The following is a 57671-nucleotide window of genomic DNA, read 5'->3' as shown; positions in this document are numbered from 1 at the left end:
GAACTCCGGCTTCCTTCATCCGATCATGCAGTATTTCCACCTCCTCTGGTTTAAATTTCACATAGATTCCTTTTGAATACTCTTTCACTTTGCATTTCCTCCTGTTCTCTAATTTTTTGCAATAAAAAAAGGAACTGATTTTACTCAATTCCTTTCATGTTGCCTTAACCTGCTAAGAGGCTTCGCTCTTACCCATGATAATATTACTTCAGCTATAATAAAAATAAAAGTGGCTACATATTAGTTTTTTAATAGTTTTATGCGTAAATTTATTAGTTTTTTATGCCACTATAATAACATGCCTGTTTCATCAGCACAAGTATTGAAACCGTAGTCAAATAGTAGTTCTTTGTAATAAAATAGTAGCCTTTTACAAATCTCAATATTAATCGCCCTATCAATTCCATGGTAATAATATCATACTCGGATTTGCAAAACAATTATACCGTCGTTAGTCTGTCGTTAGTTCTTCGTTAGTCTACCGTTAGTCTGTCGTTAACCTTTCAAGCATAAGCTCCATTTGAAATATAGAAGTACTCATTAGTACGCCGAATAATAAATAACCGACACAATAACTGTTTGCTCTCTCAGTATCAGAAGCTTCACCAAGTTTACAAGTCCAATGGTAGATTACAGGTCCTTAATCTACTTCTTCAAAATACTGATAGATTCGAGTTTCTAATTCTTTCTTTGGATTCACTCTGTGTAAAATCAAAGTTTTCAGTTGTGCTGTTTACTCTTTTTGTACTTTGATTTTTCCTATGTGGGTATGATAAAAGATTCTTAAAACGTCTTTTTTCTGATATATACATTTCAATATCAGACTTTATTATTCTAACTTTCACTGTCACCTTTTTTACAAAATGGACATCCTTGATTTTTGTTTGTCCGATTAGAAATAATAGCTTGCCACTCATGACCATTTTTACATTTCCACCATACTTTTTTATTGCTTTTAATTTTTAAATTACATGGCTTCAATTCCCCATTTTTTTCATCATTCCATTCTGCGGCTATATCTGGTCTTAATGTTGCTAAATCATTTTTCCCTCTGATAACACAAATACCTGAACAATAAGGACATTTGCTTCCTTTTGTTCTTGATACGATTGATGCTCGCCATCTGTGATTCATATTACATATCCACCATATTTTTTCCCCACTTCCTGGTGTAAACATAAAGGGAGTCAATAATCCATTCTTTTCAGTATCCCATTCTAAAACTAAATGAGGATATAATGTACCCACTGATTTATTTTTCAATTCAGTCCGATAATTCTCCAAAATATGTATTCTATCTCTAACAACATCTATATCATCTGGAATATCAATATAATTATTCAGCTCAGAAAATAATTTTTTATAGGTTTCATTATTATAGTTACTATCCGTACGTATTAACACATCACAAGAACCTTCTTTTAGTACACCATTCTTTTCTTTTACACGTATCAGAAAAATGCCTTGCTTTATACATTCTTCATACTTTTTCACTTCCCTATTTAAAGCCTTTTCACTTGAATGCCATACACTACCATCATATTCTATTCCCACCTGTTTTGACGGAATAAATATGTCCAGCTCTCTTTTTCCTCCCAATTGTTGTGTACATCGATTCAGTGCATCTGGATATATTTTTTTAATGTAATAAAATATAGCTTGTTCTGGAAATGATGTTCTAATTCCAGAATTGCATATTGGACACCCATCACCCCTGCTTCTGTTGCTTATTAAAGCTTGCCATTCATGTCCTTTTTCACATTTCCACCACACTTTTATCCCTGCTTTTGATGTTACATCTTCTGGCATCTTTCCTTGATTTTTTTCATAATTCCATTCTTTAGCCAAATAAGGATATACATGTGCTAAATCATTAAATCCTACCATCAGTCTCTTTCCTGAGCAATAAGGACACCCATCACCTCTGCTTCTATCAGCTATTTTAGCTTGCCATTCATGTCCTCTTTCACATTTCCACCACACTAATGCTCCACTATGCATTTTGAAATCACTTGGCTTTTTTCCATCATTCTTTTTATAATTCCACTCCGATAATAATTTAGATTCAATAGATACTAAATCATTTTCACCTTGAATTGTTTTTCTGCCTGCACAATATGGACAGCCTGACTTTCCACTTGTTCTAGCACTTATTTCAGCTTGCCATTCATGTCCTTTTTCACATTTCCACCATATTTTGTTATTGCTTCCTTTTTTTACCATATAAGGGTATATTGGACTATTTTTCTCATAATCCCATTCTTTAATCAAATCAGGATTTGTTGTTTGCAAATCATTTGTATCAACTATAGGTAGTCGACCTGAACAATACGGACATTGAACATATTTTTTACCTGTTCTACTTGCTATAACTGCTTTCCAGGAATGACCTTCTTTACATCTCCACCACACTTTACTTCCGCTTCTAACAGTATACATATCAGGGGTTTTATTTTCATTTTTTTCATAATCCCATTCTTTTGCTATATTGGGTCTTAGCGTATTAATATCATTAAATCCTGCCAATACTTTCTTACCGGAACAATAAGGACAGCCCTGTCCCTTTTTCCTATGATTTGGAGTTGCTTCCCAAGAATGACCTTCTTTACACTTCCACCATATTTTCATCCCACTTCCTACCTTGATTTCATATGGTTTTATAATATTTTTTTGATAATCCCATTCCTTTATTAATTCAGGATTTGTTGTCTGTAAATCATTTACTCCTACAATCGGAAGTAATCCCGCACAATAAGGGCAACCAGATTTTTTTTGCCTACTATTCATAGTCGAAGCCCATTCATGTCCATATTTACACTTCCACCATACTTTATTTTTTGACCAAATTGATATATCCGAAGGCATAATATTATTCTTTTCATAATCCCACTCGTTTAATAACTCAGGCATTGTTTTCATCCAATCAATAGATTTTCTTGCCATTAATCTGTACCACCCTTTATTTTATTACTATTATCTATCAATTTTTTATACTTAAAAAGAGTAATCGAAATTTCCCGATTACTCTATAATCTTTTTACAATAATAATATCACTTTCTTATCCCTTCAAATCTTCCCACTATTATGCATGCAATTCCATTTTACCACACCCACCTACATTTTACTATCTGCATAAGAGCAAGAAAAAAAGCCGATCAGGAATCTCAACTCCCAATCGACATCTTTTCTTACTCCTCTTCATTTTTACATTCAATCTCTGTTCCATCCAGAAACACTACCAACAATGTTCCATCTCCGTCAAAGACTTCGCCCCATCAGTATATTCTATGAACTTCTCTGCCCGATAACCTTTCAACAGGTTCGCGCTTTGTAACTGTTCCGTCCACTGCTCCATGAAATCCTCTCGGTTCTCCACCAATGCATTTCAAGCCATCAGATAAGCCTTTATCAATGTTTCTTCCTCTACATGGTGGTTGGTGCATCCTATAACTCCCTTAACCTTGTACCACTCACTGCACTGCCATACCTTACGGTCAACTCCTGTACTGCTTACTGCTCCGCCAGCCTTTCCGTACAAATACTTTATTACAGTCTCCGCAAATTATCTTGGATGCAAATAAATTTCTTTCCAACCGGTAGGAACAGGAGTTTGTCCCATGCATTCAAGGGAAATGAATACGTAAAAAGGAAAATAACTGCTTGACAGATGTATTGATAGTGTACTTTGTCTGCACATTGTATAGCCTTGACGGGAATTCATCCTGTAACGCCCAAATAAAATGAAGGTGCACATCTCTCCGTATAGAAGTGCCCCCTTAGTTCCCGATGGATTATAATTATAGCTTGTTCACTGCGTTTCAACTCTTATATATATAACATTTCTATTTTTCATAGGATTATCAACTCCTGTATCTATAAATTAGACCTTTTCCTTAATTTTTTGTATTCTTTTTATCATTGTTAGTTATATCCATAAATAGGATTTTATACTATTTCTAGCAAATCACTTATACTATCAATTATCCAATCTGCTCCTGCCTCTAAAAGACTCTTTTTATCTGAAACACCATAGGTTACTCCACATGTATACACGCCTGCATTTTTACCCATAATTATATCAAATGGCATATCTCCAACAACAAGAGTATTCTCCAAACTACATGATAAATCAATTAATGTTTTCTTAACCGGTTCTGCATTTGGCTTAAGCAAAGTAGTGTCTTCAGCTGCTAATATATACGAAAAAAATTTAGCAATATTCATACTTTCAAGAAATTCAACTAATGAATTGTGTCCCCTTGAAGTAGCAATTGTACACACTATACCTTTTTTCTTCAGTTCATTTAGGGTTTCAACCATATTAGGAAATAAGACAGGTGGCACTACTTTCTTTGTTTCATCAAAGATTTCACGATATTTTTTCATACATAAGTCAATCATATCCTCTGATAATTCCGGACACAACTTTTGAAAGCCTATTTTAGCAGACATTCCAATTGTACTTGCACATGTCTGTTCATCTGCTACATCTACTCCCATCTGACGCAATGTTTCCTGCTTTGCAGCTATAATCGTATTTTTAGTATCCATTATTGTTCCATCAAAGTCGAATATTATTAGTTTTATATTCATTATGCATCCTTTCTCTATATCTACTAAATCATCTTAAAATGCTCCATCGCATCCACAATAGCCTCTTCCTTCTCATTTGGACACTTAGGCTGTCTGGCGTCATCTAACTTAGGCTTATTATAATTCTCACGCTCTATAATTCCATACTTAGCCTTAACCTGCGCAATATAAAGGTTAGATACTTTCATCCCCTCATTATGCTCTGCCACATATGACTTGATTTCCTCATAGGTTGCTTTACTCTCAGCAGAGGTAATATCTAACTCATCCATATCCAGTCTCACATTCACATGATGCTTCGCTTCATGAAGTTTGGACAATAAACATACCGTCTCGACCATTGTTTCATTTTCCAAGGGCAATTCTGTCACTTCTGTTCCATTCACCGGGACAGGGAAGTTGAAGATAATCTTCCTAATCCAGTTGCCATCCGGCTGCTTTTCCGGAAATAACTCAATCCGCTCAATAAACGCCCGCATGAACTCCTTCCGCTCCACTTCGGAGGCTGCTTCATAGACCTGATCGAATGCCAGCAACAGGCGGTAGATATTATCACCCGAAATTTTCTCCTGCCGGATGCTCCGTATCTGGCTTTGCACATCGTCAATCTGGACTTCAATCTCATCTATTCTACCATATTGCTCGTCATAGCGACGCTGCAAATCAGAAATTTTCCGGTCATAATACGGGTCATTCACATCCAAACCGTCCATCTGCCGTTCCAGGCGGGCTTTTGTGCCTAACGTCTGCCGAAGCTGCGCTTGCAACGCTTCCAGCTGTTTCTCTAAGTCGTTCGTATCGACAGCGGAGCCAATTTTCGCCTTGATTGCATCCGCAAACCGTGGGTCGCTGACCATAGCGGAGATAATTGACGCTACCATGCGGTTCATCTCTGTCTGTTCAATGTTCAGCCGGAAAGTGCACTCGTGGCCTGTTGGCGTTACCGTATTCTTGCAGTAATAGTAATAGCGGGTCTTTTTGTCCTTGCTGTGGGCTTTTGCAATATTCCCATATAGGCTTTTACCACAGCAGGGGCATTTCAGAATGCCGGACAGAATATGCGCATGGGTAGGATCGTTGACCTTCTCGCGCCGATAAGCATTGACTTTCCGTTTCTCCTGCGCGAGATTCCAATCTTCTTCAGAAATGATAGCCTCGTGCTTTCCCTCGTACACGGGAAACTCCGACTGTTCAACCACGTGCATCTCATTCCGGGTACCAATCTTCTTCTCTGTCCGGCGTCTGCCATAGGCAATTTTCCCCATATATACCGGATTGTCAATGATACTTTTCACAAAGCTGGCGGAAAAACCGGGAATGGTGCCGTTCTGCCGCAGCTTCTTCACAAAGCCCTGCCGGTTCAGATATTTCGCCACACCGCTGACGCCATCGTTGGTGTGAATATAGCGGTCAAAGATGGTGCGGATCACGTCCACTTCATCCTCAGCAATCAACAGTTCGCCTTTTTCAAGACGGTATCCATAAGGGGCAAAGCCGCCGTTCCATTTTCCTTCACGGGCTTTCTGCTCCCGTCCGGCCATCGTCTGTGTCCGAATATTTTCACGCTCTATCTCTGCCACCGCAGAAAGGACAGAAATCATCAGCTTGCCGGAATCTTTGGAACTGTCAATGCCGTCTTCCACACAAATCAGATTGACACCGAAATCCTGCATCAGCTGCAAGGAATTCAGAACGTCAGCGGCATTCCTGCCAAACCGGGACAGCTTGAACACCAGCACATATTCCACACCGTCTTTGCCGTCCTGAATGTCTTGCAGCATCCGCTGAAATTCGTGCCTGCCCTGAATATTCTTGCCGGAAAAGCCTTCATCAGAATATTCACCAGCCACTACCATATCTTCGTATTCAGCGTATTTCCGCAGTTTGTCTCGCTGAGCATCCAGACTGTATCCGTCCACCTGCATGGAAGTAGATACCCGTGTGTAGAGATAGCATTTTGTTTTAGTTTTTTTCATGCAGGCCGCCCCTTTCTTCCATCTCTGAACATTCATCCGTAACTTTCTTCTTCGCCAGACCTTCATTCTGAATGTAGTACTCCAACAAACGGAGCACATATTCCGGCGCATGGCGGTTATCCAGTTCCCATTCTGTCACAGTCCGATAGGGAATCTGAAAATATTTACAAAATTCCTTGCGATTCATGCCAGTGCTTTCCCGCAATTCTTTTATTTTGGTTTTGCAGTCCATTTCATTTACCCCATAAAGCAAAAATACACGTTGCGTATTTATTATAGCATACGCCAAACAAATACGCAACGTGTAAATTTAATTTATATCAAGCGGCTTTGTCAAATTCCTGATACACAGGAACGGGTTGCTTTCCTGATACCGCAGACTGTGTACGGCCATCCTTCTCAGTCTCCTGCATCTGCCCCAACAGCTGTGGCCCGTACTTCTGCAACAGCCGCGCCATCACATCAACACAGCGGTCAAATGCCGCATTATATTTCGGATCATCATAAACTTTGCTCAATAGGCCGCTCCTTTCCTCTATGGCTGCTCTGCGCATAGATGTTCAAAACTTCTGCCGGTATCTGTTCCAAAATCGCCACGGCACTGTCATAGTCGCGCCGCAGCTTGAGGTCTTCGATCTGCTTTAGGGTGCTGACCTTCTGCGCCGATGCAAGAGATTCTTCCAGCTCGGCATTTTTCGTTTTCAGCTTTTTGTTTTCGGATGCTGTTTTCGTAAAAGCCACGCCATATTTCCGCAGCAGCGTGTCCATCTTCTCCACGCTGGGAATATAGCTATCCAGAATCTTGCAGATTTCCTCCGCCCGGCTTTTGGCGTTAAAGGGATTGATTCCAGTGAGCAGATCCTCCAGTTTGCTTTTCTGTTTGGTCAGTCTGGTCATCTCCTTAAATACGCGGGGCGGGATATGGTCGCGCCCGGTCAGGCTGGCGCTCTCGCCACGCTCCAAATCTGGAAACTTCTTGACCATGTGTTTCCAAAACTCATCCTGCCACCAGGTCAGCTTCTTTTTATTGCCCATGATGTCTTTGGCGCTGAGCCTGCCATCCTCCGTCAAAGGGACAAAACAAAGGTGCATATGGGGCGTTTTCTCGTCCATATGCACCACGGCGGATATAATTGTCTCTTTGGACTGATGCTGTTCCAGAAAGTGCAGAGCTTCCTCGAAAAATACCCGAATTTCCGCCCGTTTCTTTCCCTTAAAGAACTCCGGGCTGGCTGTGAACAGCGTCTCGATCATACGGATACTGTCTTTCCGGGTACGGCATCCGGCAGCGGCAATTTGCCTCTCTGACTCGGCCCGGTACTTGCCGGGCGGTTTGACCAGATGGAAGTTGTACTTGCTTCGGCTGGTATCCACATCGGGATTACTGGCGTACTTTTCCTTTGTGCGCTCGTTATGGGCCTCGATATTGCCGATTTCAGGCCCCTTATATTTGGCAAATCGCATAATCCCGTATTGTGCTTTTTCCATACTCAATCCCTCCGTTTCTGCCAGACAATGTCATATCCCAGCACGTCAGCCAACTCCACGGCCTCCCGATACCGCAGCGATTCCCGCTGCAATTTTCCGGAAAGATTGGATACGCTGTCGCTCCACCCATACTCATCGTGCAGCTGGTCAACGACTTCCTGCATGGTGTAACCGGCGCGGATGATCTGCGCCTTGATTTCGTTTCGGATACTTGACTTCATAAAATATATTCCTCCATTTTCGCAAGTGAAGCCCTTTGTCACTTGATAGATAAAACATGATTTTCGGTTGCGTCATAAAAAGAACCGGCTACGCTGGGGAGCGCACCGGCTTTGGTCAATGGTGAAATTTGTGCAAATGCTGTTTTGCGATAGAAATGATTCCCTGCGTATCGTTGGTCAACGGCGGAATATTCGACTTCACAGAAATGCGGGACTTTTCACTGTTCGGGCTGTATTGTCACAAAATGCTGCAATCTGTACGTCGTTCCGTGAGCCGCCATCCGGCGAACTGTATACGGATAAAAGAGAAACATTTCGCTGTTTTGAGATTGCTCTAAAATATGCCTGCAAAATTACCGCTTTTACTGACCGCTTCAGGTGTGGTCAAAATGACCACACCTATTTCACAGCACAAAAGCGCGAAGAATTTCACGGTTCTGGTGGTGGACAAAATATCCATAACCACTTTTACACATCAAAATAGGTGTACCCAAAATGGGCACGACCACTTTATCCAAATGAAGCGCCTCTACAATATATGAGGTAACAGGGTCAATCGCTGCGTACATACGTACCGGCGACCAGATCGGAAATCAATCCCGCCAGTCTTCCGGTACGTACGTACACTGTGAAGCGTCCGTAAACTCGTTTATATGCGGCCTTGCCACTGCCTCGATCCCCATAAAGCCCCATACCCGGCGTCCTGCCGAATTGGTAATCGTGTTGCAGTGTTCCAGATTGTACTTACCGCAGGCTGCCACCAGCGCATCGCTGAAGCTGCGGCGTTTGAGTGCAGTCAGGCTATTTTCCTCGCACCACATCCGGTAAATGTCGTAGCAATCCTTTGAACTGATGGACGCATCCGCTTTCAGCCGGATATAGCCCTCGGATTCCAGAAAATCAAACACGTTATTGTTGTCCCGCTTGACGGCCTCCCGGTTCTCTCTGGTGCGCTGGCTCTCGGTGAACTTGAAGTTGTTCGCTACCAACCGCTGCAATCCCGCAAAAGCCCACAGCAGAATGCCCTCCACCTCGGCCTTCATCTTCTCTGCCAGGTCGGGATCATCCACACGGTCGGCAGGTTTCTCTTTGGCGGTCAGCACCAACTGCCGCCGATAAAAGCCATCACTGCGGTCAAAGAGAGCCTGCAAGTCGCCATTGCTGAATGCCAGCAGCCGGGCGCACATCCATCCCTGATAGCTCTGCTTGCCTTTACGCTCCAAATCCATTTTACCCTGTGCGGTGACGATGGATTTGACATAGTTGGTCTGCCGCAGGGCCTCCATCCGCATATCATCATCGACACACAGCAGAATGTGTTCCAGATCAGCGCGAGCAAAACGGTTCTCGGAAATTTTGCCGATGCTGCCGTCCTTCATGTTGCTGCCGAACAGGGCGGACAGCACCGCGCCGATCTGGCTCTTACCCTCGCCGCCATTGCCCTTAATGACCATCATGCGCTGTCCCTTGTTGCTGGGGATCAGGCAGTAGCCGATATATTCCTGCAAAGTGGGAATGTCCTCCGGGTAAAGAAGCCCATCCAGAAAAGCCAGCCAGCGGGTCGGCGTGGGCGCATCGGGATTATAGGCCACCGGCAGGCGGCAACGCACGATGTCCGGTTTTCCCTCCGTAAAGGAGCCATCCAGAAACAACGTGCCGTTTGCCAGATGAATGCGGTCAGCCTCCGGCGGGAAATCCTCTACCAGCGCCGCCAGCTTCATCAGTTCCACGATATTGCTGATTTTGCGGGGGATATTGCTGACCGCGCAGCATTTCAGTTCCTCAAAAATTTCTCCACGCAGTGGCAGCTCATCGGTCACGCGGCCATCAGGCGTGAAAAAAGCCCCGTTTGTGTAGATGATTTTGTGTCTGCCGAGAAAATCATCACAAAACAGGGCTTCATTGATACTCTTGCCGTCAAACCAGATGGGCTGGTTGGCCTCACGCGATTGCTCGTTCTTCGCCACGGTGCTGCACCTCCTTTTCCAGACGTCTGAGCCGCTGCTCCAGCGCGGTGATAGTGCCGTCCTTCAGCAGCATATCCACCGCTTTCACACGCTGCTTCAGTTCCGCAAACATGAGAACGTCCAACAAATCATTTACATACTCGATCATATGACAGGCTTCCACAAAGCGGTCATCCAGTTCATCCTCCGGCGATTGCGGGGCATATTCGACCTTCCAGCGTTCCAGCAGATGCAGATAATCGCAGAGCACCCGCTGGCAGTGTATCTCATCGTTGCGGAAAGCCCGCGCCAGCGGATAGGGCTTTTTCAAAGCCATCGCTGCCGGGGGCTTGTCCGGGTCGATGCCAAAGTCATAGGCCAGCTTCTTTGCGGCCTCGTAGCTGCTCAGGCCGAACAGCCGCGCCACAAAATCTATCACATCCCCGGTAGCCCCGCAGCCAAAGCAATAGAAATAATCCCTGTTCAGCTTCATGCTGGGATGCCGGTCATCGTGGAAGGGGCAGCAGATCATATCGCCCCGGTTGACCTTACAGCCGTAGTATTCGGCGGCCTGCTTCACGGTGACAGCGGATTTTACAGTTTCAAATAAATTCATAGGCTTTGTCCTCCATTATTTATTGACGGTATCTGCCCGTCTGCCTGAATATACGGGGAAAAAGCCTATAAACCGAAAAATCCGCTAAAAGTGCAAGAAATGAAAAAACGCCGCCCTGAAATCTTGCAAAAATGCAAGACCTCAGAGCGGCGAAGCCAGCGGAAAGCATTTGCCCGCGCTGGTTTTATCAGGTATAATGGATAAAGAGAGTTTTCAGAAGAGAGGTGCGTCACATGGAGGGAGCCTATCTGCCCGGCAATATCCGGCAGCGGATGCAGGAGCTTATGAAGGAACATAAAATTACCCAGGCACAGCTGGCGACCCGCATCGGCAGCACCGAGAGCGCCATCAGCCGGTTTGTCAGCGGTAAGACTGATAAGATCAGCACAGAACATTTGCTCCGCATTGCGAAAGTGTTTGAAGTCTCCACAGATTTCCTGCTGGGGGAAGTCAACACGCCCGACCGGACAAATTTTGATATTGAAGAACTGGGCCTGTCGGTGCAGGCGGCGCGGAATCTGTACACCGGAAAAGCCAATGCAGAGATCGTCAACCGCCTTTTGGAAAGCCCTCGCTTTGCAGAAGTCACCTATATGATTGAGCAATATTTTGACGATACGCTGGCCGCCGGTTTCGCCGGACAGAACCAGATGCTTACTACTCTCAGCGCCATGCTGCGCCGAAACAATAAAACAGACGCTGCGGTGCAGGCGGCCAGAACTGTCAACCGGCAGAAAGTTCCCGTATATCAGGCAGACCTGACGATGATACAGAACACATTTATGGCGGCGCTGCGGGAAGTGAAGAAAGAGATCGGCAACGATTTCACAGCAGCGCAGTCCTTGACCAAGGGCATCACTCAGCAGATGTTTACCGAACTCACCAAAGGGGCGGATGTTCATACTCCGACCATCACGCCCGAAATGATTTCCGCCGCCGTCACCCAGAGCGCAGCGGGGATGGACGGTGTGCAAAAGGAAGCATTAGACAAGTTCGGTCAGGCGCTGACGGAATTTCTCCAATCCACCTTAGACCACGCGCAGGAGAAGCAAAATGCCGACCCGGAGCAATGAGCAGCTGTGCAGACTGGCACAGAAAGGGGATACGGCTGCCCGTGACATTCTGCTGGAAAAGAATCTGGGATTCATCCGAAAAATTGCGCTGGAGCAATACCGAAACATGGGGCTGGATGAAAATGATATTGGAATTGATTTGGATGATTTGATGCAGGAGGGAAGTATCGGCCTGCTGAACGCGATCCCTTTGTTTGATGCCGGACGGGGCATGAAATTTCTGACCTATGCAGCACCGGCGCTCCGCAACGCCATGACGGACTGCATCCGCGCCGCCCTCGGTTTATTTGAGCAACGGATGGTGGATAAGAAAGACGGCCCCGGCTTCCAGAGAGTATATCTGGATGACGTTCTCTCAGAGGATGAACGGATGCTGCGGATCGAAGCCATAGCCGACCCTCACACCCAAACGCCGGAGCAAATCTATATCCAAAAAGAGCAGCTGATAGAATTGTATGCGGCGCTGGACAAGCTGACAGCCAGAGAGCAGACCTATCTGCTGTACCGCTATGGCTTTACCGATGGAATCGAGCACCCGCTGATCGGCGCGGCGCTCCATTTCCATCTCAGCGAGAGCTGGACAAAGAAGGTGGAGGGCGAGGCGATGGACAGCCTGCGCGGAAAGCTGCCGTGGTGGTTCTGATACGATGGGAAGCAGCGGCTGACGGGGGCTTTGATATACCTTTGTTCCGCAAATGACACGGCTGACAGACAGTGCTTGCCCGCACCGCCTGCCAGCCTTTTTCTGTCGCTTATGCTGCCCCGCAAGGGGCAACCTTTCCCGCCAGAACGCCGCAACTGTGGCCACACTTTTCAGGGTGTGCTACAATTCCGGCTGCCATCTGCTCCACAAAGGTATAACACACTAGACTTTCCTACGGAAAATCGTGTGCCACGAAACCGCCGGTTTCTTTGGATTCTTCCGGTCAAAGGGGAACACTATCCCCTCTGAACACCCCAGACAAAGGAGAACGCTGTTCCCTTTTGGAATCCCCTTGCCAATAGGGATGCTACCGCCCTATTGAATGATTTAGATAAAAAACAAAATAAAGCATAGTTCGCCAGCACACCGCTATTCTGTCATTACCTTACACAGACATCTTGTAACTTTTTCGTTAAGCCTATTGACTCTGATACTTCGGAAGAGATATAATATAGTTGCTACTTAGTGAACCTAAATAGCAAAGCTAAAGAGAGGCGACGATATGAATAACAAATATGTCCAGCAATTCAAAAAAGGCTCTCTGGAAATGATACTTTTATGCCTAATCGGACGCAAGGAAACTTATGGATATGAAATTATAACTGAATTGAACAATAGTGCGTCTGTTTTGGGATATGCGAAAGAGGGAACCATTTACCCCATTTTGTATCGTTTGCAGGAAGCAGAACTAATCAAATGCCGATTGGCTCCGGCTGCGGCAAATGGCGGCTCAAAAAAGTATTATTCTTTAACGGATAAAGGCAGGAATGTACTTGATGAACTAATCTTATTTTGGTCAAGCTATGAAAACTGCGTAAACGGCTTTATAGAAAGTTATCAACAAGCGAGGGTATCCAAATGAAAGAACAATATATCAAACAGGTTGAAAAGGAACTATCTTTACCACGCAAAATGAAAAAAGAGGTTGTACGTGACTTGAATGAAGTTTTTGCGTCTGCTATGGAGCATGGAGAAACAGAGCAGCAGATTATCCAGCGTTTGGGGACGCCAAAAGAATTTGCAGACAGCACCGCAGAACAGTTTGGCATTGATAACACCAAATCGAAAAAAAGGAACGGTATCATTTCTACTCTTGCTGCGCTTGTTATCGCGGCTGCTGCCTTTTCGGTATATGCTGTTACACAATCAGAAAAAGTACCAGAAGGAGCAATCGGACAAGCCGACGCGACAACAAATATACAGATTGAGGGCGCGTTTGCCTTTGATATTTCGCAAATCCTTTTGGCTATTGGGTTTGCAGCAACAGCTATTGCTCTTTTGTTAATTATCCGAACCATACACAAAAACAGGAGGTAACCAATGAAGAAATATATTTCTGTATTCACAATCATGATTATGATTTTTTTGGCTGCGTGTTCTAATCAAAATACCTCATCTACACCGACAAGCAATGAGAACAATACGCAATCTAATAGTGTTACAAAATTGGACGAGGGTGTTTGGCCTGAGAATGAGTACACAGAGGGGCTTCCTGTTGCGCCTGGTACGGTTGCATGGGCTACACTTGATACAGAACATGAGAATTGTAATATCAACCTTACCGGTATTAGCGAAAACGACTATAACGAGTATATGGAGCTTTTGAACCAAGAAGGCTTTTCCGTAATTGAAAATGTGTCAGAGGAAATCGAGGGAGAAAACTATGTTTCTATCGGGACACTTTTATCAAACGACGAAAAGTGGTTAAGTATCAGCTACATACCCAATAGTCTAACTATCTACATTTCCTTTGACAATAACTGAAAGAGATCACGGAATAGCAAAGCCAGCCGAGCCAGTCAACGGTCAAGATGAACGGCGCAAGCGCCGCCGTTGACAGCCCCGCCCGCCTTTGCAGATAGGCAATCAAGGGGCGACAGCAAGGAGTGCTGCCGCCCACAGTATTATCAGAGAGGGAGAATTCTATGAGAAATCGGATTGTAAAAGTGACAGAAGTTGTAGTCAGAAGCGCTTTTTACATCATCTCAAACTATGTATTTGTTAGCATGGGACTATCATTTCATACTCAATGGATTTCAATTCTATTTTTGCTTTCAATGGTATGGTCTACTATTGATTACGGAAAGTCCATAAATGAAATAATCGAAAAAAAGGTAATTGCTGAAATACTATGTATATGTTGCATTGCACTGAGTATAGCGATGGCATATTTTGTGGGATATATTCAAGGAGCATTCGTTTCCCTCTGAAAATACAGGGCCACAACTTTCCGCTTAATATATCAGTATGGAACAAGTTATCAAAAAGTCATGAATGCTCGTAGCTCACCGGCCCGGCCAGCAAAAGCAGTAAATCTGAAATTGATTTACTGCTTTTTTGCTCAATAGACTCTTAAATCATCTGAAAATATTTCAACGCATCCCTGATCGCCGCTTCCTTCTCCGGCGGACATTTTGGCACTTTGGCATCTTCCTTCTTTGACAGGTTATAATTTTGCCCCACATCCAGCCCGCACTTGCGCTTTATCTGTGAGATGTACAGGGAAGATACCTTCAAACCGGTATGCTCCAACACATACGCCTTGATCTGTTCATAAGTCGCGTCCTTCTGGAAGCCGGACATATCCATATCTTCCAGCGAGAACTCCACCCGCACCTTCTTCGAGTCGATTTCTCCCTTGGAAAGCAAAACAACCGTCTCCACATGCACAGTCATTCCAAACTGGTCCACGCCCCGGACCTTCCGAATCTCATATCCACCATCGCAGAGGATCTTCAGGTCTCTGGCAAGGGTGGCGGAGTCGCAGCTGACGTATACGATGCGTTCGGGCTGCATGCGGAGCATGGTGTTTAAGCAGGCATCATCACAGCCTTTTCGGGGTGGATCCACGACAATCACATCCGGATGGAGCATTTCATCGGAAGATGCTTCTGTGGTTGCCTTTTTGTAGAATTCCGGCAGGACTTCCTCTGCTTTTCCCACAAAAAACTCAGCATTTTCAATATGATTTCTCTTTGCATTCTCTCTGGCATCGTCGATGGCCTGGGGGATGATCTCCACGCCGCACACCTTTTTGGCTTTACCCGCCAGGAAGAGAGAGATGGTTCCGATACCACAGTAGAGATCCCAAACGGTCTCTTTTCCGGTCAGTCCCGCATATTCCAGTGCCAGGCTATAGAGTTTTTCAGTCTGAACAGGGTTTACCTGATAGAAGGAGAGGGGAGAGATCTTGAAGGTTAATGCATCCCCGGTATAAGGGTAATTTTCTTTCTGCATGTCCCTTACGTGAATCGTATCCTCAATGGTGCTCTCACCCCAGAGATTATGGATCTCGGTACCCATGATCACATTGGTTTTCTCGGTATTGATACTGACTGACACACTCGTCATACCTTTTATTTCTGCCAGTGCTGCCAGTAATTCTCCCTGATTTGGTAAAAACTCATTCGTATTCTTCTGTACTCCGGCAGTATGGTATGACATTTTTGTCATATTCTTATTAATGACCAGACATACCATCAACTGTCCACTGGTGAATCCTTTCCGGATCAATACATGACGTACCAAGCCTTTTCCTGTGACTTCGTCATAGGCGGTTACTTTATTTTTCCGCATATAAGAGAGTATGGTTTCGAGGATCTGCTGATTCTCAGAAGCACCGAGGGCGCAGTCTGTATTGGCAATGATGGTATGGGTGCGTCCGGCATAGAAACCGGTGATGACATTACCGTCTCTATCAGTTCCTATTGGGTACTGTGCTTTATTACGATAGTGGAAGGGTTCCTCCATGCCTACAATAGGCTGCATGCGTTCATCAATGTATTCCGCATCAAACCCACCGATCCGGATCAGATGATTGCGGATCTTCTGTTCCTTGAAATGCAGCTGCTCGGAGTAGGAGAGTGCCTGCAGCTGGCAGCCGCCGCACTGTCTGTGGTATGCACATTTCGGTTCCACACGAAAAGGAGAAGGCTGTAACACCTTCTCTAATCTGGCATAAGCGTAGTGCTTTTTACTTTTTATGATCTTGGCTTCCACCTGATCGCCGATAACGGCATCTTTGATAAAGAGGGTAAAACCGTCTACTTTACCGATTCCTTCTCCGTCACTTCCCATATCCTCTATGGTCACCGTTACACAATCATTCTTTTTAAATTCCATAAATATCCTTATGCCTTTCCGTAACCTGCAAACTTTTTTGTACTTTAGTGCCATATTCTAAAATAGCTTACGCAGGCTCTTGTTTGCGTGTGAAAAATTTTCTCAGCAAAGTTCCTCAGCGAGTTTTCCGATCTCGCTCTTGTTCTGCGCATTCATGGCAGACTTGATGCTAACTGTAGTCTCCGTAAATGTCAGATTCTTGCTTTTTTCAAACATTCCAAGGATCAGTTTGCCTGCCATGGGTGCCCAGGTGCCGTTCTCAATGATTGCCACCTTACGATTCTGGTAATTACGCTCGGTCAGACCTTCGATAAAACTGCGCATGCAGGGGAAAAGGTCTCCATTATAAGTAATACCCGACAGCACCAGTCTGTCATAACGGAAAGCATCGGCAACAACTTTTGCCTTATCGCATCTTGCCAGATCATATAGTACTGTTTTCTGTCCTTTTTCCTGTAAAACATCCGCCAGATACTCCGCAGCATTTCTGGTATTGCCATAGACAGAAGCATAAGCAATTACCACTCCGGATTCTTCCGGCTGATAGGAAGACCACTTATCATATTTTTCCAGATAGAATCCCAGATTCTCCTTAAGTACCGGACCGTGAAGAGAGCAGATGGTCTGAATGTCCAGTCCTGCCGCTTTTTTCAGAACCGCCTGTACCTGGGGACCATATTTTCCGACAATACCGATATAGTAGCGGCGGGCTTCATTCGCCCATTCTTCCTCTACGTCCAAAGCACCGAATTTACCGAAACCATCTGCCGCAAACAGTATTTTCTCGGTTGCTTCATAAGTCATCATAACCTCCGGCCAATGCACCATGGGAGCATAGACAAAATGCAGGCTGTGCTGTCCAAGCTCCAGGACACCATCATTCGCCGCAACGATGTGTTGTTCCGCAGGTAATCCCTGCACGGCGAAAAACTCCGGGAAAAACTGTTCCATGAACTGGAATCCCTTCGCTGTGGATACCACTGTGGTTTTGGGATATTTTTTTAAGAAAGCAGGAATGCTGGCGGAATGATCCGGCTCCATATGTTGAATCACAAGATAATCCGGTGTTTTTCCGGAAAGTACCTGTTCTACATTGTTCAGCCATTCTTCGGTAAAAAATCCATCCACCGTATCCATAACGGCGATTTTCTCATCCAGGATCACATAGGAATTGTAAGACATTCCATTCGGAACCTTATACTGTCCCTCGAACAAATCCACCTGATGGTCGTTTACACCCACATATTTTACACATGTACTGATCTCCATATTCTTCCTCTCTTTCCTGTCTGTTCACAGAATTTATAGTATTTATCCTGTCATTTACTCCATTCTGGTAGCCCGCAGATTAGATTCAAACAATCTGTTGTAACCCAGCCAGCCACTGTTTTCACTGTTGTTTTCCAAAATTTCCTTAAAGGTCTCCATCTTGGCATCGGTATCATCCGCATAATTCAGAGCCACTGCCTCGATCAGCGCCGGCACCTTGGGAGATCCGTATTCCAATTTACCATGATGTGCCAGAATGCAGTGCTGTAATTCTGCCAGGAGATTGTGCGGGAATCCGTCGATCTTAGCGGCACGTTCCCCAAGCATCTGTGCGCCCATCACGATATGTCCCAATAACTGTCCGTCATCGGTATAATCGTTTACCGGAAAAGCGGAAATCTCTTTTACCTTTCCGATATCATGGCACATAGCCGCCGTCAGAAGCAGATCTCTCTGTAAAATAGGATAAGCAGAGCAGTAGTAGTCACACAGCTTGGTAACTCCTAAGGTATGCTCCAGCAATCCGCCCACGAAACCATGATGCACTGTCTTGGCTGCGGAAGAATTACAGAACTTCTTCACGAAATCGGCATCCTCGATAAACAGATCCTGCAACAGCTGATGCAGATAAGTATTCTTAATGCTTCCGATCAAAGTCTTTAACTCATTATACATCGTGTCGATGCCCTTGGAACTCACCGGCAGATAATCGGAAGGATTGTATTCTCCCTCGCGGCAGACACGGATCCGCTTCACGCTGATCTGTAACTGTCCCTGGAAATTCGTCACATCACCGTATACTTCTATGTAATCCAGATCATCATAATCTCCGATGCCCGGATTGTTCGGCTCCCATACCTTGGCATCAATGGTTCCGGTCTTATCCTGCAGAATCACGCTTTCATAGGGTTTACCGTTTTTGGTTACAGCCTCCTGCTTATGCTTGCACAGATAAATATCAAATACTCTGTCGCCTTCTTTTAACTCTTTAATGAATTTCATATTGTTGTCCAAACCTTTCTGTCAATCTATTTCAACACCGTTAATGTGATGTCGAATTTCATCTCTTTATATTCCTGCTGTGACTGCCGCATAATCGTCAGTTCTACACTATCTCCCGGTTTCATACTGAGCAGAGAGTTCGTATACTCGTCAAAGCTGACGATCACATGTTCACCGAATCCTGTGATGACATCTCCCTGCTGGATTCCCGCCAACATAGCGGGAGAGTCCATTTCCACCTCTGTAATATAAGCACCGTAGGGAACTCCCAGTTCACTGTTGGCTTCTTCGGTGACACCCACACCCTTCAGACCCAGATATGCAAATTTTTCCCCGTTTGACATTTTCTCAATATGGCGCTTTAATTCCGTAATGCCGTAAGCACATACCATATTTTTCATATCCGTGGCAGACTTGCCATTTGTAATGATACCGATGACCTGTCCCTGGAGATTAAACAATACACCGCCTGCATTCTGACTTCCTACAATATTGGTCTGCAGAATCCGGTAAGTGGTATCCGATACCGCCGACTCACTGGCGGAAGAGGTAATGATACCATAGCCCACGGAACCGTTGGTACCCATGGGGCGTCCCAAAGCCACCACCGGAAGTCCGGCAATATCTTTGATATTAGAAGATCCAAAAGTAGCGATCGTAATATCATTCTTCAGAAAATCTTCATTCAGAGTATCCAGTTCTACAGCAATCACAGCCAGACCTGTAGTCTCATCTTTTTCCTTCAAAGATGCATCTGCCTGGGTGCCCTCGTTGAATGTGACAATGATGTCATCTGCTTGTTTTACCGGAGAATAATCGGTTAAAATCAGTAATTGCTTTCCATTTTGCGCTATGATCACACCGGATGACTGATTTTTGCTCTCATTTACATTATTGAACCAGTCCACACCGGATGACACTCCTGTCACAGTGACCATGGAGCGATTCATCTCTGCTACATACTGGGCAAGAGCACTGTAAATCTGTTTGTAATTGTCCAGATTCAATATGATCCCGGATAACAGTTCCCGGATCTGTTCCTGTTCCATGACTTCACTGGGAGCAGAAGAGGACTGGCTACTCTGGTTCTCCTGCTGCATATTCTCCGCTAACATCTGTTCCGGAGACATTTCGTCCTGATCTTCCGGGAATACCACGACCTGCGGTTCCTCCTCCGGATACAGCCAGTTACTGATTACCGGTTCCAATACCAGAAATGTGAAACATGCTACCAGACCGAAAATCACTGCCATAGAAGCCGTGATCAAAGTCCTGCGCAACAGCTTTTTCTTATTTACCGGACGTTCCTTGATTTTTTCTATCATAAATTTTTTCTCAGAAACGTCATTTTGTTCCTTCTGCTTATTTTCTTGGGAATCCGCCATAAATATGCCTCCTCTGCTGCCTACAGATACCTCGGCTTTTCCTTAGGACTCTAATATCTCAATTATACAAAACTGTACCCAAAAACGCAACTGAATGGTATAATGTGAATTAGCATTGAGCAGTACCAAAATCGAGAGATGTCAATTCGACTGCTTGCAGCCGAAATTGACAGATCCGATTTTGATAGGGCGATAGCCCGACAGCAAGGAAATGCGAAGCATTTTCGAGCTTGTACTACATGAGCAAGAAGGGCGATAGCCCGGATTGCGAATGGATGTAACGATTTCGAGAGTGCGCAGCACGAAGAAATCGTGTTATTATGTAAACCAGCATTGAGCAGTACCAAAATCGAGAGATGTCAATTCGACTGCTTGCAGCCGAAATTGACAGATCCGATTTTGATAGGGCGAAAGCCCGACAGCAAGGAAATGCGAAGCATTTTCGAGCTTGTACTACATGAGCAAAAAGGGCGATAGCCCGGATTGCGAATGGATGTAACGATTTCGAGAGTGCGCAGCACGGAGAATCGTGTTATTGTAAGTTCGGCAGTGAGCTTATATTGCGAATATTTTATTTAAGGAGTCCCATATGAACACAAAAGTACTCACTACTTTAGAATATACGAAAATCATCGACCTTCTCACAGAGAAGGCCGACTCCGAGCCCGGTAAAAAACTATGCAGAGAGCTGGTGCCTTCTACCGACCTTTCCGCCATCAGAACAGCCCAGCGGGAGACCAAAGATGCCTTGGCCCGTCTCTTCCGTATTGGAAGCACCTCTTTTGGCAGCAACAGAGATCTAGGATTTTCGATCCGTTCTCTGGAAATCGGCAGTTCTCTGTCTATGTCCGAACTGCTGAAGCTGGCATCTTTTCTGGACAACGTCAACCGAATCAAGACCTACGGGAAAAAAGAGCGTGAAGACCTCCCAAATGACAGTCTGGATGCCTACTTTGAAGGCCTTACTCCTATGACACAGCTGGCTAACGAAATCAACCGCTGTATCCTGTCGGAAGAAGAGATGGCTGATGATGCCAGCCCAAGATTAAAGAGTATCCGTCGTTCCAAGCTGTCCACCAACGAAAAGATCCACAGCCAGCTGACCTCTATGGTAAATGGCGCTTACCGTACCTTTTTACAGGATGCAGTCATTACCATGCGTGATAACCGCTACTGTATCCCCGTAAAAGCCGAATATAAGAGCCAGGTGAGCGGTATGGTGCATGACCAGTCCTCCACCGGTTCCACCTTTTTCATCGAGCCGGCTGCTGTCGTGAATCTGAACAACCAGTTAAAAGAACTGGATCTGCAGGAGCAGGAGGAGATTGAAGTTATTCTTGGTGATCTGAGCAGTCAGGCTGCTGTTCATACCTCAGAGCTTGCTGCGGATCAGAAGATCATGACTACGCTGGACTTTATTTTTGCCAAGGCAAAACTCGCCATGGAACAGAATGCCACAGAGCCTATTTTCAACACTGAGCATTACATCCAGATCCGTAAGGGCCGTCATCCACTGTTGGATAAGAAAAAGGCTGTTCCCATTGATGTCCGTCTGGGGAAAGATTTTGACTTGTTGGTGATCACAGGTCCCAATACCGGTGGTAAGACCGTGTCTCTGAAGACAGTGGGACTTTTTACTCTGATGGGACAGGCGGGACTGCATATTCCGGCACTGGATCGTTCCGAACTGTCCATTTTCTCGGAAGTTTATGCAGATATCGGGGATGAGCAGAGTATTGAGCAGAGTTTGTCCACATTTTCTTCTCATATGACCAGAGTTGTCCACATTTTGCAGCACGCAGATGCGGATTCCCTGTGTTTATTTGATGAACTCGGTGCCGGAACAGATCCTACGGAGGGTGCCGCTCTGGCAATTGCTATTTTAAATTATCTGCATGACCGTGGCATCCGCACTATGGCTACCACGCATTACAGCGAGCTGAAAATCTATGCACTTTCCACTAATTTCGTAGAAAATGCATGCTGTGAATTTGATGTGGAGACCCTTCGCCCCACCTACCGTCTGCTCATCGGTATTCCCGGTAAAAGTAATGCTTTCGCCATTTCTTCCAAGCTGGGACTGTCCGATGAGATCATCAATGCCGCGAAAGAACAGATCAGCAAAGAAGACGAAAGCTTTGAAGACGTCATCGCAGATCTGGAACAGAGCCGCGTAACCATTGAAAAAGAACAGCAGGAGATTGCAGAATATAAGGAACGGATCCGCACGTTACAGGAACAGTTACAGAGGAAAAACGAGAAAATCGATCAGGCAAAGGATAAGATTCTGCGGGATGCCAATGAAAAAGCAAGAGCCATCCTTCAGGAAGCAAAGGATGTAGCCGACGAAACCATCCGTGATTTCAATAAAGTAGGCGCTTCCGCCGACATCAAGGAACTAGAGAAAAAGAGACAGAAGGTTCGTGACAAGATCAACGAAAAGAATGGAAAATTGGCTCTTGGTAATAACCAAAAGAAGCCGGCCAACCAGAAGACTGTGGATCCCAAGAAACTGAAAAAAGGAGATTCCGTAAAGATCATTTCCATGAATCTGAAAGGAATTGTGAATACACTGCCGGATGCCAGGGGCAACCTCTTCGTACAATGCGGAATTATGAGAATGCAGACGAATATTAACGATCTCGTACCGGTAAAAGAAGAGACCATTACAGCACCTGCCCTGCAGCGTACCAACACCGGCAAGTTGAAAATGTCCAAGTCCTTCTCCGTGTCCTCCGAGATAAACCTTTTGGGATGTACGGTAGATGAAGCCATTGCAAAACTGGATAAATACCTGGATGACGCTTATCTGGCTCATCTCCCCAGTGTGAGAGTCGTGCACGGAAAAGGCACCGGTGCTCTGCGCAGTGCCGTACAGTCTCACTTAAAACGTCTGAAATACGTCAAAGAATACCGGTTGGGTGAATATGGTGAAGGCGATGCCGGTGTAACCATTGTTACTTTTAAATAATAACTGACAGGAGGCCTATACTACATGGTAAGTAAACAGAAAATTCTCATTGTAGATGATGATAATAATATTGCGGAACTGATCTCCCTATATCTGACGAAGGAATGTTTTGATACCATGATCGTCAATGACGGAGAATCCGTGATGCCGGCTATGGAGACCTTTGCTCCGAATCTGATTCTGTTGGATCTGATGCTTCCCGGCATTGATGGTTATCAGGTGTGTAGAGAGGTCAGGGCACAATACTCCGTTCCCATCATCATGCTCTCCGCAAAAGGTGAAGTCTTCGACAAAGTATTGGGACTGGAGCTGGGTGCGGATGATTATATGGAAAAACCTTTTGATTCCAAGGAACTGGTGGCCCGTGCCAAAGCAGTCCTCAGACGCTACAAGCCCTCCAATGCCCCCACAGAGAATCCCAATGACAAGTGTGTGGAATATGAGGATCTGACCATTAACCTGACCAATTATTCCGTCATCTATATGGGACACACCGTGGAAATGCCGCCGAAGGAACTGGAGCTTCTCTACTTTTTAGCATCCTCACCGAACCATGTATTCACCAGAGAACAGCTCCTGGATCAGATCTGGGGCTATGAATATATCGGTGATACCCGTACCGTGGATGTGCACATCAAACGTCTCCGTGAGAAGATCAAGGATCATGCCAACTGGAAGATCAGTACCATCTGGGGCATCGGCTATAAATTCGAAGTACGTAATTAAGTCATACCAAAAGCAGGATTTGTTATGAAAAAAACACTTTATCTAAAATTTATACTTGCATATTTTATTTTTGGTGTATTTGGTTTCATCATTGTTACAACCTTTGTTCCCAATATGACCAAAGAACACCTGATCCGGGAAAAGGCAGAAAGTCTCTATTCCGAAGCAACCCTGATCGCTGGAACCTATGCCGGCGGATTGTACACCAGTGAAACAACTTTGGAGACTGTTAAAATGCAGCTGGACTCCCTGGCGGTCTACCTGAATTCCGAGATTCGCATCATCAATCCCTCCGGACGACTGGTACTGGATACCAATAGTCCCTTAGATGTGGAGAATGTGGTAGTCATCGAGAATTTTGATTCGACCGTAACCAGCGGCTCTTATTACATTGTTGGTGATTTCTTCGGTAATTTTGATTCGGATGTACTTACTGTATTTGCTCCCATTACCTCCAACTACAAGGTAAAAGGCTATGTAGTCATCCATACCGATATGAATGATATTCAGAAATCCTGTAACAGCCTGCTGAATATTTCCTATATCACCCTGGCAATCCTGTTCCTGCTATCCCTGATCATTCTGATCTTTTTCACTGAGATCGTATATATTCCTCTGAGGAAGATCACTCATGCCACAGAGCAGTATGCTGCCGGTAATATGCATTATGAATTTCAGGTGGATAGTGAGGATGAAATCGGTTATCTGGCTTCCTGTCTGAATTATATGGCAAGCGAAATTGCCCGTTCCGAGGATGATCAGAAAAAGTTTGTAGCCAATGTATCACACGATTTCCGTTCCCCTCTGACCTCTATAAGAGGATATCTGGAAGCCATGCTGGATGGCACGATTCCACCGGAAATGCACGAAAAATACATTACTATCGTATTGAATGAAACAGAACGACTGACGAAGCTGACCAACAGCCTGCTGACTCTGAATAATCTGAACACCAAAGGAATGCTCTTAGATAAAACAGATTTTGATATCAATCAAGTGATCCGTAATACTGCAAGCACCTTTGAAGGCACCTGTCATAACAAATCTATTGCTATTGAGATGATCCTGACCGGCAATGAAATGTATGTCCATGCAGATATGGGCAAAATCCAGCAGGTACTCTATAATCTCATGGACAACGCCATTAAGTTCAGCCACCATGATTCTGTGATCCACATTGAGACCTCGGAGAAGAAAAATAAATTGTTTGTCTCCGTAAAAGACACAGGAATTGGTATCCCGAAAGAAGATCTGAAGCTGATCTGGGACAGATTTTATAAGTCCGACCTATCCCGAGGCAAGGATAAAAAAGGAACCGGGCTGGGTCTTTCCATTGTAAAAGAAATTATCAATGCTCACAATGAGCATATCAATGTGATCAGTACTCCCGGCGTGGGAAGTGAATTTATTTTCTCCCTGCCGAAATCCCATCAGGAAGACGAAGAGGATTAAGCCATACGACTTAATCCTCTTTTTTCATCTATATATCTATATATCCATGACACGATATAAATAACTGTTTCCCTGTTTTCCGATTCGTTCCACCGTTCCCATTTCCAACAGAATATTCAATACGGTCTGAGCCAGTGAGAGAGGGATGTGGGCGGCTTTTGCAAAATCTTTACTGTGAAAAGGTTCTTCCAGCTCATAGGGCACAAATTGCAGATAATCCTCCGGTTGTCTGATTTCCACCTCTTCGATCAGATCCGTAGGAATCCTGTCATACCGTGTGGAGCCCTTTTTCTTATCATGGCTCCAGCCGTTCAACAGCCGGTATTCCTCCATATTCACCAATACGAACTTAAATCGGATATTCGGATCCTTCAGGAACATTTTGATCTTATATAGTTCCTTAAAAGCCTGATAGGTGCAGCCTTTTTTCGGTGATTTCCGTTTTTTACTCAGTTCTCCGCTGTCTTCATCGATCCAGATCAGCCATTTTTCATAAGGGATCGGATAGACAATAGTCACAGGATATAAAGGAAGAAAGGTCTGCAATTTTCCCCGCATCCGGTTAAACTGTCTCGTCTGAATCTCTATGATCTCTCCATCCCTATAAATATCCGCTACATAATTCTCTATGGGAATCTCCTGATGATCCTCGTCCGGCTCATAATAGTCCTTAAAAATAGCATGAACCGTCTTCTCTGAGAGAGTTCCGATTCCCAGTCTCTGACGGTCCACGCCTATTATTTTTCTCTTAGCTTCTTCAAAACGCTTCTGATCCATATGATCCATATTTTTTAATCAATCTCGGCATGCTTCGTATACAGAATCTTAAGCAGGATAGGAGTGGAGATACTGGATACAATGATCAGCAGAATGACTGCTGTAAAGTATTCCGCACCGATCATTCCCACAGACAATCCCTTCTGTGCTACGATCAGGGCAACCTCGCCTCTGGTCATCATACCGACACCGATTTTCAAGGCATCCGGTCCTTTGAATCTGCAGATTCTCGCCATCAGACCACAACCGATGATCTTGCACAGCAGAGCAACAATAACAAATCCGATAGAGAACAGTACAAATTCTCCGTTCAAATGGTCAAAGCTGGTCTTAAGTCCGATACTTGCGAAGAAAATCGGCCCGAAGATCATATAAGAATTGATATCCATCTTCTCGGCTATGTATTCCGAATCCCGAATAGAACACAGGATAATACCTGCCACGTAAGCACCTGTAATATCCGCAATACCGAAGAATACTTCCGCTACATAAGCGAAAATAAAACAGAGCGCCAGACCTAAAATAGGAATACGTCTTGTATGCGGATATTTGTTATCCAGATACTGGAATACCTTGAACAATACAAATCCGACACCAATTGCAAACAGGAAGAACAGAAGAGTAGAAATTACTACACTTCCTGGATTGGAATCCGGATTTTTAAATCCGATGACAAAAGTAAGTACAATAATACCAATGACATCATCGATAATAGCGGCACTCATGATTGTTGTGCCGACTTTACCTTTCAGTTTTCCCAGTTCTTTCAGAGACTGCACAGTAATACTTACACTGGTAGCCGTCATAATGACACCAATAAATACAGCTTCATAGAATTTCTCAGAGCCCCAGGGTGCCACTCCGTAAAATCCCATGTACAACAATGTTCCTCCTACCAAAGGAACAAATACACCAAAGCATGCGATCAGAAATGCCACAAATCCCGTCTTCATGAGATCCCTCAGATTCGTCTCCAGTCCGGCGGAGAACATCAGCAGGATAACACCGATTTCTGCCATCTGGATCAGAAAATCCGATTGTTGCACCAGTCCCAGTACACTGGGTCCGATCAACAGACCGGCAATGATCTCACCTACCACCTGTGGTGCCTTACATTTTCTCGCAATGATACCAAACACCTTGGCAAATATAATAATGATTGCCAGATCTCTGAAAATACTATAAGATTCCATTTTTCATACCCCTCTTTTTCATTTAAGTTATTACATTATAACTTCACGAATTCGTGCTATTGCATTTTACATCCTGCTTTGCAGGATATTCGTTCACTTGTGAGCCTATAAAAACAAATATCTGCTTCGCAGCCGCTTGCTTTTATCTGTGTCTCACTAAATTGAGCACTTTTGTTATATCACATATATATCTTTTTCTGCAATATAAAAAGTGCTCAACTTAATCATTAACTCTTATTTATTCATCATCTTCAGAATCCTCGGTAGGGAAAATCAGATTTTCTTCTGCTTCGTCCTCATCCTCAGAAACAGCTTCCTGTGCTACTTCTTCCATGGCTTCCTCAAGATTGTCGAATTCATGGTCTCCGTTGGAAAGCTTCTCACGTACCTTGGCAATCTGTGCTACCTTTACGCCGTTATCCAGATTGATCAGCTTTACACCTGATGTAATTCTGCTCAAAGTGGAGATATCCTGCACACGCAGCTGAATAATAATTCCTTCGGTAGTGATCATCATGATCTCGTTATCATCATTTACAGCCTTGGCACCTACCACATCACCTGTCTTTTCTACGATCTTGTAGCATTTTACACCCTTACCGCCACGTTTCTGTACGGTAAATTCATCCATATTGGTACGTTTGCCCATACCGTTCTCGGATACGATCAGCAGATCGCTGCCCTGGGTCTGTAACTGCATGCCGATGATCTCATCCCCGGGAGAGAGATTCATACCGATGACACCCATGGACGCTCGGCCGGTGGCCCGGACATCTGTCTCCTGGAAGCGGATACACATACCCTGTTTGGTTACCAGGAATATCTCGCTGTTGCTGTCGGTGATCTTCACCTCGATCAGTTCATCCTCTTCTCTGAGGTTGATAGCGGTCAGTCCGTTCTTTCTGACATTGGAGAACTCCATCAGAGGCGTCTTCTTCACGATACCGGTCTTGGTCACCATAAATAGATTCTTGTCATCACTGTATTCACGGATAGGAATCATTGCGGTGATCTTTTCACCGGGTGCCAGCTGCAAGAGGTTCACGATAGCAGTACCTCTTGCGGTACGGCCTGCCTCCGGGATCTCATATGCTTTTAATCTGTATACTCTTCCCATATTGGTGAAGAAGTTCAGATAATGATGAGTCGTCGTCATCAACAGATCCTCAATGTAATCCTCATCGATGGTCTGCATTCCCTTGATACCTCGGCCGCCGCGGTTCTGTGCTTTGAAATTATCTACGGTCATACGTTTGATATAACCGAGACTGGTCATGGCAATAATAGTATTTTCCCTCGGAATCAGATCCTCCATGGAGATATCCAGTTCGTCATAACCGATCTTACTGCGTCTGTCATCGCCGTATTTCTCAGCGATAGCACTCATTTCTGTCTTAATAACACCTAATAACAGCTTTTCATCTGCCAAAATAGCCTTCAACTCCGCAATTTTTGCTACCAGATCCTGATGCTCGTTTTCCAGTTTCTCTCTTTCCAGACCTGTCAGAGCACGCAGACGCATATCCACAATAGCCTGTGCCTGTACATCAGAAAGTTCAAATCTCTCCATCAAACGTTCTTTTGCAATCTGGGCATTCTGACTGCCACGGATAATAGTAATAACTTCGTCAATGAAGTCCAGAGCCTTTAACAATCCCTGTAAAATATGATCTCTTTCCTCAGCCTTGTTCAGATCATATTTGGTTCTTCTGGTAACCACATCCTCCTGATGTTTCAGGTAATAAGTCAGCATATCCAGCAGATTCATGACCTTAGGCTGATTGTTGATCAGCGCCAGCATGATCACACCAAAAGTATCCTGAAGCTGTGTATGCTTGTACAGCTGATTCAGAATAACATTGGCATTGGCATCCTTACGAAGCTCAATAACCACGCGGACACCTTCACGGTTGGATTCATCACGGATATCTGTGATACCGTCGATCTTTTTCAGTTTTACCAGCTCAGCAATCTTGATGATCAGATTGGCCTTATTGACCATATATGGCAGTTCGGTGGCAATGATCTGGCTCTTACCGTTAGGTAGTGTCTCGATATTGGTCACTGCACGGACTCTGATCTTACCACGGCCGGTACGGTAAGCTTCCTCACAGCCTCTGGTACCCAGAATCAGTCCTCCGGTAGGAAAATCGGGAGCTTTCACAATGGGAAGAATCTCATCGATCGTAGTATCTCTGTCTTCTTCTACACGATTATCAATAATTTTAACAACAGCCTGTACCACTTCACGAAGGTTGTGAGGTGGAATATTGGTAGCCATACCTACGGCAATACCGGTAGTACCGTTGACTAGCAGGTTTGGATAACGGCTGGGCAGTACGACAGGTTCTTTTTCAGTATCATCAAAGTTCGGTACAAAATCTACGGTATTCTTACCGATATCTGCCAGAAGCTCCATGGAAATCTTGGAAAGTCTTGCCTCGGTATAACGCATTGCTGCAGCACCGTCACCATCCATGGAACCGAAGTTACCGTGGCCATCTACCAGAGGATAACGGGTAGACCAGTCCTGTGCCATATTAACCAATGCACCGTAGATGGAGCTGTCACCATGAGGATGATATTTACCCATGGTATCACCGACAATGCGGGCACTCTTACGATGCGGCTTGTCGGGACCATTGTTCAGTTCGATCATGGAATAGAGTACACGTCTCTGTACCGGCTTCAGACCATCCCTCACATCCGGAAGCGCACGGGATGCGATAACACTCATGGCATAGTCGATATAGAAAGTTTCCATTTTTTCTTTCAGATCGACTTCATGGATTTTATCAATCTCAGCCTCCGAAGGCTTATCAAAAATATCGTCGTTCATGTTTCCTCACAATCTGTCGTAAAATACGACTCTCTATTATTAAATACCGTAACTATTCAGAGCCTGATAACGGCTCTGAATAGTTATTAGATGTCCAGATTCTTAACAAACTGAGCATTTTCTTCGATGAATTCTCTTCTGGGTTCTACCTTGTCACCCATCAGTGTGGTAAAGGTCAGATCCAGTTCGGATTCAGTCTCTTCATCGTAGTTTACTCTGAGCAGAATACGTCTCTCCGGATCCATGGTGGTCTCCCAGAGCTGTTCCGCATCCATCTCACCCAGACCTTTGTAACGCTGGATCTTGTTGTTCTGGTCACGACCTACTTCAGAGAGAATGCTGTCCAGTTCTTCATCACTGTAGGCATACCATACCTTCTTGTTCTTCTCCAGCTTATACAGAGGCGGCTTCGCCAGGAATACATGTCCCTGCTTGATCAGCTCCGGCATAAACCGATAGATGAAAGTCAGCAGAAGAGTACTGATATGCGCACCGTCTACATCGGCATCGGTCATCAGAATGATCTTGTTGTAACGAAGCTTGGAAATATCAAAATCCTCATGGATTCCGGTACCAAAAGCAGTGATCATTGCCTTGATCTCAGCATTGGCATAAATCTTATCCAGTCTTGCCTTTTCTACATTCAGTATCTTACCACGCAGGGGCAGGATAGCCTGTGTTGCACGGGAACGTGCTGTCTTTGCACTTCCTCCTGCGGAGTCTCCCTCTACAATGTAAATCTCGCAGTTCTTCGGATCCTTATCGGAACAGTCTGCCAGCTTACCGGGCAGAGCCATGGTATCCAGAGCGGTCTTTCTCCTGGTGAGGTCTCTTGCCTTTCTGGCTGCCTCTCTGGCACGCTGTGCCAGAATCGACTTCTCACAGATGGACTTTGCAATCTGCGGATTCTGCTCTAAGAAATAAGTCAGCTGCTCACTGACAATATTGTCAACAGCGCCTCTTGCCTCACTGTTACCCAGTTTCTGCTTGGTCTGTCCTTCGAACTGAGGATCCTCGATCTTGACACTGACAATGGCAGTCAGGCCCTCACGGATATCTTCACCGGACAGATTCGGCTCACTGTCTTTTAACAGCTTTGCGCTTCTTGCGTAATCGTTAAATGTCTTCGTAATGGCATTACGGAAGCCCTGTAAATGAGTACCTCCCTCGGGAGTATTGATGTTATTTACAAAGCTGAATACGCTCTCGTTATAAGAATCATTGTGCTGGAAGGATACTTCCACGTACACATTATTCTTCTCACCCTCAAAATACAGAATGTTTTCGTATAAAGGCTCCTTACTTTTGTTCAGGTAAGCAACAAATTCCTTGATACCACCTTCATAGTAGAACTCAACGACTTTCTGCTTCTTACCATTTTCCAGAGTAATGGTATGTATCTTACCGATCTTGCCGCCGGTATGGGCTTTGGTGGATTCCTCGGACGTAGCAAAAGCATCTGCAAATGCTTCAGAGTCATTTGCTGTATCCGCAGAAGCTGAAGTTTCTTTGGAAGTCATTGCTTCTGTGGATGCTCCTGCTTCCATGGCATCTTCCTGTGCCCTCTGTAACAGTTCACTGATCTGCTTCTTTTCGTGCTCTGTAGACATAGCTTCCACAGCTGCACTGTCAACGACAGAACCACCTTCCAGAAAAGTTTCCTCTTCAGTACGATTATCTCTTAAAATGATGCGCAGCCCCTTGGTCAGGAATGCCATCTCTCTGAGTCTTCTCTTCAATACATCAAAATCATATACCGTTGTCTCAGTAAAAATCGTATCATCTGGCAGGAAAGTAACTTTCGTTCCGGACTTTTCCATAGGGCAGGTGCCGATTTCTTTCAGAGCATAGCATACATGACCTCTCTCATAACGCTGCTTATATACCTTGCCACCCTGGCAAATTTCTACTTCCAGCCAGTTGGAGAGGGCATTTACAACAGAGGCACCTACACCGTGCAGACCACCGGATACCTTGTATCCCCCACCGCCAAACTTACCGCCGGCATGCAGAATCGTAAATACGACTTCTACTGCAGGGATACCTGCTTTGTGATTGATGCCTACCGGAATTCCTCGTCCGTTATCAATAACGGTGATGGAATTGTCTTCATTGATGGTTACATCAATGGTATCACAGAATCCTGCCAGTGCTTCATCCACCGCATTGTCTACGATCTCATATACCAGATGATGCAGTCCTCTGCTGGATGTGGTACCAATATACATTCCCGGACGCTTTCTTACAGCTTCCAGACCTTCCAATATCTGAATCTGATCCGCGCCATATTCATGTTCTACCGCGGTATTGTTCATATTTTCTTCGCTCATGATTCCTCACATTCTGCCCTACAGGCTGCCAAAATTATACTCATCTGCCGGAGTTTCTTCCGGTTCGGATTTCAGTCCCATATTTTCATTTACACAGGTGACAGTTCCGGCAGATACTTTGAATACCCGGTTGATTTCAAACCGGTTATTTACAAATTCCTCCAGACCGGTACAGGTAATGATGGTCTGAATATCCCCGATACTGTTCAACAGATAGTTTTGCCGGTTACTGTCCAGTTCAGACAATACATCGTCAAGTAATAATACCGGCGTATCTTTTGTAATCCTTTTTACCAGCTCGATCTCAGATAATTTCAGAGAGAGAGCAGCAGTACGCTGTTGCCCCTGGGATCCAAACTTACGGATATCCACGTCCCCTACCAGAAAAGAAAAATCATCTCTGTGGGGTCCCACGGATGTCATCTTTGCCCGCATATCCCGGTCCTGACTGTTTCTCAGCTTACTTTCAAATTCATCCAGTTCCACATCCGGCTCATACTGGATACGGATTTCTTCCCGCCCACCGGACAATTTTTTATGAATCTCATAAATGATCTCATTGAGCTGTTCCACGAACAGCTTTCTTCTCTCTATGATCTTACTTCCGTAAGACACCAGCTGCATATCCCAGATAGTCAGAGTTTCCTTCAGATCCGGATTCATATACATATCTTTGAGAAGCTTGTTACGCTGATTGACAATTTTGTTGTAATGATTGAGATTGTAGAGATAGAAATTGTCCAGCTGGCACAGTTCCATATCTACAAATCTTCTCCGCTCAGAGGGACCATTTTTAATGATTCCCAAGTCTTCCGGAGAGAAAAATACAACATTACAAAGCCCCAGAAGATCCGCTGCTTTCTTGATCTTCTGACCATCTATGGCAATTCCTTTGGATTTGGACTTTCTCAGATGCATATCCACGCGGATCTCTTTGCCGTCCTTTTCCAGATAGGTTCTGATATGGGCCTCTTCCTTGTCGAAATTAACAATTTCTCTGTCCTTGCTTCCCTTATGCGATTTTGTGGTGGCAGCAACATAGATTGCTTCCAGGATATTCGTCTTGCCCTGGGCATTATCACCGTAGAGGATATTCGTCCCCCGGTCAAACTGCAGGACAAGAGAATCATAATTCCTGTAATCTGCCAATTCGATTGATTTGATGATCATAGTAACCTGCTTATTCTATTACGATGGTCTCGCCATCATATTCCACTTTATCTCCGGATACCAGCTTTTTGCCACGCTGTAATTCCGTCTGTCCGTTCACCTTTACCAGGCCATCCTGTACGGCGAACTTGGCATCCACGCCGGATTCTACCACACCGGCTGCCTTTAATGCCTGACCAAGCTTAATATAATCATCCTTTAAACGGATCGTATGCATTGATTTAACCTCTGTTCTTAAGTTTAAGCAACTGTTGTAAAGTTCACGGGAAGGATCAGGTAAATATAGCTTTCCTCTGCATTCTTGATAAAACAGGGTGCCTTGGGATTTACCATATACAGATCCACTTCCTCATCATCGATGACACGGAGAGCATCGATCAGGAACTTGGGGTTGAATCCAATCATCAGATCCTTACCCTGTTTCTGAATATCGATTTCTTCGTTCATGCTTCCCAGAGCGGAATTGATTTTAAGTTCCATTCCACTGTCTGTGATATTTACGATAATAGGTTTCTTATCGCCTTCCTTTACCAGAAGAGTAGCACGATCGATACAGCTTAAGAACTCTTTCTTGTTGACTCTTACTTTGGTCTCATAATCGCTGGAAAGCATCTGGTCGATTTTAAAATATTCTCCCTCGATCAGACGGGATACTACAACGGTCTTATCAAATTCAAATACAATATGTTTTTCCGTAAAGGAAATCGTTACATCACTGTCTGCATCTCCGGGTAAAATCTTACTTACCTCGTTCAGAGTCTTGCCGGGAACAACTACCTTTTTCGGAGAATAGCTGTTCTTCAGCTGGATCTTACGAATGGAGATACGGTGTCCGTCCAGGGACACGATCTTGAACTCTTCTCCGTTAATATCAAAAAGTTCACCTGTCATCAGCTTATTGTTATCATTGTCAGAGATAGAGAAGATGGTCTGTCTTACAACCTCTTTCAGTGTAAACTGACTCATGACAATACTGTCATCTTTTTCTACTGCCGGTAAATAAGAGAAATCTTCACCAGATTTACCGATGATCGTAAATTTTGCTTTTTCACAGGTAATAACTACCTTGAAGGAAGCATCAGTCTCAATGGTAATGTCACTGTCAGGAAGTTTACGTACGATTTCCAGGAACATTTTTGCATCCAGAGCAATGATACCCTTTTCTACGATCTGTCCTTCTATGGTAGTCTCGATACCAAGTTCCATATCGTTGGCAGTTAACTTGATCTCTCCATTGGTAGCATCTACTAAAATACATTCCAGAATAGACATGGTAGTCTTACTGGGAACAGCTTTTGATACAGTTTGTACGCCATTTAAAAGATTGGCTTTCGAACAGACTAATTTCATGTGTGCATAACTTCCTTTCTGGTTGATTTGCGTACGCGCGGATACGCGTTATATAAAAATATTAAAAGAATTTCGTAGTCACCTTAATAAGGGGTGTTGATATGTGCATAACCAGTCTTATTATACTATTTTTCAAGGCAAAATGGAATGGAAATCTTAGTGGATTTGGCAGAATAACCTAAGAATAACTCTCAGATTATTCACACCGTCCAGATTCTGTTCCGTAACCTTAAAACAAGTTATCAACAGGTGAGCACCGTTTATTCCAAAGATATACACAACTTGTCCTCAGAATAAGAAAAATTATTAACAGATATCTTCTAAGAAGGATTTATCTTCTTTGTGATAATATCGATTTTATTACGAAGTTCTTCGTTCGTCTGGATCTCCGCAGACACTTTATTTACGCCGTGAATGATCGTTGTATGGTCTTTTTTGCCCAAAAGCTTTCCTATATTAGTGAAGGAGGTATCCGTCAGCTCTCTGCACAGGTACATTACGACCTGACGGGGCTGTACGAACTCGGAATTTCTCTTCTTGGAAGTAATATCTTCCGGCTTTACGCCAAAATGCTCTGCCACTACATTAATAATGAGAGTAGGAGTGATCTCCTTTGGCTTGTTGGGGTAGATGACATCCTTCAGGGCTTCTTCGGCCAGAGAGAGTGTCAAATCTACCTTATTTAATTTTGCAAAAGCAATGATCTTGTTAAACGCGCCTTCCAGTTCACGAATATTGGATTTAATATTTGTGGCAATGTATTTGATGATCTCTTCATCAATCTGACGATCGTAGGTCTCTGCATTTTTCCGTAAAATTGCCATTCGGGTCTCATAATCGGGCGGCTGGATATCAGCAATCAGGCCCCATTCGAAACGGGAACGGAATCTTTCATCCAGAGTTTCCATTTCCTTGGGCGGTTTATCGGAAGACAGAATGATCTGTTTATGGGCAGCATGCAAGGCATTGAAAGTATGGAAGAATTCCTCCTGGGTACTTTCCTTACCTATAATAAATTGTACGTCATCGACCATGAGAACATCCACGTTACGGTATTTCTCACGCAACTTGGTCATGGAAGCCGCATTACCACTACGAATGGATTCGATTACTTCGTTTGTGAATTCCTCACTGGTAACGTAGAGAACCTTTTTGTCCGGATCCTGTTCTAAAATAAAATGTCCGATGGAATGCATCAGGTGAGTCTTGCCCAGACCGGGACCTCCATATAAATAGAGAGGATTGTAGACTTCTCCCGGAGATTCCGCTACCGCAAGGGATGCGGAATGAGCAAATTTGTTATTACTTCCCACGACAAAGGTATCGAATTTGTACTTAGGGTTCAGATGGGCATCTTCATAATTAATACCATAGATCTGATTGGGAACAGCCATTTCATTCTCAGCAGGTTCTTCTGCCTTGACATCCTTCTCCAGGATAAAGTTGATATCATAAGGATGATCGAACATTTCGGTAATAGTTACCTGAAAAAAGCTCTTATATTTTGATGAAATGTAATTCAGGGCATGGGCCTGGTCCGAGGGAATGATAATGCTCACTACATCATTCACTACATTATGAAACTCCAAAGGCTCCACCCATGTATGATAAGAAATGTCAGAAAGACTGTATTCTCTTCTGACAGCTTCTTTGATAGTTGTCCAGTTTTCTTTGATTGCGTCCATTGATTTCCTCCCGCTAAGAGTCCCACTGTACGAAACTCCATTTCATTGTATAATAGAATTAAAAATAATTCAAATGTAAGTTATGAACAGGTCATGGATAAAGTTATCCACATATTGTTGATAAAGTTGTTCATAACTGGGAATATTAACATTGGATGTGGATAGTGATGTGTATATGTGGATAAATCCGACAAATTTCGAGATATCCACAATTACGGTAAACTTGTCCACTTTTACACCGGGTTTACACAGAATATCCATGTGAAAAAAATAAATATCCACAAATAATCAACAGGCTGTGGATAACTCGTTTGTGGGTAAATATGGTGTATATCTATGTGGATAACTCGATTTAAAAAATTTTATGAATTTCAGAAAGCCCTATTTCTCTTGATTTTTCAGCATTTTTATTGAATTTTGCTTGACATTGACGGGCTTTTACATTACAATCAATATGCTATTTTCCGAAAGGAAGGCGCATTTTTTATGCGTCCAAATGTTGAAAAATATGTTTACCTTTTTATATAAGAAGGTTTAGAGAAGGAGGTGCCTTTCCATGAAGATGACATTTCAGCCTAAAAAGCGTTCCCATTCCAAGGTTCACGGTTTCAGAGCCAGAATGAGTACTCCCGGTGGAAGAAAAGTTTTAGCAGCAAGACGTGCAAAAGGAAGAAAGAAATTATCCGCATAGGTCACAGCAATGTGACCTTTTTTTCTCTTAACTTTCACGGTTGGAGGAGTGCATGCAGTTTTCGGAATCATTAAAAAATAATCAGCAGTTCCGTTTTGTGTACAAGAATGGCAGATCTTATGCCAACAAGTACTTTATCATGTATGTGAAGGAAAATGGCCTTGATAAGAACAGAATCGGAATCAGTGTAAGTAAAAAAGTCGGTAATAGTGTCGTAAGACATAGAATTACCCGACTGGTCAGAGAAAGTTACAGATTACATGAAAGTGTATTCAATAGTGGTTTGGATATGGTAATCATTGCAAGACCGGCCGCAGCTTCTATAGGATATGAAGAAGCGGAAAGTGCGCTGCTGCATCTTGCAAAACTTCATCATCTGATAAAAATCTATTTTTATCAGGATTAAATAAAATTTGTATATGAAAAAATTAGTTATAGCCATGATTAGGTTCTATCAGAAATATATTTCACCGTACAAAGGTACGAAGTGTCCTTATGTTCCCAGTTGTTCTCAATATAGTCTGGAAGCCATTGAAAAATATGGTGTGATCAAGGGAGGACTTCTGGCTGCATGGAGAATTCTTCGATGTAATCCTTTCTCTAAAGGAGGATATGATCCTGTACCTTGAGAATATCCGATAGAAGGTGGCAAATATTAGGAGGATAAATGAACGGTATTCTTTTGACACAGAATTCCACATTCATTATCGGACAGGTAGCCTGGCTGCTTGGTAAGATAATGGAAGGAATCTTCGAAGTTCTGAACATGATCGGTATTCCTAATATCGGTCTCGCAATCATCCTTTTTACAATTGTTGTGAACCTGTTGATGATGCCTCTTACCATCAAACAGCAGAAATTCTCCAAACTTTCTGCTAAAATGAATCCCGAGATTCAGGCAATTCAGGCAAAATACAAGAATCGTAAGGATCAGGATGCACAGCTGGCACAGAATCAGGAAATTCAGGCAGTTTATGCCAAGTATGGAGTATCTCCTACAGGCAGCTGTCTGTATATGCTGATCCAGATGCCTATTCTGTTTGCTCTGTATCGTGTAATTTATGCAATTCCGGCCTATGTAGGCAGAGTTAAGGAAGCCTTCTTCCCTCTGGTAGATAATATTATTGATACAGCCGGTGCAACAGAGCTGGTTCAGAATCTGAGTAATTCCGCTATGTACAGTAAGCAGTTCACGAATTCAGGCTTTGTAGCCGGCACTCACAGTGAATATGTACAGAATACGATCATTGACTGTCTGAACAAGGCATCTACCGCTGATTTTGCCAGTATCAGTGAGAAGTTCCCTTCTCTGGCAGCAGATGTGACCAATACGGTAAGCAAGCTGGAAGAGTATAATAATTTTTTAGGACTGAATATTGGCAACTCTCCTTCTTATGTGTTGAAGGAAGCATGGGCTAACGGAGCATGGCTGCTGGTAATCGGTGCAATCGCTATTCCGGTTTTGTCTGCATTGACACAGTGGATCAACGTAAAGCTGATGCCTCAGCAGGATACTTCTTCTAATAATGGTAATGATCAGGCTGCAGCAATGGCTTCTTCCATGAAGACCATGAATATGATCATGCCTTTGATGTCTGCATGGTTCTGCTTCACATTACCATCCGGTCTGGGTCTTTACTGGGTAGCAGGTAGTGTTGTCAGAAGTATCCAGCAGATTGTTATTAACAAACACATTGATAAGATGGATTTTGATGATATTATCAGGAAAAATTCAGCAAAGAGTGCAAAAAAGCTGGAGAAGATGAAAGAACAGCAGGATAAGCTGAATGCTTACGCTTCCATGAATACCAAGAACATTCAGAAGAAAGCAAATATTTCTTCCAGGGTCGATAACAGTGAAGTATCTGCTGACAGCTATTCCGAAGTAAAAGAAGCTAAGCCCGGAAGTATGATGGCCAAGGCAAATATGGTCAGAGATTATAACGAGAAGAACAGTCGTAAATAAATTTTCCTTATGATTAATTGAGGAGGTAAATAATATGGACATGATCGAAGTATCTGCAAAGACAGTCAGTGATGCCATTACGGAAGCTTGTCAGAAGCTGGGTGTTACCAGTGACAAGTTGGATTATCAGGTAGTGGAAGAAGGTTCTTCCGGATTCCTCGGAATCGGGGCAAAGCCCGCTGTAATCAAGGCTGCAGTAAAGAAAAGCTCTGTAGAAGAAGTTGCCAGAGTATTTTTAAATGATGTATTTCAGGCAATGAACATGGAAGTTGCCATTGATATTAAGTACAACGAAGAAGAGAAGAGCATGGACATCGAGTTAAGCGGTAACGAGATGGGTGTTCTGATCGGTAAGAGAGGACAGACACTGGATTCCTTACAGTATCTGGTATCTCTGGTAGTCAATAAAGAATCTGAAGAGTACATTCATGTAAAGGTTGATACAGAGAACTATCGTCAGCGCAGAAAAGAAACTCTTGAGAATCTTGCAAAGAACATTGCATATAAGGTTAAGAGAACCAAGAGAAGCATATCTCTGGAGCCTATGAATCCTTATGAGAGAAGAATTATTCATTCCGCACTGCAGAATGATAAATATGTTACTACTCATAGTGAGGGAGAAGAGCCCTTTAGAAGAGTTGTAGTTACTCTAAAGAGATAATTACAGGAAAGCACGAAAAAGACAAAAGCCGGTATTAGAATTTATTCTATGTACCGGCTTTTATTTACAACTCCTGGCTTTTTGGAGTATAATTTATCTATATTTTTAAGGAGATTTACAGAAATGAAAAGTTGGTTACAGAAGAAATGGAATAATGGAAAGATGCTTGCAGAATTAAAGCCTGCTTTTTTTCTGTCTCTGACATTTTGTTTTATGATTTTTATATATGCACCTTTGGAACTCTATATTAATAATGTGGATGAATTCTGGTATGATGTTTATTTACTTTTTCCTTTTATTATAAAGGATTTCTTTTTGTTTCTTTTGTTTAGTATAGTTGGTTTTTTAGTTGTATATCTGTTTGGAAATGTTGTTTATAAAATTGTTTTATATTGCTATTTTACCGGTACTGTAGCCTGTTATATTCAGGGAAACTATATGGTTAAAAATTTACCTCCTTTAGATGGAACAGATGTGAATTGGAGTTTATATCAATCACAGTTTGTAAAATCTACTATTGTGTGGGTGATCATAGCAATTGTTTGTCTGATTTTATTTATAGTCTTAAAATATGACAGGATAAAAAAGGCGGTTTCTTATATAAGTGTTTTCTTATTATTGATTTTAGTAAGTACGATTACAGTTCTTTCTATTAATAATAATATTTTTGAAAAAAAAGAATATGCAAGATTTACAAAAGTAGATCAGTTTGAAATGTCTACAGATACTAATTTTATTATTTTCTTATTAGATGCTGTGGATGAAGAATGCTTCTGGCAAGTGTGGCAGGAGCATCCGGAATATGAAGATGCAATGAATGATTTTACTTTTTATAATAACGCAATGTCAGGTTATGCATACACGGAGCATTCTTTACCGTTAATACTTTCTGGAGAATGGTTTGAAAATAAAGAACCTTTTATAGATTATAGAAATCGAATTTTTAAGAGTTCTCCTTTTTTTAATTATTTGCGTGAGCAGGGTTATACTTTAAGTAATTATGATGACGAATATAAATTTGAAAAAGGCGTCATGGATGGTGCTTTTAATAATATAACTTATACGAAATCTTCTCTTTGGGATCGTTCTTTGTTTAATACCAGAATTATTAAAATGGTGGGAATGAAATACGCACCTTATGTATTAAAACCGTATTGCTGGTTTAATGTAAGTATGCTCAAAAATCAGGAAATGAGTTCCAAAGATGAAGAGTTATTTTCCTGGAGAAATGATGATTTTTATAAGGATGTACAGGAAGATGATATAACCTATGTAGATGGAAAAAGATTTAAATTAATTCATTTAATGGGGGCACATGTTCCGTTCTATTTTGATAAGGATGTAAACGTAATAGATGATGCAGATTATTATACTTCTATTGAATCTTCTATGACTGTTACTATGGCTTATCTGAATAAACTAAGAGAAGCGGGAGTTTATGATAATTCTGTCATTATCATACTATCGGATCATGGATATAACATAGAAGGTGAAGCAGTAAAAGTAGCTCAGAAAAACGAGAATGAAACCGGCAGACAGCATCCTATTTTATTTGTAAAGGGATTGAATGAAAGTCATGATTTACAAGTATCCGGAGCACCGATCTCTTATGAGGATCTGGTAGAGGCCTATTATAAATTAATGGATGGCGCAGCGTCTGATGATTGCTTTGCATACAAAGAAGGTGATCAGAGAGAGCGCAGATATCTTCTCTATAAATATCTGGGAGAAGATCATATGGTGGAGTATGTACAGACTGGTTATGCGGGAGACGAATCGACGCTGGTTCCTACAGGAAGAGTGTTTGATGCAAAATAGATGTTGGCAGTTCATGGAAAGGCATTAGAAACAGTATGGAAAATTATGAAAAGGAAACAATAGCAGCCATTGCCACGGCTCTATCAGATTCCGGAATCGGAATTGTAAGAATCAGTGGTGAAAATGCCATATATATAGTAGATAGTATTTTCCGTTCCGCATCCGGGAAAAAGATTCTGACAAAGGTACAGAGTCATATGATCCATTATGGATATATTGTTGATAAAGATGAGAATATCATTGATGAGGTTATGACCTCTGTAATGAAAGCACCAAAAAGCTATACGATGGAAGACACGGTGGAAATCAACTGTCATGGTGGTGTGTTGGTGATGCAGAAAGTATTGGAGACAGTGCTGCAGGCCGGTGCCAGACTGGCAGAACCGGGTGAATTCACCAAGAGAGCTTTTCTAAACGGCAGAATTGATTTATCCCGGGCGGAAGCGGTTATTGACGTAATCCATTCCCAGAACGAATATGCACTTTCTTCTTCGGTCAGCCAGTTGAAGGGAAGACTTTCGGACAAGATTCGCAGCCTGCGGGAAGATATTTTATATCAGATTGCTTTTATAGAATCGGCATTGGATGATCCGGAGCATATCAGCCTGGAAGGATATCCGGAACAATTAGCTGAAAAAGTCACAGGTTTCGAAAAAGAAATTCAAAAATTATTGGCAACCGCAGATAACGGCAGACTAATGAAAGAAGGCATATCCACAGTTATTGTTGGAAAGCCCAATGCCGGAAAATCTTCTCTGCTGAATATGTTGTTGGGAGAGGACAGAGCCATTGTCACGGAGATTGCCGGAACCACCAGAGATGCCTTGCATGAGACCATCAATCTGCATGGCATCAGTCTGAATATGATCGATACGGCGGGAATCCATGAGACACAGGATGTAGTAGAAAAGATCGGTGTAGAACGTGCCAAAAAATATGCCGTGGAAGCAGACCTGATTCTGTATGTGGTAGATGCTTCAGAAACTCTGGATGAGGATGATCAGAATATCATCCCCTTATTGGAAGGGAAAAAGGCAATTATTCTGTTGAATAAATCGGATCTGGAGAATAAAATCACAGAAGAAAGTTTGAAAGAAACTCTGGAAAAGGTGTTGGAGCATACCGGAGAGATTCAGATTCTTCGTACTTCTACTATTGATCCTTCTTCGGAAAATTCCGGAATGGAAGAATTGGAAGAAACAATCCGCAATATGTTCTTCGAAGGAAAATTAAGGCATAACAATGAGTTGGTTGTAACAAATCTCAGACATAAAGAGGCCCTGCAGGATGCTTTGAACAGTTTGCAGCTGGTAGAACAAAGTATTGAGGATGGAATGCCGGAAGATTTTTATTCCATTGACCTGACCAGTGCCTATGCTTCTCTGGGTAAGATCATAGGAGAAGAAGTGGATGAAGATGTGGTGAATGAGATTTTCTCTAAATTTTGTATGGGTAAGTAACAACCAGAAGGAAAAATACTATGGAACTAAAGAAACAAGTAGATGTGTGTGTAGTAGGTGCCGGTCATGCCGGATGTGAAGCTGCTCTGGCCTGCGCCAGACTGGGTCTGAAGACAGTAATTTTTACAGTAAGTGTAGACAGTATTGCATTGATGCCTTGTAACCCTAATGTAGGAGGATCTTCCAAGGGACATCTGGTCAGAGAATTGGATGCTCTGGGTGGAGAGATGGGTAAAAATATTGATAAGACTTTTATTCAGTCGAAAATGCTGAATGTGTCCAAGGGACCGGCAGTACATTCCCTGCGGGCACAGGCGGACAAGGCGGAATATTCCAGAGCCATGCGTAAAGTGCTGGAAAATCAGGAAAATCTTCTGATCAAGCAGGCGGAGGTCTGTGAACTTCTCTGGGAAGAGACCGAAGATCACAAGAAAAAGATTACCGGTTTAAAGACTTTTACCGGTGCTATCTATGAATGTAAGGCTGTTGTTCTCTGCACTGGAACTTATCTGCGGGCCAGATGCCTGTGCGGAGAATCCATTACTTACACTGGGCCGAACGGACTACAGGCAGCCAATCATCTGACGGATTCTTTGAAAGCTATGGGAATCAAAATGCGTCGTTTTAAGACAGGAACTCCCGCCAGAATGGACAAGCGTTCTCTTGATTTTTCCAAGATGGAAGAGCAGCTCGGTGATGAGAGGATTGTACCCTTTTCTTTCTCTACGGATCCGGAATCGGTACAGAAGGAACAGGCTTCCTGCTGGCTGACTTATACTAATGAGAATACCCATGAGATCATTCGGAATAATCTGGATCGCTCTCCTATCTATGCCGGTATTATTGAGGGTACCGGTCCCAGATATTGTCCTTCCATTGAGGACAAGGTCGTTATATTTGCCGAAAAAGAGAGACATCAGGTATTTATCGAGCCAGAAGGTCTGCACACGAATGAAATGTACGTTGGCGGCATGTCTTCTTCTCTGCCGGAAGATGTACAGTTAGCTATGTATCGTACGGTTCCGGGATTGGAACATTGTGAAATTGTAAGAAATGCCTATGCCATCGAATATGATTGTATCAATGCAAAACAGTTGAATCCTTCTCTGGAGTTTAAGAATATCAATGGTCTGTTCAGTGGCGGACAGTTCAACGGAAGCAGTGGATATGAAGAGGCTGCATCCCAGGGATTGATCGCCGGTATTAATGCAGCTATGTCTGTTTTGCATAGAGATCCTTTGATTTTGGATCGTTCCGAAAGTTATATCGGAGTTTTGATTGATGATCTGGTGACCAAGGATAACAGAGAACCTTATCGTATGATGACTTCCAGAGCAGAGTATCGTCTGTTACTTCGTCAGGATAATGCGGATCTGCGTCTGCGTAAGAAGGGCTATGAGATCGGATTGATTTCACAACAGGAATATGACGCTCTGGTGGAGAAAGAAGAACTGATCGATGGAGAGATTCAGAGATTGAAGAATACTTCCGTAGGTGCCAATAAGGAAATCCAGCATTTTCTGGAAGCAAGCGGCAGTTCTACTCTGAAAACTGCGGCTACTCTGGCAGAGCTGATCTGCAGACCGGAGCTGGGATATGCAGCATTGGCTCCGATTGATAAGGAGAGACATCCTTTGCCTTCTGCTGTTGTGGAACAGGTGGAAATTGAAATTAAATATGAAGGATATATTATAAGACAGAAGCGTCAGGTAGAACAGTATCGCAAGATGGAGAAAAAAATGATTCCAGAGACATTGGACTATGATGAAGTTCCGTCCCTTCGTCTGGAAGCGAGACAGAAGCTGAAGGAATTCCGTCCTGTTTCGGTAGGACAGGCTTCCCGTATCTCAGGAGTATCTCCTGCAGATATCTCTGTTTTACTGGTATATCTGGAACATTATAAAGCAACCAAGTAGAATACTGCGGAGGAATACATGGCAGATTATAATACAGAACAATTTGAAAAAGACTGTAAAGCGTTGGGTGTGACTTTAAGTGATGAACAGATCCAACAGTTTTTGAAATATTATGAAATGTTGGTGGAATGGAATGATGTCATGAATCTTACAGCAATTACGGAATACGACGAAGTTATGAAAAAACATTTTGTGGACAGCATATCCCTCTGCAAAGCTTATGATGTTACGCAGAATAAAACAGTCATTGATGTGGGAACCGGTGCTGGATTTCCGGGACTTGCTTTGAAAATTGCATTTCCGGATCTGCAGGTGACACTGCTGGATTCCCTGAATAAGAGAATTAACTTTTTAAATGAAGTGATTGCTGTATTGGGACTTACCGGAGTGGAGACAATTCACGGACGTGCGGAAGATTTTGCAAAGCCTGGAAAATGCAGAGAAAAATATGATCTCTGTGTATCCAGGGCAGTAGCAAATCTTTCCACATTGTCAGAATATTGCCTTCCTTTTGTAAAGGTCGGCGGCAAATTTATCTCTTATAAATCTGAAAAAATAACAGAAGAGATGAATGCCGCACAGCATGCTGTGAAGATACTTGGTGGAAAAATGGATGGACAGGTTGAATTTACACTTCCCGATTCGGATATTTATCGGAATCTGTTTATTATTACAAAGGAAAAGTCCACACCTGCCAAATATCCCAGAAAAGCGGGATTGCCATCCAAAGAACCTTTGTCATAAAACGAAGAGAATATAATGATGTCGGGGTCAAAAGCCCCCGACTCTGATGCTTACGGATTGTTACGTGCTACGCACTCCCACAATCCTACCCCAATATTCGCATATCGTGGGATTATCATCCCACTTTTATGCTCATATCGGGGCGGGTCCTAAGGTCTTTCACCCACTTATGAGCAAGCTCATGTGGGCTTAGACCTTTTGACCCTGGCATCATACAATGTAAAAATTGTGTTAAGATTTATTTTTATTAATAAAAAAAGTTTTACACAATATTATTATTCCTATATGATAAATATAATGGAATATTCAAAAAGAAGAACATATGTTCTATAAGGTGATATATGAACATTGATGAAAATGTACAAAAGAATGAGTGTAGTTGCAATACAGAAAATGGTAAGAAAATGATGGAGATGTTGGAGACGGAGAGAAAAAGAATTGTTTCCGAACTTCATGATACTTCATTGCAGAATATTGCCCATCTTGTTCATATGATTGAACTGGCTTCCTTATATATTGATAAGGATCCTGCCAGAGCAAAGATGGAATTGAATTCTGTGAGTAAAGGATTGCATAATGTCATTGAAGATATCAGAAGTACTATCTTCAATCTGCGTCCTATGACATTTGATGATCTGGGATTAAAGGCTTCTTTTGAGAGATTACTGGACTTTTTGAATGCTGACAAAGATTACATAATGGATGTAGAAATCGACGATGTTTCATGTGAAACAGATGATTATTTTTGCATTACCTTATACCGTGTGGTTCAGGAATGTCTGTTAAATATAAAAAAACATTCACAGGCTACCAGGGTATTATTTCATTGTAAAAAAACGGAGCAGAAATATGAAATTTTAATACAAGATAATGGTAAGGGATTTACCATGGAAGAAGCGGAAGATAAAGCAAACAGTCATTTTGGATTAGCATTGATCCATGAGGGTGTCAATCTGCTGAACGGTACAATTCATGTCAGTTCTGCGATTGGTCGGGGAACTACGATAGATATTAAAATTCCCTTAGATTTACATTCAGCTGTAAAAAAGAACAACTAGGACAAAGTATAAGTATACACAAGCAAGTGAGGATATATATGAGTATAAAAGTTATGTTAGCAGATGATCATGTTCTTATGAGAGAAGGAATCCGTCAATTACTGGAATTTGACGGTACAATCTCTGTGATTGCCGAAGCTAATAATGGTGTAGAATGTATGGAGCAGTTACTTTCTGTTCATCCTGATATACTGCTTCTGGATATTAACATGCCTGTTATGAACGGAATAGAAGTGCTGCAGGAGATTAAGAAGAAAAACATCTCTGTTAAAGTATTGGTATTAACGGTACATAATGAAGTTGAATATCTTTTGAAGGCTGTGGACATTGGTATAGATGGTTATATCATGAAAGATGCAGAATCCGCAGAACTGAAAAAAGCTATTAATTGTATTATGCAGGGAGAAACTTATATTCAACCCAGTCTGGTACCGGCATTGAACAGCCGACTGGTATCCAGAGATATTGACAAAGGAAAAATCAACAGTCTGACGAATAGAGAGTTGGAGGTGCTTATTGAAGTTGCTAATGGAATGTTCAATAAGGAGATTGCAACATCTCTGAATATCAGTGAGAGAACAGTAAAAAATCATATTTCTAATATTTTTAAAAAAATTGATGTATCTGATCGAACACAGGCAGCTGTGTTTGCTATCAAAAATAATCTGATTAAATTGTATTAGGTTCCTGCCAACCTTTGCAGACATCTACCCACTGCAGGAAGTTTGAGTATTTTTCTAATTCAGGGATTGTTAATTCAATTGCACTGTTAGGACTTCCTGCAGCTGGAAATACAGTTTCAAATCTTTGCAAAGATTCGTCTAAGTATATTTTCACATTATCATTCACTGCAAAAGGACATACACCACCGATGGCATGTCCGATGATTGCTTCTACTTCCTCTCCCGGTATCATTTTAGCTTTTGCACCAAAGAAGTGTTTGTATTTTGCATTATCAATTTTAGTATCACCGGCTGTTACAATCAGAATAGGTTGTTCTCCAACCAAGAAAGACATTGTTTTTGCAATTCTTTTTCCTTCACAGTGGAGAGCTTCTGCAGCCAGTTCTACAGTAGCACTGGATACATCAAATTCTAAAATGTGATCTTCCATATGAAGGGGGTTAAAATATTCTTTTACTTTATCAATAGCCATAGATTGCGTACCTCACATTCTTTTTAGTTATCCTATCATAGGAATTGTAACAAAACAAGATACACAAATATCTTTTATTTGATCACTATATATAGATATTTATGGATAGAATGTTTCACGTGAAACATTCTATCCATGTACAAGAAAATTATACAAGATAATGTTTCACGTGAAACATTACAACCCAAGATATAGTGGGTAAAAATGTGAAACATTTTACATATTTGGCGTGAAACATGATGCTTACTGGAAAAAACATAGATATAAGAATACAACATCTAGTAAAAAACAGAACAAATGAGTATAAAGTATCAACTTTTTGTAGCATTTTTTCCTTGTAACATAGAAATGCTCATGCTATTATTATAGAGTGGTTCGTATCACAGAATGGAGGATTTTATAATGTTAGAATTCAAATATGATACACAATTACTAATTGAAGGAACAGATCTGGATGAAGATGAGATCAACGACTATATCACAGAACATTTCAAAGGTGATTGTCTGCTGGCAGTAGGAGATGAAGAACTGATCAAAATTCATTTTCATACCAATGAACCCTGGAAGGTTCTTGAGTATTGTGCTTCTCTCGGTGAAATCTATGATATCGTTGTAGAGGATATGGACAGACAGTCCAGAGGTTTGCACGGCTAAATCATTAAGAAGGACATGGTGAAAAATAAGTATGGGTAGAATTATTGCAATAGCGAACCAGAAGGGTGGCGTAGGTAAAACAACTACGTCCATTAATTTGTCTGCATCTCTGGCTGCAAAAGGAAAGAAAGTATTGGTAATCGACACAGATCCTCAGGGAAATACTACCAGTGGATTTGGAATTGAAAAAAATGAACTGGAAGATACCATTTATGAGTTAATTCTGGGAGAGTGTTCCATCAGAGATTGTATTATCTCAAATGTTATTAAAAATGTATCCGTAGTTCCTTCCAATGTAAATCTTGCAGCGGCTGAGATCGAACTGATTGGTGTAGATAAGAAGGAATTCATATTAAAGAACGAAGTGGATTACGTTAAGGATGATTATGATTTTATTATTATTGATTGTCCTCCTTCTTTGAATATGCTGACCATCAATTCCATGACTACAGCGGATAGTGTGTTGGTTCCCATTCAGTGCGAGTATTATGCTTTGGAAGGATTGAGTCAGTTGATCCATACTATCAATCTGGTAAAAGAAAGATTGAATCCCAATCTCAATATTGACGGTGTTGTTTTCACTATGTATGATTCCCGTACCAATCTGTCTATGCAGGTGGTAGAAAATGTTAAACAAAATTTGAATCAAAAGGTGTATAATACATTGATTCCCAGAAATATCAGACTGGCGGAAGCACCCAGTTATGGTATGCCTATCAATATGTATGATCCTAAATCAGCCGGAGCAGAAGCATACATGCAGTTGGCAGAAGAAGTTATAAAGAATAAATAGAAGAGAAGAGTATAGGAGAAAACGGTATGGCAGCAAGAGGATTGGGAAAAGGTCTGGATTCCCTGATACCCAATGCATTAGGGGAAACAAAGACAAAGAAAGAAGCAGTAGCCAAAGCAAAAAGCGAAGCAACAACGGAAGAAAAGGAACCGCAGACCCTTGTGAAAATTACAAAGGTAGAGCCGAACAGAGAACAGCCTCGTAAGAATTTCGATGAGGATGCATTACAGGAACTGGCGGATTCTATCAAACAGTTTGGTCTGTTGCAGCCGATTCTGGTACAGGATCGTAAGGATTATTATGAGATTATTGCCGGTGAGAGAAGATGGCGTGCAGCCAAGTTGGCAGGTCTGAAGGAAGTTCCTGTTATCATTCGTAATTATACGGAACAGGAAATTGTAGAGATTTCCCTGATTGAGAATATTCAGCGTGAAGATCTGAATCCTATTGAAGAAGCACAGGCATACAAGAGACTTTTAACAGAGTTTCACCTGAAACAGGATGAAGTGGCAGAGAGAGTATCCAAGAGCCGTGCTGCAGTAACCAACTCCATTCGTCTGTTGAAACTGAATGAAGATGTACAGCGTATGGTGGTAGATGAAATGATCAGCACCGGACATGCAAGAGCTTTGCTGGCTGTAGAGAATCCGGAAGAACAGTACAATCTGGCCCAGCGTATTTTTGATGAAAAGCTGAGTGTCCGTGATGTGGAAAAATTGGTAAAGAATCTACATAAACCGGCAAAGCCCAAGAAGACAGATGACAAGACCATGCAGGTAATCTATCAGGATATTGAAGAAAAATTGAAGCAGAAACTTGGCAGAAAAGTTACTGTGACATCCAGGGGAGAAGGATCCGGTAAGATTGAAATTGAATTTTACAATCATGAAGATCTGGACAGACTGTTGGATGTACTGAATAAATAAGAGAAAAGAAGATGCACGAAAGAAAGGCACGGTTAATAATATGAGTAGTACTTTTTTGAATCAGATCGGTCTGGGGGAATTTGACATGGGCTACCTTCTGATCGGAATGGGTGCAGTGATTTTACTGTTGATCATCTTTTTGATCTTGTTGATCGTTCAGATCAGAAAAACAAGCAAATTAAAAAAGAGACTGGACAAATTCCTCAGCGGTAAAGATGGAGCAAGTTTGGAAAAGGATATCGCCGGTCTGTATGAAGACAATAAATTCCTAAAAGCAAATACAGAGAAAAATAAGAAAGATATCCGCACTTTATATAAGAATATGGAATCCGCTTATCAGAAAATGGGATTGGTGAAGTACGATGCATTCAACCAGATGGGTGGACAGCTGAGTTTTTCACTGGCTCTGCTGGATGAGAATAATAATGGTTTTATTATCAATTCTGTACACAGTTCCGAAGGCTGTTATTCTTATACAAAAGAAATCAAGCTTGGCCAGTGTGCTATTGATCTGGGGGCAGAAGAAGCAGAAGCACTTGCCATGGCAATGGGAGAATAAGTAAAGAGGTTTATATATGAAGAGAATGAAACTGAGCGAGCTGACCGGAAACGAAATTCTTGCACAGTCATTGATGACTTGGGATTATCAGATCATTCTACCGGAAGGCGCAGTATTAAAAAAAGAGTATATCGATAAAATCGAGGAAATGGGTATTCTGGAGGTCTACGTAAAAGAAGACGAGGCCAACGAAATCGTAATACTAAAAAACGATATAGAAAAAACAATAAGAAGTAAAGTAAAAAGTATTCTGGAGAGACATACTTACCAGAATAACAAAGAATTGCAGGGGCTGACCCAGGCAGCGGATGAGATCATTACCAATATTCTGGATGAAAAAGAAGTTGTAGAAAAAGTATTTGATATTAAGGAACGAAGTGCTGATATTTACGAACATTCCATCAGTCTGAGTTCTCTCGCTATCCTGACGGCACTTCGGATGAATGTGGATAAGCAGGTAATTCATGATATCGGTGTAGGATGCCTGCTGCATGATATCGGACTTCGATATACGACTTTGGATTATGAAGGGAAATCCATGGAAGATATGAAGCCGGAAGCATTGGCAGAGTATAAGAAACATCCGGTATATGGATATACTTCTGTAAAAGATGAGGAATGGATTTCAGATGAAGTAAAAAAAATCATCCTGTATCACCATGAGAGACTGGACGGATCCGGATTTCCGCTTCGACTCAAAGAAGCGGAGATTCCACTTTTCTGTCAGATTGTAGCCGTATGTGATGCCTTTGATGAAATGATCTGTGGTATTGCCCAGAGACGTAGCAGAGTCTATGAAGCAGTAGAATATTTAAAAAGCTTTAAAAATGTGAAATATAATGGTAAAATAGTAGACGCGTTTTTAAGTTTTACTGCAGTCTATCCCGCCGGAAGTCATGTACTGACTAACGACGGGGAAGAAGCCATCGTGGTATCTCAGAATAAAGATTTCCAGGATCGTCCCATAATCCGGATCATCCGCGATAAGGATGGACGGAAATTACAGGAAGAGAGAATCGTGGATCTTGTAAAAGTTCTGAATGTATATATTGAAAAAGGATTAGAATAATGCTGCATACATATATGTCAGCAGAATGGAGGAAGTCATGATAGACATTAAATTTTTAAGAGAAAATCCCGAGGTAGTCAAGGAGAACATCCGAAAAAAATACCAGGATGAAAAGCTCCCTCTGGTAGATGAAGTGATTGCACTGGATACCGAGAGCAGAAAGGCAAAGCAGGAGGCAGATGATCTGCGTGCTTCCAGAAACCGTATCTCCAAAGAGATCGGTGCACTGATGGGTCAGGGCAAGAAGGAAGAGGCAGAAGCCAAGAAGGCAGAAGTAGCTGCCGGTGCAAAGCGCCTGGCTGAACTCGAAGCTTCCGAGACCGAACTGCAGGAGAAGATCACCAAGATCATGATGGTCATCCCCAACATTATTGATGAGTCCGTTCCTATCGGTAAGGATGACAGCCAGAACGTAGAGATCGAGAAGTTTGGTGAGCCCATAGTTCCTGATTTTGAGGTTCCTTATCATGCAGATATTCTGGATCGTCTGAACGGTCTGGACAAGGAGAGCGCAGGACGTACCAGTGGTAACGGTTTCTATTACCTGATGGGCGATGCTGCAAGAATCCATTCCGCAATGATCAGCTACGCAAGAGACTTCATGATCGACAAGGGATTCACTTATTGTATCCCTCCTTTCATGATCCGCAGCAGCGTAGTAAACGGTGTTATGAGCTTCGCAGAAATGGAAGCTATGATGTATAAGATCGAAGGTGAGGATCTGTACCTGATCGGTACTTCCGAGCATTCCATGATTGGTAAGTTCAAAGGACAGATCGTAGATGAGAAGAGCCTGCCTATTACCATGACTTCTTATTCCCCTTGCTTCCGTAAGGAAGTAGGTTCTCACGGAATCGAGGAGAGAGGTGTGTACCGCGTACACCAGTTCGAAAAGCAGGAAATGGTAGTACTGTGTAAGCCTGAGGATTCCATGGACTGGTACAACAAGATGTGGTCCTACACCGTAGAATTCTTCCGCAGCCTGGATGTACCCGTTCGTACTCTGGAGTGCTGTAGTGGTGATCTGGCAGATCTGAAGGTAAAATCCTGCGACGTAGAAGCATGGAGCCCCAGACAGAAGAAGTACTTTGAGGTTGGTTCCTGTTCTACCCTGGGTGATGCACAGGCAAGACGTCTGGGTATCCGTACCAAGGGTGAAAACGGAACTTATCTGGTACACACACTGAACAATACCGTACTGGCTTCTCCCAGAGGACTGATCGCATTCCTGGAGAACAACGTAAATGAGGATGGCAGCGTGAACATTCCTGTTGCTCTGCGTCCTTACATGGGTGGCAAGGAGAAAGTCCTGCCTAAGAAATGATAGAATAACTCTCAACCATGCAAAGTATATATACTGCTTGCAGGAAAGATATACTTTGTATGAAGGGAGTGAATGAAACCGCAGACAGAAAGAGGGTGATGTTTTGCATAAATATATGAGAGCTATCGGGTTCAGTGAATATACGGACCGTAAGAAATTAAAAGAATTACTGACAGACGTGATCATGAATTCCGATCATCGCGCATATACCATGAATCAGGAGGGTATCCTTCTGGGTGAATTCAGCAAAAATCACACCGCGACCAGAGGAGCCATAGAATCCGGTACCTTTGGTGTGGCTGTCTGTGGAGAATTTGATGATAACGATAAGTTTATCTATGAATATTATTATCCGTATCTGACGGGAAGCGGCATTACTTCTTATGAAGATGTCTCTGTGGAACGTCATGCGGAGAAGGATTCCTATGCCGGTATCTGCGACGATATCAAGGTGGGAATCTCTTTAATTTTCTATCTGCGGAACCGGATTCCCTACATCAAGGCTCAGAGTACCGGAAAATTACCCATCCGCGGTACCACACTGACCTTATCCGGCCTGTCCCTGACCGGAAGTATCCTGTTACCCATCAAAAAAGATGAAGAACAGGTCCTCCGGGTAAAAAAAGACTCCGCCAATCGTAACAAACTTCTGGCAGCTGCCAGACAGGGAGACGAAGATGCTATTGAGACCCTGACGCTGGAAGATATGGATATGTACACCACCATTTCCCGCAGGATCCAGAAGGATGATATTTTCAGTCTGGTGGATACTTATTTTATGCCCTACGGCGTGGAGTGCGACCAGTACTCTGTACTAGGTGAGATTACGGAACTTCGTCTGGCAACCAACGATGTCACGGGAGAAAAGGTATATATTCTTACGATTCTGTGCAATGAGTTATCTTTTGATGTATGTATCAATGAAAAAGATATCTACGGAGAACCTCAGGTGGGACGCCGTTTCAAGGGTGTCATCTGGTTACAGGGGTATATTAATTTTCCCGAGGAATAAGGTTGCAAAATAACAATATTTTCGGTATACTAACAATTGTGCATATGTTCCTATAGTTAAATGGATATAGCAAGCGCCTCCTAAGGGGCAACTAAGTGCAGACCATTTAGTGAGAAGCAACAGGATTTTAGAGTTTGCAAAAAGGCTAAAATCAATATATAATAACAGGAGCAATTCATCACGCAAGTGATTGGATTCATAAACATGGCAGCCGGAGTCCAAAAGGCTGAAAAGCCCGAAAATACGGCATTTGTTCCCTTAGTTAAATGGATATAACGGGGTCCTCCTAAGACTCTATTGTAGGTTCGATTCCTATAGGGAACGCTCTATTTTAAGCGGTAATGAGAGAAAAATCATTGCCGTTTTTTTGTTGTTTTTCTGCTAACAGCAAATCAAAAAATGAGCATTTTTGCTAACAGGAATGAAAAGCTATAATGCAGCTGGTGTAAAAGGTTGTAAATTCTTGTAGCTAACAAAAGGGTGATGATAAAAAATATTTCTGCTTGGAAAATATCAAGCCTGAATGAGTATTCCGTTCAGATTAGATTAGGTTCTAATCTGGGCGGATTTTTTTATTTCAGGAAGAAGGAGGATGCCTATGGCAGAAAAAGTGGATCAGATGGATCCAGATGAAAAGATCGTTGAAATAGCGATTGAACGGCTAAGAGTATTTGAAAACCATCCGTTTCGAGTGGAAATGTATTGTGTTGGTGCAGAAGCTCCTGCAGCATAGCAGTGTTGCCACTACACAGCGATACATTGACGTGGATCAGAGAATAGATAAAGCTCTAATTGAGCAGTGCACGTTATTTTAAACAGAGGACAAAATTGTCCTCTGTTTTTTCAGTAATAAGAACAGGTTTTTTCAGGAATATTTCAAATAGTAAGAGAAAATATTTTGTTAGGGTTGACCCTTTACGATATTAAGTGTAAAACGTGCACAACAAATGGGGTATGCAAACCATGCAACGGTAAGGTCGAAATCCTTGGTAAATCTATTACCTGGATATGCCCATGGAACTTCGGCAACATATACCCCATGTTCAAGACAGATGATACGATGCGTCTGGTATTCAACTTCGACCAGAATACCACCCCAGTCCAGCCCCCTCCAAGTGGTTGGTCTGCTGGAATGTTTGTCATAAGCAGGACATGACTTGTGACAGAAAGGGCAGTCATTCTCATGCCATTTATTAGGTCTGGCTTTGATACGGATGTGTTTCACACCATCCTCATCAGAGTAAAGATTAAAATTTTCTATCAAGAGAATAAAGAATTGACAAAATTTTGTGGGGTGGGGTAGAATAATGGTAAAAAAATCCAAAACATAACGCATTGGTGCCTTTCGCAGAAAGAAGAAAAATAAACATGAAAAAGAGAAAGAACTTGGGAAAAAAGTTAGTAACAATGTTAGTGTCTGTAGGCTTTTTTGCAGTTTTGATTACAGTCTTGAATTTAATGGCATTACAAGCTATTCGAGGAAAGAATAATGTGCTTATAGAACAGTTTGAACAATATGAAGAAGCAGTGGAAAATAATGATACTGCGGTTTTTGAAACAGCAAAAGGAGAAGTGGTAGAAGCCATCAGACATAGCAACTACAGAATAAATGGAAGCATCATTTTTGATCTTGCACTTGTGGTAGCTGATATTATTGTAATCGTACTTCTTTCGATTGTTATTAATAAGTCCATTGTTCGTCCAGCAAAAAGAGCAAAGAATGATTTGGATGATATCATTTTAGGTATAGAATCAGGACAGGGTAATCTTACGTTAAGAGTATTTGATGAAACCAGTGATGAAATTGGTCAGCTTGCAAATGGTGTCAACCATTTTATTGAAACATTACAAAATCTTATGGTAAAGATTCAGAGTGTATCAAAAGATATGAAAAAATCTTCCTATCTTGTACAAAAAGAGGCGGAATCTTCAAATATGAGTGCATCCAATGTGAGTGCAACATCGGAAGAACTTGCAGCATCCATGGAAGAGGTATCTGCTTCTCTATATGATTTAGCCCAAGGATGTAATAATCTGCTAGAGAAAATGGCAGGCATGAATGAGGATGCTAAGAACTCTGCAATGAAGTTGCAGGAAGTGAAGCTTACTGCAGAAAATAGCTATAAAGAAGCGATTGCATCAAAAGAAAAAACAGTAGAAACATTTGATGGCATTCAAAAGGATGTCGCGGAGGCAGTAGAAGCATCTAAGTCTGTAAATGAAATTGCAAAACTTACAGAAAATATCTTAAATATCGCAGCACAGACAAATCTTCTAGCACTTAATGCATCGATTGAAGCAGCAAGAGCAGGGGAAGCAGGCAGGGGCTTTGCCGTTGTTGCAGATGAAATCAGACAGCTTGCAGATAGTTCACGTGAGACAGCAAACAATATTCAGGAAATCAGTGGAAAAGTTATTGAGGCAGTAAACAATCTGTCTGGAAATGCAACGGAAATGATTCGTTTTGTAGATGAAAAGGTAGTACTTGATTATGACAACTTTGTAAAAATTATTGGAAATTATGATGCTGATTCTGATCAGGCAAGTAATACATTTAACGAGTTTGCAGTTAAGTCAAAAGATAGCTTAGGTACAATGAATGATATGAATGAAGGTATCAATAACATTTCTATAGCGATTGAAGAATCTGCAAAAGGTGTTACAAACGTAGCACAAGAGATATCACAACTTGTAACAGCAATTTCAGCAATTAAAGTGCAGGCGGACGAAAATAAGAACCTTTCGGAAGATTTATCGGATGAAGTAGCAAAATTTGAAAAAGTTTAACTAACAGATTTTTATTATGAGAAAAACTGTATTAGGTAAATAACCCGCACTAACTAAAAATGAATGCCAGAATAAGCACAAAGGCATAGAACCATTACGGGTTCTATGCTTCAGACTGTAGACAAAACGCTTTTGGTCAGCACTCCAGAAGCGTTTTTCTTGTTTTCGGTTCAAAAAGTGTGTACTTGAT

56 protein-coding genes and 1 tRNA gene (1 of these 57 running past the window's edge) are annotated in these 57671 nt (G+C 42.5%); 31 read left to right on the top strand and 26 right to left on the bottom strand.

What is annotated here, in order from left to right:
* From OCV96_RS16075 to OCV96_RS16035, 9 genes are all read right to left on the bottom strand, one after another.
* Window positions 1–88, bottom strand: the start of a protein-coding gene (locus OCV96_RS16075) for a MobC family plasmid mobilization relaxosome protein (RefSeq protein ID WP_262594929.1). Its footprint begins 269 nt before the window's first position; 88 of the gene's 357 nt are visible here — the first part of the coding sequence; the start codon lies at window positions 86–88; the stop codon falls past the left edge of the window.
* Between the two features lie 746 nt (window positions 89–834).
* Window positions 835–2943, bottom strand: coding sequence for a zinc-ribbon domain-containing protein (locus tag OCV96_RS16070; RefSeq protein ID WP_262594928.1), 2109 nt, complete (start codon window positions 2941–2943; stop codon window positions 835–837).
* 443 nt (window positions 2944–3386) lie between these two features.
* The gene (locus tag OCV96_RS16065; RefSeq protein ID WP_262594927.1) at window positions 3387–3539 is read right to left on the bottom strand and encodes a hypothetical protein; all 153 of its coding nucleotides are present in this window, start codon (window positions 3537–3539) and stop codon (window positions 3387–3389) included.
* Window positions 3540–3946: 407 nt separating this feature from the next.
* Entirely contained in the window at window positions 3947–4594 is a 648-nt protein-coding gene (locus OCV96_RS16060; RefSeq protein ID WP_262594926.1) for an HAD family hydrolase, read from the bottom strand.
* A gap of 23 nt (window positions 4595–4617) precedes the next feature.
* Window positions 4618–6570, bottom strand: coding sequence for a recombinase family protein (locus tag OCV96_RS16055; RefSeq protein ID WP_262594925.1), 1953 nt, complete (start codon window positions 6568–6570; stop codon window positions 4618–4620).
* The gene (locus tag OCV96_RS16050; RefSeq protein WP_055040422.1) at window positions 6557–6802 is read right to left on the bottom strand and encodes a helix-turn-helix domain-containing protein; all 246 of its coding nucleotides are present in this window, start codon (window positions 6800–6802) and stop codon (window positions 6557–6559) included. The genes OCV96_RS16055 and OCV96_RS16050 overlap by 14 nt, the downstream gene beginning before the upstream one ends.
* Before the next feature lie 88 nt (window positions 6803–6890).
* A complete protein-coding gene (locus OCV96_RS16045; RefSeq protein WP_055040423.1) occupies window positions 6891–7088 on the bottom strand; it encodes a hypothetical protein in 198 nt (65 codons plus the stop codon).
* Complete coding sequence (gene mobV, locus OCV96_RS16040) at window positions 7072–8058, bottom strand: MobV family relaxase (protein ID WP_215659262.1); 987 nt, start codon at window positions 8056–8058, stop codon at window positions 7072–7074. The genes OCV96_RS16045 and mobV overlap by 17 nt, the downstream gene beginning before the upstream one ends.
* Before the next feature lie 2 nt (window positions 8059–8060).
* On the bottom strand, window positions 8061–8279 hold the full coding sequence (locus tag OCV96_RS16035; protein ID WP_015534241.1) for a hypothetical protein: 219 nt from the start codon (window positions 8277–8279) through the stop codon (window positions 8061–8063).
* A 118-nt stretch (window positions 8280–8397) separates the two neighbouring features.
* Between OCV96_RS16035 and OCV96_RS16030 the strand changes: the two genes are divergently transcribed.
* Window positions 8398–8763 carry a hypothetical protein gene (locus OCV96_RS16030; RefSeq protein ID WP_055040424.1) on the top strand — a complete coding sequence of 122 codons (366 nt, stop codon included), beginning with the start codon at window positions 8398–8400 and terminating at the stop codon, window positions 8761–8763.
* 109 nt (window positions 8764–8872) lie between these two features.
* Here the strand turns inward: OCV96_RS16030 and OCV96_RS16025 are convergent, their stop codons facing one another.
* Window positions 8873–10246, bottom strand: coding sequence for a DNA primase family protein (locus OCV96_RS16025; RefSeq protein ID WP_215659260.1), 1374 nt, complete (start codon window positions 10244–10246; stop codon window positions 8873–8875).
* Window positions 10221–10841, bottom strand: a complete 621-nt coding sequence (locus OCV96_RS16020) for a CHC2 zinc finger domain-containing protein (RefSeq protein WP_015537325.1) — start codon at window positions 10839–10841, stop codon at window positions 10221–10223. The genes OCV96_RS16025 and OCV96_RS16020 overlap by 26 nt, the downstream gene beginning before the upstream one ends.
* Before the next feature lie 233 nt (window positions 10842–11074).
* Between OCV96_RS16020 and OCV96_RS16015 the strand changes: the two genes are divergently transcribed.
* The 6 genes from OCV96_RS16015 (at window position 11075) to OCV96_RS15990 (ending at window position 14827) form a co-directional block, all read left to right on the top strand.
* Entirely contained in the window at window positions 11075–11914 is an 840-nt protein-coding gene (locus tag OCV96_RS16015) for a helix-turn-helix domain-containing protein (protein ID WP_015534243.1), read from the top strand.
* On the top strand, window positions 11895–12557 hold the full coding sequence (locus tag OCV96_RS16010) for a sigma-70 family RNA polymerase sigma factor (protein ID WP_117466788.1): 663 nt from the start codon (window positions 11895–11897) through the stop codon (window positions 12555–12557). The genes OCV96_RS16015 and OCV96_RS16010 overlap by 20 nt, the downstream gene beginning before the upstream one ends.
* A gap of 562 nt (window positions 12558–13119) precedes the next feature.
* A complete protein-coding gene (locus OCV96_RS16005; protein ID WP_015534245.1) occupies window positions 13120–13479 on the top strand; it encodes a PadR family transcriptional regulator in 360 nt (119 codons plus the stop codon).
* A complete protein-coding gene (locus tag OCV96_RS16000; protein ID WP_215659256.1) occupies window positions 13476–13934 on the top strand; it encodes a DUF1700 domain-containing protein in 459 nt (152 codons plus the stop codon). The genes OCV96_RS16005 and OCV96_RS16000 overlap by 4 nt, the downstream gene beginning before the upstream one ends.
* A 3-nt stretch (window positions 13935–13937) precedes the next feature.
* Entirely contained in the window at window positions 13938–14381 is a 444-nt protein-coding gene (locus OCV96_RS15995) for a hypothetical protein (protein ID WP_015534247.1), read from the top strand.
* Window positions 14382–14542: 161 nt separating this feature from the next.
* Window positions 14543–14827, top strand: coding sequence for a hypothetical protein (locus OCV96_RS15990; RefSeq protein WP_015534248.1), 285 nt, complete (start codon window positions 14543–14545; stop codon window positions 14825–14827).
* Between the two features lie 142 nt (window positions 14828–14969).
* Here the strand turns inward: OCV96_RS15990 and rlmD are convergent, their stop codons facing one another.
* From rlmD to OCV96_RS15970, 4 genes are all read right to left on the bottom strand, one after another.
* The gene (gene rlmD / locus OCV96_RS15985; RefSeq protein WP_262594923.1) at window positions 14970–16739 is read right to left on the bottom strand and encodes a 23S rRNA (uracil(1939)-C(5))-methyltransferase RlmD; all 1770 of its coding nucleotides are present in this window, start codon (window positions 16737–16739) and stop codon (window positions 14970–14972) included.
* 102 nt (window positions 16740–16841) lie between these two features.
* On the bottom strand, window positions 16842–18008 hold the full coding sequence (locus OCV96_RS15980) for an FprA family A-type flavoprotein (protein WP_262594921.1): 1167 nt from the start codon (window positions 18006–18008) through the stop codon (window positions 16842–16844).
* A gap of 54 nt (window positions 18009–18062) precedes the next feature.
* A complete protein-coding gene (locus OCV96_RS15975; protein WP_119623175.1) occupies window positions 18063–19010 on the bottom strand; it encodes a 3'-5' exoribonuclease YhaM family protein in 948 nt (315 codons plus the stop codon).
* Between the two features lie 26 nt (window positions 19011–19036).
* A complete protein-coding gene (locus OCV96_RS15970) occupies window positions 19037–20395 on the bottom strand; it encodes a S1C family serine protease (protein ID WP_119623174.1) in 1359 nt (452 codons plus the stop codon).
* 589 nt (window positions 20396–20984) lie between these two features.
* Here OCV96_RS15970 and OCV96_RS15965 point away from each other — a divergent pair.
* The 3 genes from OCV96_RS15965 to OCV96_RS15955 are packed head-to-tail and all read left to right on the top strand — an operon-like array spanning window position 20985 to window position 25544.
* Window positions 20985–23366, top strand: a complete 2382-nt coding sequence (locus OCV96_RS15965; RefSeq protein WP_119623173.1) for an endonuclease MutS2 — start codon at window positions 20985–20987, stop codon at window positions 23364–23366.
* Between the two features lie 24 nt (window positions 23367–23390).
* On the top strand, window positions 23391–24092 hold the full coding sequence (locus OCV96_RS15960) for a response regulator transcription factor (RefSeq protein WP_118501520.1): 702 nt from the start codon (window positions 23391–23393) through the stop codon (window positions 24090–24092).
* Between the two features lie 24 nt (window positions 24093–24116).
* A complete protein-coding gene (locus OCV96_RS15955) occupies window positions 24117–25544 on the top strand; it encodes a HAMP domain-containing sensor histidine kinase (RefSeq protein WP_118537088.1) in 1428 nt (475 codons plus the stop codon).
* Between the two features lie 36 nt (window positions 25545–25580).
* Here OCV96_RS15955 and OCV96_RS15950 read toward each other — a convergent pair whose 3' ends face one another.
* The 8 genes from OCV96_RS15950 to dnaA all read right to left on the bottom strand — a co-directional run bounded on the left by OCV96_RS15950 (window position 25581) and on the right by dnaA (window position 36888).
* Complete coding sequence (locus OCV96_RS15950) at window positions 25581–26321, bottom strand: DUF8091 domain-containing protein (RefSeq protein WP_118537239.1); 741 nt, start codon at window positions 26319–26321, stop codon at window positions 25581–25583.
* A 14-nt stretch (window positions 26322–26335) separates the two neighbouring features.
* On the bottom strand, window positions 26336–27514 hold the full coding sequence (locus OCV96_RS15945) for a cation:proton antiporter (protein WP_118668390.1): 1179 nt from the start codon (window positions 27512–27514) through the stop codon (window positions 26336–26338).
* A 238-nt stretch (window positions 27515–27752) separates the two neighbouring features.
* Window positions 27753–30353: a DNA gyrase subunit A gene (gene gyrA / locus OCV96_RS15940; protein WP_118668391.1), complete on the bottom strand. Its 2601-nt coding sequence runs from the start codon at window positions 30351–30353 to the stop codon at window positions 27753–27755.
* 86 nt (window positions 30354–30439) lie between these two features.
* The gene (gyrB, locus tag OCV96_RS15935) at window positions 30440–32668 is read right to left on the bottom strand and encodes a DNA topoisomerase (ATP-hydrolyzing) subunit B (RefSeq protein ID WP_262594947.1); all 2229 of its coding nucleotides are present in this window, start codon (window positions 32666–32668) and stop codon (window positions 30440–30442) included.
* 33 nt (window positions 32669–32701) lie between these two features.
* Entirely contained in the window at window positions 32702–33853 is a 1152-nt protein-coding gene (recF, locus tag OCV96_RS15930; protein ID WP_118501514.1) for a DNA replication/repair protein RecF, read from the bottom strand.
* A gap of 10 nt (window positions 33854–33863) precedes the next feature.
* The gene (locus OCV96_RS15925; RefSeq protein ID WP_117466808.1) at window positions 33864–34070 is read right to left on the bottom strand and encodes an RNA-binding S4 domain-containing protein; all 207 of its coding nucleotides are present in this window, start codon (window positions 34068–34070) and stop codon (window positions 33864–33866) included.
* Between the two features lie 23 nt (window positions 34071–34093).
* Window positions 34094–35203, bottom strand: coding sequence for a DNA polymerase III subunit beta (gene dnaN, locus OCV96_RS15920; RefSeq protein WP_022311905.1), 1110 nt, complete (start codon window positions 35201–35203; stop codon window positions 34094–34096).
* Between the two features lie 320 nt (window positions 35204–35523).
* Window positions 35524–36888: a chromosomal replication initiator protein DnaA gene (gene dnaA, locus OCV96_RS15915; RefSeq protein ID WP_262594919.1), complete on the bottom strand. Its 1365-nt coding sequence runs from the start codon at window positions 36886–36888 to the stop codon at window positions 35524–35526.
* Between the two features lie 556 nt (window positions 36889–37444).
* On the opposite strand from dnaA, the gene rpmH reads away from it, so the two are divergent.
* The 11 genes from rpmH to OCV96_RS15860 all read left to right on the top strand — a co-directional run bounded on the left by rpmH (window position 37445) and on the right by OCV96_RS15860 (window position 47885).
* Window positions 37445–37579, top strand: coding sequence for a 50S ribosomal protein L34 (gene rpmH, locus OCV96_RS15910; RefSeq protein ID WP_022154017.1), 135 nt, complete (start codon window positions 37445–37447; stop codon window positions 37577–37579).
* Between the two features lie 52 nt (window positions 37580–37631).
* Window positions 37632–37985: a ribonuclease P protein component gene (gene rnpA / locus OCV96_RS15905; protein WP_022311903.1), complete on the top strand. Its 354-nt coding sequence runs from the start codon at window positions 37632–37634 to the stop codon at window positions 37983–37985.
* Window positions 37986–37998: 13 nt separating this feature from the next.
* Entirely contained in the window at window positions 37999–38208 is a 210-nt protein-coding gene (gene yidD / locus OCV96_RS15900) for a membrane protein insertion efficiency factor YidD (protein WP_227064450.1), read from the top strand.
* A gap of 38 nt (window positions 38209–38246) precedes the next feature.
* Window positions 38247–39545 carry a YidC/Oxa1 family membrane protein insertase gene (locus OCV96_RS15895; protein WP_022311902.1) on the top strand — a complete coding sequence of 433 codons (1299 nt, stop codon included), beginning with the start codon at window positions 38247–38249 and terminating at the stop codon, window positions 39543–39545.
* Window positions 39546–39579: 34 nt separating this feature from the next.
* Window positions 39580–40206: an RNA-binding cell elongation regulator Jag/EloR gene (jag, locus tag OCV96_RS15890; RefSeq protein WP_227064451.1), complete on the top strand. Its 627-nt coding sequence runs from the start codon at window positions 39580–39582 to the stop codon at window positions 40204–40206.
* A gap of 123 nt (window positions 40207–40329) precedes the next feature.
* Window positions 40330–42024 (top strand): sulfatase-like hydrolase/transferase, encoded by a 1695-nt coding sequence (locus tag OCV96_RS15885; protein ID WP_262594918.1) that lies wholly within the window; start codon window positions 40330–40332, stop codon window positions 42022–42024.
* 35 nt (window positions 42025–42059) lie between these two features.
* On the top strand, window positions 42060–43484 hold the full coding sequence (gene mnmE / locus OCV96_RS15880; RefSeq protein ID WP_227064453.1) for a tRNA uridine-5-carboxymethylaminomethyl(34) synthesis GTPase MnmE: 1425 nt from the start codon (window positions 42060–42062) through the stop codon (window positions 43482–43484).
* A gap of 20 nt (window positions 43485–43504) precedes the next feature.
* The gene (gene mnmG, locus OCV96_RS15875) at window positions 43505–45400 is read left to right on the top strand and encodes a tRNA uridine-5-carboxymethylaminomethyl(34) synthesis enzyme MnmG (RefSeq protein ID WP_262594916.1); all 1896 of its coding nucleotides are present in this window, start codon (window positions 43505–43507) and stop codon (window positions 45398–45400) included.
* An 18-nt stretch (window positions 45401–45418) separates the two neighbouring features.
* Window positions 45419–46144: a 16S rRNA (guanine(527)-N(7))-methyltransferase RsmG gene (gene rsmG / locus OCV96_RS15870; RefSeq protein ID WP_262594915.1), complete on the top strand. Its 726-nt coding sequence runs from the start codon at window positions 45419–45421 to the stop codon at window positions 46142–46144.
* 341 nt (window positions 46145–46485) lie between these two features.
* Window positions 46486–47202 carry a sensor histidine kinase gene (locus OCV96_RS15865; protein WP_262594914.1) on the top strand — a complete coding sequence of 239 codons (717 nt, stop codon included), beginning with the start codon at window positions 46486–46488 and terminating at the stop codon, window positions 47200–47202.
* Window positions 47203–47240: 38 nt separating this feature from the next.
* Window positions 47241–47885: a response regulator gene (locus OCV96_RS15860; protein ID WP_022313453.1), complete on the top strand. Its 645-nt coding sequence runs from the start codon at window positions 47241–47243 to the stop codon at window positions 47883–47885.
* Here OCV96_RS15860 and OCV96_RS15855 read toward each other — a convergent pair.
* Window positions 47872–48357 carry a YbaK/EbsC family protein gene (locus OCV96_RS15855; RefSeq protein ID WP_022313454.1) on the bottom strand — a complete coding sequence of 162 codons (486 nt, stop codon included), beginning with the start codon at window positions 48355–48357 and terminating at the stop codon, window positions 47872–47874. The two genes, OCV96_RS15860 and OCV96_RS15855, sit on opposite strands and share 14 nt — an antisense overlap.
* Window positions 48358–48759: 402 nt before the next feature.
* Between OCV96_RS15855 and OCV96_RS15850 the strand changes: the two genes are divergently transcribed.
* The 9 genes from OCV96_RS15850 to OCV96_RS15810 all read left to right on the top strand — a co-directional run bounded on the left by OCV96_RS15850 (window position 48760) and on the right by OCV96_RS15810 (window position 55427).
* Window positions 48760–49011 (top strand): hypothetical protein, encoded by a 252-nt coding sequence (locus tag OCV96_RS15850; protein WP_022313455.1) that lies wholly within the window; start codon window positions 48760–48762, stop codon window positions 49009–49011.
* A 31-nt stretch (window positions 49012–49042) separates the two neighbouring features.
* Window positions 49043–49804 (top strand): ParA family protein, encoded by a 762-nt coding sequence (locus tag OCV96_RS15845; RefSeq protein ID WP_022313456.1) that lies wholly within the window; start codon window positions 49043–49045, stop codon window positions 49802–49804.
* 26 nt (window positions 49805–49830) lie between these two features.
* Complete coding sequence (locus OCV96_RS15840; RefSeq protein ID WP_022313457.1) at window positions 49831–50730, top strand: ParB/RepB/Spo0J family partition protein; 900 nt, start codon at window positions 49831–49833, stop codon at window positions 50728–50730.
* Window positions 50731–50770: 40 nt separating this feature from the next.
* Entirely contained in the window at window positions 50771–51289 is a 519-nt protein-coding gene (locus OCV96_RS15835) for a DUF4446 family protein (RefSeq protein ID WP_262594912.1), read from the top strand.
* 16 nt (window positions 51290–51305) lie between these two features.
* Window positions 51306–52358 carry an HD-GYP domain-containing protein gene (locus tag OCV96_RS15830; protein ID WP_022313459.1) on the top strand — a complete coding sequence of 351 codons (1053 nt, stop codon included), beginning with the start codon at window positions 51306–51308 and terminating at the stop codon, window positions 52356–52358.
* A 37-nt stretch (window positions 52359–52395) separates the two neighbouring features.
* A complete protein-coding gene (gene serS / locus OCV96_RS15825) occupies window positions 52396–53682 on the top strand; it encodes a serine--tRNA ligase (protein WP_022313460.1) in 1287 nt (428 codons plus the stop codon).
* A 103-nt stretch (window positions 53683–53785) separates the two neighbouring features.
* Complete coding sequence (locus tag OCV96_RS15820; RefSeq protein WP_119624270.1) at window positions 53786–54694, top strand: DUF3881 family protein; 909 nt, start codon at window positions 53786–53788, stop codon at window positions 54692–54694.
* A 252-nt stretch (window positions 54695–54946) separates the two neighbouring features.
* A tRNA-Arg gene (locus OCV96_RS15815) sits at window positions 54947–55018 on the top strand.
* A 274-nt stretch (window positions 55019–55292) separates the two neighbouring features.
* Window positions 55293–55427, top strand: a complete 135-nt coding sequence (locus OCV96_RS15810; protein WP_262594910.1) for a hypothetical protein — start codon at window positions 55293–55295, stop codon at window positions 55425–55427.
* A gap of 168 nt (window positions 55428–55595) precedes the next feature.
* Here the strand turns inward: OCV96_RS15810 and OCV96_RS15805 are convergent, their stop codons facing one another.
* Window positions 55596–56030 (bottom strand): transposase family protein, encoded by a 435-nt coding sequence (locus OCV96_RS15805; protein ID WP_262594908.1) that lies wholly within the window; start codon window positions 56028–56030, stop codon window positions 55596–55598.
* 32 nt (window positions 56031–56062) lie between these two features.
* Between OCV96_RS15805 and OCV96_RS15800 the strand changes: the two genes are divergently transcribed.
* A complete protein-coding gene (locus OCV96_RS15800) occupies window positions 56063–57481 on the top strand; it encodes a methyl-accepting chemotaxis protein (RefSeq protein ID WP_262594907.1) in 1419 nt (472 codons plus the stop codon).
* On the opposite strand, the gene OCV96_RS15795 is transcribed toward OCV96_RS15800, so the two are convergent.
* Window positions 57482–57671 (bottom strand): hypothetical protein (locus tag OCV96_RS15795; RefSeq protein ID WP_262594906.1); only part of this gene is annotated, 190 nt, incomplete at its 5' end.

Origin of the sequence: Waltera acetigignens, from assembly GCF_025567015.1 — a bacterium.
GTDB classification, from domain to species: domain Bacteria; phylum Bacillota; class Clostridia; order Lachnospirales; family Lachnospiraceae; genus Acetatifactor; species Acetatifactor acetigignens.
The sequence above is the reverse complement of the archived record's forward strand: the minus strand, read 5'-3'. Positions and strand labels throughout refer to the sequence as shown.

What these genes read in the sequence shown, in the direction of transcription:
- OCV96_RS16070 (WP_262594928.1), bottom strand. Translation starts at nt 2,943, where the DNA reads ATGGCAAGAAAATCTATTGATTGGATGAAAACAATGCCTGAGTTATTA.
- OCV96_RS16060 (WP_262594926.1), bottom strand. Translation starts at nt 4,594, where the DNA reads ATGAATATAAAACTAATAATATTCGACTTTGATGGAACAATAATGGAT.
- OCV96_RS16055 (WP_262594925.1), bottom strand. Translation starts at nt 6,570, where the DNA reads ATGAAAAAAACTAAAACAAAATGCTATCTCTACACACGGGTATCTACT.
- OCV96_RS16050 (WP_055040422.1), bottom strand. Translation starts at nt 6,802, where the DNA reads ATGGACTGCAAAACCAAAATAAAAGAATTGCGGGAAAGCACTGGCATG.
- mobV (WP_215659262.1), bottom strand. Translation starts at nt 8,058, where the DNA reads ATGGAAAAAGCACAATACGGGATTATGCGATTTGCCAAATATAAGGGG.
- OCV96_RS16035 (WP_015534241.1), bottom strand. Translation starts at nt 8,279, where the DNA reads ATGAAGTCAAGTATCCGAAACGAAATCAAGGCGCAGATCATCCGCGCC.
- OCV96_RS16030 (WP_055040424.1), top strand. Translation starts at nt 8,398, where the DNA reads ATGGTGAAATTTGTGCAAATGCTGTTTTGCGATAGAAATGATTCCCTG.
- OCV96_RS16020 (WP_015537325.1), bottom strand. Translation starts at nt 10,841, where the DNA reads ATGAATTTATTTGAAACTGTAAAATCCGCTGTCACCGTGAAGCAGGCC.
- OCV96_RS16015 (WP_015534243.1), top strand. Translation starts at nt 11,075, where the DNA reads ATGGAGGGAGCCTATCTGCCCGGCAATATCCGGCAGCGGATGCAGGAG.
- OCV96_RS16010 (WP_117466788.1), top strand. Translation starts at nt 11,895, where the DNA reads ATGCCGACCCGGAGCAATGAGCAGCTGTGCAGACTGGCACAGAAAGGG.
- OCV96_RS16005 (WP_015534245.1), top strand. Translation starts at nt 13,120, where the DNA reads ATGAATAACAAATATGTCCAGCAATTCAAAAAAGGCTCTCTGGAAATG.
- OCV96_RS16000 (WP_215659256.1), top strand. Translation starts at nt 13,476, where the DNA reads ATGAAAGAACAATATATCAAACAGGTTGAAAAGGAACTATCTTTACCA.
- OCV96_RS15995 (WP_015534247.1), top strand. Translation starts at nt 13,938, where the DNA reads ATGAAGAAATATATTTCTGTATTCACAATCATGATTATGATTTTTTTG.
- OCV96_RS15990 (WP_015534248.1), top strand. Translation starts at nt 14,543, where the DNA reads ATGAGAAATCGGATTGTAAAAGTGACAGAAGTTGTAGTCAGAAGCGCT.
- rlmD (WP_262594923.1), bottom strand. Translation starts at nt 16,739, where the DNA reads ATGGAATTTAAAAAGAATGATTGTGTAACGGTGACCATAGAGGATATG.
- OCV96_RS15980 (WP_262594921.1), bottom strand. Translation starts at nt 18,008, where the DNA reads ATGGAGATCAGTACATGTGTAAAATATGTGGGTGTAAACGACCATCAG.
- OCV96_RS15975 (WP_119623175.1), bottom strand. Translation starts at nt 19,010, where the DNA reads ATGAAATTCATTAAAGAGTTAAAAGAAGGCGACAGAGTATTTGATATT.
- OCV96_RS15970 (WP_119623174.1), bottom strand. Translation starts at nt 20,395, where the DNA reads ATGGCGGATTCCCAAGAAAATAAGCAGAAGGAACAAAATGACGTTTCT.
- OCV96_RS15965 (WP_119623173.1), top strand. Translation starts at nt 20,985, where the DNA reads ATGAACACAAAAGTACTCACTACTTTAGAATATACGAAAATCATCGAC.
- OCV96_RS15960 (WP_118501520.1), top strand. Translation starts at nt 23,391, where the DNA reads ATGGTAAGTAAACAGAAAATTCTCATTGTAGATGATGATAATAATATT.
- OCV96_RS15955 (WP_118537088.1), top strand. Translation starts at nt 24,117, where the DNA reads ATGAAAAAAACACTTTATCTAAAATTTATACTTGCATATTTTATTTTT.
- OCV96_RS15950 (WP_118537239.1), bottom strand. Translation starts at nt 26,321, where the DNA reads ATGGATCAGAAGCGTTTTGAAGAAGCTAAGAGAAAAATAATAGGCGTG.
- OCV96_RS15945 (WP_118668390.1), bottom strand. Translation starts at nt 27,514, where the DNA reads ATGGAATCTTATAGTATTTTCAGAGATCTGGCAATCATTATTATATTT.
- gyrA (WP_118668391.1), bottom strand. Translation starts at nt 30,353, where the DNA reads ATGAACGACGATATTTTTGATAAGCCTTCGGAGGCTGAGATTGATAAA.
- gyrB (WP_262594947.1), bottom strand. Translation starts at nt 32,668, where the DNA reads ATGAACAATACCGCGGTAGAACATGAATATGGCGCGGATCAGATTCAG.
- recF (WP_118501514.1), bottom strand. Translation starts at nt 33,853, where the DNA reads ATGATCATCAAATCAATCGAATTGGCAGATTACAGGAATTATGATTCT.
- OCV96_RS15925 (WP_117466808.1), bottom strand. Translation starts at nt 34,070, where the DNA reads ATGCATACGATCCGTTTAAAGGATGATTATATTAAGCTTGGTCAGGCA.
- dnaN (WP_022311905.1), bottom strand. Translation starts at nt 35,203, where the DNA reads ATGAAATTAGTCTGTTCGAAAGCCAATCTTTTAAATGGCGTACAAACT.
- dnaA (WP_262594919.1), bottom strand. Translation starts at nt 36,888, where the DNA reads ATGGACGCAATCAAAGAAAACTGGACAACTATCAAAGAAGCTGTCAGA.
- rpmH (WP_022154017.1), top strand. Translation starts at nt 37,445, where the DNA reads ATGAAGATGACATTTCAGCCTAAAAAGCGTTCCCATTCCAAGGTTCAC.
- rnpA (WP_022311903.1), top strand. Translation starts at nt 37,632, where the DNA reads ATGCAGTTTTCGGAATCATTAAAAAATAATCAGCAGTTCCGTTTTGTG.
- yidD (WP_227064450.1), top strand. Translation starts at nt 37,999, where the DNA reads ATGAAAAAATTAGTTATAGCCATGATTAGGTTCTATCAGAAATATATT.
- OCV96_RS15895 (WP_022311902.1), top strand. Translation starts at nt 38,247, where the DNA reads ATGAACGGTATTCTTTTGACACAGAATTCCACATTCATTATCGGACAG.
- jag (WP_227064451.1), top strand. Translation starts at nt 39,580, where the DNA reads ATGGACATGATCGAAGTATCTGCAAAGACAGTCAGTGATGCCATTACG.
- OCV96_RS15885 (WP_262594918.1), top strand. Translation starts at nt 40,330, where the DNA reads ATGAAAAGTTGGTTACAGAAGAAATGGAATAATGGAAAGATGCTTGCA.
- mnmE (WP_227064453.1), top strand. Translation starts at nt 42,060, where the DNA reads ATGGAAAATTATGAAAAGGAAACAATAGCAGCCATTGCCACGGCTCTA.
- mnmG (WP_262594916.1), top strand. Translation starts at nt 43,505, where the DNA reads ATGGAACTAAAGAAACAAGTAGATGTGTGTGTAGTAGGTGCCGGTCAT.
- rsmG (WP_262594915.1), top strand. Translation starts at nt 45,419, where the DNA reads ATGGCAGATTATAATACAGAACAATTTGAAAAAGACTGTAAAGCGTTG.
- OCV96_RS15865 (WP_262594914.1), top strand. Translation starts at nt 46,486, where the DNA reads ATGAACATTGATGAAAATGTACAAAAGAATGAGTGTAGTTGCAATACA.
- OCV96_RS15860 (WP_022313453.1), top strand. Translation starts at nt 47,241, where the DNA reads ATGAGTATAAAAGTTATGTTAGCAGATGATCATGTTCTTATGAGAGAA.
- OCV96_RS15855 (WP_022313454.1), bottom strand. Translation starts at nt 48,357, where the DNA reads ATGGCTATTGATAAAGTAAAAGAATATTTTAACCCCCTTCATATGGAA.
- OCV96_RS15850 (WP_022313455.1), top strand. Translation starts at nt 48,760, where the DNA reads ATGTTAGAATTCAAATATGATACACAATTACTAATTGAAGGAACAGAT.
- OCV96_RS15845 (WP_022313456.1), top strand. Translation starts at nt 49,043, where the DNA reads ATGGGTAGAATTATTGCAATAGCGAACCAGAAGGGTGGCGTAGGTAAA.
- OCV96_RS15840 (WP_022313457.1), top strand. Translation starts at nt 49,831, where the DNA reads ATGGCAGCAAGAGGATTGGGAAAAGGTCTGGATTCCCTGATACCCAAT.
- OCV96_RS15835 (WP_262594912.1), top strand. Translation starts at nt 50,771, where the DNA reads ATGAGTAGTACTTTTTTGAATCAGATCGGTCTGGGGGAATTTGACATG.
- OCV96_RS15830 (WP_022313459.1), top strand. Translation starts at nt 51,306, where the DNA reads ATGAAGAGAATGAAACTGAGCGAGCTGACCGGAAACGAAATTCTTGCA.
- serS (WP_022313460.1), top strand. Translation starts at nt 52,396, where the DNA reads ATGATAGACATTAAATTTTTAAGAGAAAATCCCGAGGTAGTCAAGGAG.
- OCV96_RS15810 (WP_262594910.1), top strand. Translation starts at nt 55,293, where the DNA reads ATGGCAGAAAAAGTGGATCAGATGGATCCAGATGAAAAGATCGTTGAA.
- OCV96_RS15805 (WP_262594908.1), bottom strand. Translation starts at nt 56,030, where the DNA reads ATGCGTTATGTTTTGGATTTTTTTACCATTATTCTACCCCACCCCACA.
- OCV96_RS15800 (WP_262594907.1), top strand. Translation starts at nt 56,063, where the DNA reads ATGAAAAAGAGAAAGAACTTGGGAAAAAAGTTAGTAACAATGTTAGTG.